Genomic DNA, 56,952 nt, shown 5'->3' with positions numbered 1-56,952 from the left:
AACCAGATGGTGAAAAATTGGGAGTTAGGTCTCAAAAATCCACGACTGGAAAATTTGGTTTCTATTGCAGACACACTTACGCAAAAAGCACAAGAAATTATTGAAGTTGAGTACGGGGAGGTACATAGCGAGAAGATTAGTATAGACTATTTACTCGGCAGAAACTTGGATGAAGGAACTTCATTATTACTAAGTCGTGTTTGGAGGATCTCGACTTATAATAGCAAAGGAATGAAAGGGAAATCAGGTAAAGAATTTAATGGGTATCTGAAGCTAAATGGTAGCGGAAGCATAGAGAATTGAGAATCATAGAAAGTCAGGGGAGAAGCGTTTTGAATTTACAAGTAATGTTACAAAAGATCAAATGGGCATTAATAGCAACTGTACTAGCTATTTTATCCAGTATGCTTTTTTCTTACATAAAAGCCAGTCTATCAATTGGAACTGGAAATGTGGCGAATGTAAATCAAAAGATAGAAATTAATCTCTTTTATGTATTGATACCTGTATTGGTTGCTCCTGTAATAGAAGAATTCTTATTTAGAAAGATTTTGCCACTTGGATTAGAAAAATTATTGGATCAGATCAACCGAACAACAGCGATTATTATTGCTAACGGTATCTTTGCAGCAGTTCATTTTGATTGGTTTTTCTTCCCTTACTTTGTGAATGGTTGTTTATATGCATGGAGTTACGAAACGACCAAAGATTTGAAAGTACCAATGTTAGCTCATATCTCATATAATGCATTTGTATTTTTGGCAACAAGCTTTTTAGTTAATTAACATGGCGCTATAACAATTATTTAGAAAAGGACTTCATAGCTACTTATGGAGTCCTTTTTTGTATATAGGAGGTACAAAAAATGTGTAGTAATATTATTCTTGCAAATCCTTTTAAAAGTAGTTTTCGTTGGAAAACTTTTGATATTGAAAATTGTGAAGGGAAAATGATGGTATACTGTTCCGACTGTAATGAAATATCAGAAGCAGTTGAAGTACAATCAGGCAGACATAGATTTTCCTGTCCACATTGTAAAAAAAGAATTATAAAATTACATAAATCAGATGCCTATATTACGAAAGTGTATAGTAAGGTTTTTGATTACGAAGAGAAAGTGGTATTTAGCTGCGCTTTTTATCATCATATTTTAAAATTCAGTTTTAATAAACTTAAAATGCGTAAAATGTCGGTATTGTATAGATATAATGTAACTCATAATAAAATTACGAAACAAACTTATTTAGTAAGAAAAGCAAGTAATCCCCAAAATAATAAAATAGCAAATATAACATATGGATGTATCCCAAGAAAATGGGGCTTGATATGGTCGCATTTAGAGTATATAGAACAAGATCCAGCATGGAAGGAATTTAGAGAAGGTTTAGTACCTTCGTGGTTTAATTTGGAAAAAGTATCAGGAATTCGTCAGTTCCCCTTCTATTTAAGGTATCCACAATTAGGTGTATTACCTTTAGAATTAACTCTAAACATAAAGTTCCGACAAGAATTAAAGAAAGCTAGAGGGAAACGAGAAGAGCTGTCAAAAATTCCTACTAGACAAATAGAAGTGTTGGAATGGCTTACAGATAAGAGAATTACAAAAAAAGAACGGAAAATTCTATTGGAAAATCCTAATTTGATTTATATGTATAGAATGGCAGCAATTTTGTTTGAAAATGTAGATATTAGACATTATTTTTTAGCTGATTTACTAAAAAGGAAGTATTTAAGCGATTCTGGAGATGCGGATTATTTCAGTGAAACTATTATAGAGAATTTATTTAAAAAGAGATATGTATCAGCTTTTCTAAGTGTCAAAAAGCATTTTGTAAATGAGAAGAAATATGCTAAGGAGTTACTACAGCTAATAAAAGTTGATAGTAACGATCCGTATGGAATGATTGATGTTTTTTCTTACATTAGGGATATTGAGAAGATGGAAAAGGAACTTTGTAAAGAGATTCCTGGCTATCAGTTACCGCCATTCCAAACATTAAAATCATTCCATGATATTTTAGCAAAGGACTATAAGAAAATCCAAAATAAATGTATTAATATAGAATATACTAAAACTGAAAAAGAGAAACTACAGTTCGATACACCAACACATCATTTTAAACTAGCAAAGAGTAATCATGAGTTAGTAGATGTAGGATCTAAATTAGGGATATGTGTAGGTTCATATTCTTCATACGCTATAAAGAAAAAATTGTTTATAGTATTGATGGAAGATAAGGAAACAAATACTGTAACACACTGTTTAGAAGTGGATAATGGTAAGAAGTTAAAATTGGTACAAGCAAAAGGGAAATACAATGGTCTTCCTAGTAAAGAAATTAGTGATATGATTATGAAGTATTCTCAAGAAAAAGGGATAATAATTGATACCTATGATATTACCTCAACAGTGGCAGCTAGTTAAATTTATTGCGATAGAAATATATAGTTATTACTAGTAAAAAAGACTTTTAAATTATATGAAGTCTTTTTTATTCACCTCGAATTTTGTACACATGTGTAAATGTGTAAATGTACACATGTGCACATTTAATATTGATATGCTTATTTAATGGGTGTATAATAGCGTTAACAGATAAAAATGTGTAAATGTGTAAATGTGTAAAAATACACATTTACACATTTCGGAGAATTTAATATAGCATGATGGTGAAGGAGAATCGCGCAAGGGCCAGGTGAAGTAACAGTATTTTTTTGCTTCTTACTAATTTTTATTTATATATCTTGTGGAGGGATTGTAGTGAAGTTTTTTAAAAGGATTAACAATGATAATTTCTATGAACTAGTAGAAGATGTTCCTGAATTAAGTAAAGTGCTAGATATACATACAGAAGAGGAATTGTTTGAATTAGGTTATTGTGTGTTAGAAGATTCCATACTTGCTATAAGGTCATTAGATTTGGATTCAAGTTTTAATAAATCTATTAGAAGTGAATTGTGTTTTTGGGTACAGAATATTAGTAGTGTAATTCATAACATTCCTGGAAAGCTTCGTTTACGTGATACTACTTTTCTTAAGGAGGAACTATATAAGGCAATTAAAGTTTTATATAGTTTAAAACAGCGTAGATTTGAGGGGATAATAATATCAACTACACGAATTGAAGAATGTATAAAAAATGTGAGCGATTCGATTAGTAAATAGGAAAGGTAGGAAAGGACAATAATGAAAGATGTTAATAAGGATATAGAGGAATATTCATCCACTTGGGATTTTTTGGATTTTTGGACTAAATTCTTTTTTATAGGAACAGCGATTTTTTGTGGAATAATCTTATTGATGTGTGTGCTGTATTTGTTTAATTAAATCACTGTTTTAATGAAATTTGAATTTTATGGAAAAAACGAGGTGTAGTCAATTGGTTGTTCAAAATATATCTTATTGGAATGTTAAAGAAATTAATGAAAATACTGTATTTATTACTTTGACTAATGAAGAAGCTCGCAGGTTAAAAGGTGTAGTAAGTAAGCTAGTTTTACATTTTTCTAGGTTGCAAATAGGGAAAGGATATATATCAATACCTATTTCACCTTTAAAAGCGGAGTTTTATTTTAGTCGTTCATCATTCTATTCAAGAGTTAATCCTCCTCTAGATAAATTTGTTTATTTCGAAGAAAATAAAGTTGATTTCAAACAATTTGTATTTCCCTTTCCGTTTTTAGGAATTATAGAGCATGATTTTTCAAAGGGAATAATGTTTGAGTTTAAAAAACAGAAGGATAAAATTATACTTCTTGACCTTTTAAATCAAGCTTATAAATCACTTTTGAAAATTTGAATTTTATAGAAAAGGAGAGAATGGTCATGAAAAGTATTTATAGAACCGAAAAAGATTTATTAATAGAACAAATGTGGGATATTGTACTAGATGCCACAAGAGAAAACGGAAAAGTAATAAATGATGCTGGCTGTGATTGGTTTACAGTTGATAATAAAACTTATATAGGGTCAAAAGAATGGTTAGTTTCAGAAAATATAGAAGTAGCAAGGCTGGTAAATGCAATTAATACGCTAAATGGCTCTAAAGATCTAATCAATAATTATAATGAAGTACCAATTGAAACAGCTACATGCGAGACAAAAGATGAACAATTATTGATTGAACTTGCATCAAATGCACATAGGGCGAGAAATAAAGAGCGTTTAGATAATATTTTGCTTAGAATGTTATCGGTAATGGTTAAAGGAACACCTTATCAAACTGATGTAGCAAAACCTTTTGATGTGCGTAGAGATTATGATGAGTTAGAACGTAAAGGTAGATCACAACTGATTATGAACCTATTTGAAGTAGGTAAGAAATACGAAATAGAAACTTTCATCAAAAGGAGAGGGGACAATGAGTATTTTAAATGCAAGTGTTATGTAAAAGAAAAAACTTATGAAAGTTTAGCTATTACTGTTTTTGAACCATCTAATGTAGGAGAATATTTAATTGATTGGGAAGATGTAGCTGCTGTCAAAGAAATAGAATAAATCATCAATCGGAGTAACTCCTAAAGAGGAATTGATTGTCTGTCTGTTAATGAGGGTTAATTTAATCAAGTATGGCATGATATAAATGATTAATCTTATATAATTTGAAAAATGTAAAGAAAAGAGGAATAAGAAAATGCACAAAGCAGAATATATAGAGTGTCCATATTGTGAACATGTCCATTCTGATTATCATGATTATTTAGAGGTTGGTGATCTAGGAGGAGAATTTAAAATGAATTGTGTGGGGTGTAAAGAGCAGTTTAAAGTAGATTTCTACAGCGTTTTTTGGTTCGAAACAAAAAAGAAAAAAGAATTATAGAGTCTATTAAATCGAGAAAAGTAATTTTCTTAAAGAAGGGGAAGACATATTAATGTGGATTCAAGGACTATTTGCGGTTCTGTGTGTAGTTAGTTTCATATCGTTTTGTATTTTTACGGGGATATATTTGTTTTGGAAGAAAACTGATGAAGTAGCTATTGCAGTATATGGAAGCGCGATCCTTACAGGAGCAACCTCGATCACAATAAACATTTTGTAGAAGGAGTTGAGGGTATGTCAACTAAGTATACGGCTCTACGTGGCAAGGTAGTTATTAAAGAAGAGTTTATAGAACTGGTTAATTTAATTAATAATGGACATTGGAAAGAAGCAATTATTAAGTATCCTTTCTTAAAAGAGCATTACAAAGTTAAAGGGAGTACGGCCGTACCTTTTTGTAAGAATGCTATTACTATTTTTACTAATCCTGACTTAAGCCCAAGTATGTATGGAGAATTACATCTTGAGACAGATCCTGGTCATTGGTCGACAGATAGAAGTTACTTTACAGATCTACAGGGATTAGAGTGGAGTTTTATTACTTGCTTAAGTGATTATCCAGACGGAAATGAATTAAACAAAACACCTATAGCATCCTTCATTAATGTTGTTTTAACAAAAGTGGCCAGTCACATTATAAGACTAGAAGAATACTACCAGGAGTGGGATTATGAATCTGTTGGCTACGATTTTGATCAAACCTATAAAAATAAAATTGTTAGAACATCAAAATTTAGTTATATCTGTAATAAGTGTGAAAGGCCTGTGTTTTTTTGTGACGGAGAATGCTAAGTTGTTAGAAAAGGAGGTAATATTATAGCATGAGGAGAATCAAGACTAGATCAGTATCAAAAAAAACAGAGGGAATGCAAGCCTTATTTTTAGGAGTACTTGTTACTAGTAGTGGGTTAGCTGGTTTATCTTTAGTAGCTACATATGAAACGATAAAGACAGTTTGTGGGGTTACTTCTAGTATTGCAGCAATAATATTTGTCCTCTTGCTTAAAATAGAAGATAAGGAGAAAAATAGTTGAATAGGGGGTATCGGGAATGTATAAATCAATATGTCTCAAAGATTTTAAAGATTTTAAAAGAGGACAAATATTTAATACTTATGAAAGATCAAGTTATGCTTATTTAAACGATGAAGATAGTAAGGATGATGAATTTATAGAAATACCTTTTGCGGATTTTAAACACTATTTTCGTATCATTACTTATGTTATCGGGATACCAATAATAATCAAAAAACATAAGTATAAATTCTTTAAAAAAATTGAATTTGAAGAGGTAGGATACAAGGTATATGGTTTTGATTTAGAAACAAAATATTTAAAGCGAATTCAACGTGAAATCTTTCTTCCACTGTATTTACTTGAAGAAGATGAAGAGTTTCTATTAGAGTTTTCTTATACTTTAAATTATGTATTGAATAGCCTGAAAGAAATTTCAAAGATTTACAAAATGACAGATATAGATTTAGACGTGGAAATTACTAGGGCAGCTAAGTATTTGAATGAATTAGAAACATTATACAATAATGCTGATAAATCGGCTCGAGTGAAGGCTCAAAGATTACTGGAAAATCATCATAATTACATGGATTACATTATGATGGCCATGAATAATATTAATAAATGCTAAAGTAGAAGTAACTAGTATTGCAGAAACATGTATTAAAAGAGAAGATATTCAACTAAGCGAGTTAGCAATTTAGCTGGAGAATAAAGCGAAGAATGAGGAATGGATAAAAGAGTTATTCTGTAGGATTTAATCAAATTTGAATTTTATTGAGAAGGAGAATGGATATGCGTAGTTTGGGTAAAAGCATAGGGGAACCTTTAATAACTAAGTATTTACAAGCAACAGTTAACAAAGAACAAATCATTACATCGCCTATTGATGATGGTGCTTTAGTGAAAAATGAAATTAAGCTGCACAGATTAAAGGGAATGGCTAAAGAAAAGCACGACTTTCAGGAGTTTAATAATATACAGAATCTAAATAGAAAATCAAATTATCAAAAGCAAGAACTAAATGACTTCATTGGAAACGAAGAGATGAAAACGAAAATCAAACGTGAATTACAGAAGGGTAAATAGTTTAATCAAATTTGAATTTTGAATAAATAAAATTTTAAGATTTTTCAAAGGTGATATTTAATAGTAAGAAACATTTCATAGGAGAAAGGAATGAGTGAATTGAAAGAAATTATAACTACTCAAAAGGCTATTGAACAATTAGAGCGAGGATTACAACACCGTCGTAATATGTTGAATTATTTAAATGATGACGTTGAAAGCGCAGAACTTATAAAGAGGGAGATTGGTTCTATTGCAGCATTTTTAAATAAACAAGGGGTTGAAATTAAAAAGGAATCTCCAGAAATTTTAGCATTAAGATTTATAGAGGTCAGATCAGATTACGTTGCTAAAGAATTGCGTGAAGAGACTACAAAAAACTTCTTTTACCTTGAATCGGGCACCCTAAAACCACTTGCTAATTACAAAGTTTTTGAGAAAGAAATTATAGATAATCCTGATGAAATTAAATGCTATGAACAATTAAAAGAAATCCAAGATGAAGTTTAATATTCGTTTGTAATTTCAATTTACGTTTTCATAATACATCGCCATGTTGAAGGAGGGGAACTAGTTTATGGGAGTAGCTTGGCAATACTTTAGAGAATATGAAATAGTAAAACACGAGGAGAACGATTTTGATTACATGATAAGGTATTTAGATGGAGATAAATTACTTCTTACGTATCTAACAAGTGGTAATTTAACCGGGGTTTTTTCAAGTTTTAACATTGATATACCAATGTATTGTGAATTTGATCCACCAAATTCAGGGGTATTAGAATTAGTTTCTCCAATTAAAATAATTAAAGTTTGTGAGAAAGTGATTAAGATTTTAAAAGAGGAGACCAATCCTGAATTTACTGATTCATCTAATGAAGAAAAGTGGAGATTGTGGGGTCCTGACGATTTAAGTAATTATAAATGTGATACTATAGAAGACTTAAACAATAGGTTTATCAGACAATTAATATGCATTCAAGAACTTTCAAGACAAGGGTTTTATTTTGTACAAAATATTGATTAAATAAGAGGTCTGGAATAAGTTGAAAACAACTGTAGGTAAATTTCAGGTGAGGGAAATCCGGAAAGTAGACAATAAATTAATATTTTTTTATAAACGAATGTATATATGTAACTGTTTGTAATACAGAGGATTGTGTAAAGGAGAAAACAAAATTGAGTTATTATTTTAGTACAACGAGAAATGAAAATTCAAATGAAAAAATTGATTTATTTTACATATTTTGTTTTGTAGGATTGGCGGTTCTTATTGTTATATATGCGTTTTATTTACCAGCTAGAGAACATGAAGAAAAACAAAATAGTAAAAATATATTAATTGCTGAAGAGTTGATAGCAAAAGAGTTGAAAATAGATAAGAAAAACTTTGATGTAGAACTAAAAAAAGAGGAAGCGAAATTAATGCTTAATAGTTGGACGAGTAATAAGGTCAATTGTTTTGTTTTTGCAAATGGAAAAAGATTTGAAGTTTCATTGGAAATGGAACAAATAGATGATCATAATACATTTAAGCCTGTTAAAATTAAAAGAATTGTAGAACGTTAGAAGTATATAAGAAATACAAATGGAGGGATAGATATGGTGATTGAAGGTATAAATCAAATGTCTATGGCTATATGTGTTGCTGGTATAGTGACATCAATTTCTTTTGGTTTTTTTGTAATAAAAAATAGATTAAATAAATTTGATGAATATAGCAAAGAAATAACAGGAAGAGATGTTGACGAAGTAGTTAATTACCTAAAAAGTAACAACATTAAATCCTGTGTAGTAAGTAGGAGCCATAAAGGGATTAAAATATCTAATAGATCCCCCAAATAGTATAGTAAATGTATATAAAAAGATCACCTGTCTTGGAAACTGGTGATCTTTTTAGTGAATAAAATTGCTACTTGCCAAAAGCAGGTAGTTGTTATCCTATTCATATGTTCTGTAAATATTATAACACAATTCTTTTCGTTAAAATAAAAACATGGCGCTATATTCTTATTTTTTTATAGGTTATAGAAGTTGATTTTTAGAATGATTTAATTTTTTGAGTTCATATTCCAACGTCTGTATATCTTCAGCTTTTTTTATTTCTTCCCTGGCATTTAATTCTTGCTCTAAACGAGCTGTGGATTCGCTATTTATATATCTTTCGTTTTTATCTTCTAAAATAGTTAATTCCTCACCGGTAGCAGTGTGATCTACAGCAATTCCACCACATTTTTCAGCTATCCTCATAGCGCCATGTTTCTCTAAGAAAGGGAAGGCGTATGTTTTATCGTTAACAAATTCATAACTGAAATTGCACTCATCTTCATTTTTTCTTAATAAGCCACCAGCGTAATACATATTACCTAAATTCACTAGCCAATATGTTATTTGCTTATCTTTTAATGGGTTCATTATTGATGATCTCCTTTAAAGTTTTAGTTTTGTATAGCGCTATGTTACTTTTTATTTGGGTCTATTTTAATCATTTGAATTTGGAAGATGTCACTATGTTTTATATCCAGTTCTCGCAGCTCATCTTTTAGTGAGCGCCAGGATTCAATTTTGATAGATTTAGTAGACCTATCCCGTAAAGTGTATTGATGGATATAATGTGATTCTTCGTTTTTTGTCATTATTTAACCTCTATTTTCGTTATATTTATTGGGTTTCTGTAGATGTGTAAAAATTATATATTAAGGGAAGGTTGTGAGTCCGAAATTGACTCTGTTCGTTTATAGTAATCATAATATCTTTTTAATGATAAATTAGATTTGAAACCAACCTGTTGCATAATTTTCTCAGGGCTATTTTTCTCCTGGATCTGCTTTAAAATATAAGTATTTCGGAAATGCTGCGCAGCAATTCCTTTTCTAAGATTGGCTCTTTTCACCTCCAAACGGATCATTTTTTGTATTGAGATTTCAGTTAGAAATTTTGGTGCGTCATCATCGTAGCTCCAATGATATGTCCCACGGGTAAAATCAAAAGCAACAAATAGTGGATCGTTGCTGTGATATTTAGGTCGTACAGGTTCAGGGATAGTTTTATAGTAATTGTATAAGTGTAATTTGTCTTTTTCCTTCAAATGAATGATTCTATTTATTATTGAGTCTTCAGGAATCGATAAAGTGTTATTTTCGAAATGAACATGTAGCATTTGTAAAGAAACAAGTTCTTTTAAAGATAATCCATAGTCCAGGAGTAATGTAACAATAGAAACGTTTCGCCCTAAGATCATTGGGCGTGTTGTTTGTTGTTTTTCTGTAAGGCCTTCTAGAGAAGAAATGACTTCTTTTAAGCGTTTTTCTTCCAGGAAAGAAACGAAATCTTCCTTACGCAATGCCCGATCAGGTGGTTCTATTCGAATAACTCCTTCAATGGGGCTTGGTAAATCTAAGTATTCATACAATCTGTTTAACACAATATATATGCGATGTATAGTTTTGTTAGAGTACTTACGATCATCTTTTAAATAAGTAAAAAATGCTTCGAAATCTTTTTTGTGTAATGATTCCCAAATGTCATTCGCGTTAAACCTTTTTGATAGGTGCAGCCATTGAATAAAACTTTCTACATCATACATATACCGTTTAATTGTTGAAGGTTTTCTTCCCTTACTTAATAAATATGAGGAGAATCCTGGTATTGTATCCTGGATCATTCGCATGAATATCAGCCCTCTCAACTTTTCATTTATAATTAATAAACAGTGTGAATTTAAACCGTTCCACACTGTTTATTAATTAAACTTGATTATCTTTTATTATGTTTAATAGAGATTTTTTAATCCACTTCCAGATAACATAAATAAGTGTCCATGTTACAAGAAAATATAGATAGCTAGGAATTAAAAGTTTTATTGTTGAAGCCTTTATCAAGTTCCATACGGATATAGTTATGGATTCCTGTAAATTGAAGTAAAAGTCACCTAAAAACTTTGTCGGCTCAATATTAAATGAAATTAGGGTGCAAAGGATAAATAATGTAAAGGGAATAGCCATTGCGATTGGTATTGTGAAAAAACTCAATGTTTTTTGAAGTGAATATTTCATGATTTTCATTCCTTTCTTATTTAGTGTCTGATACCTACTAGGTGTAATATTATTGATATCATTTTCATATAGTGTATATCCTCACTTTCGAAAATAACTATTTATATTTTTTTATAATCTGTTATTTCTCTCTCATATCTTTTAACTACTCTGTAGAATGTAGAACTACTTGTTATATCACTCCTTCTCATAGCAGCTGTAGCTGTGATTCTTCCTTCTTTCCATTCATTATAAGCATCGATAAATTCCTGAGTGATGGGTGTACGAGGTCTGCCTAAGTGCTTTCCTTGTGACTTAGCTAAAGCAATCCCTTCAGCTTGACGTTGCCTTATGTCCTGGCGTTCTTTTTCAGCAAATGCTGAGAGAATGGTTGCGGTTGCCTTTTGGATAGCACTTTGAATGACATCATTTGTGGCATTACCGTTATAAGTTACATTTATAAATGGTTCTTTCAAGAATTCTAAATTTATTTTTTGTTCTTCGTAATACTTAAATTCCTCTAAAATGTCATTCATAGTTCTTCCTAATCTTGTTAAAGAGTCAAAAACAATTGTATCACCTGATCGGGCATATCTTTTCATTGCTTGATAATTTTCTCTATCCATATTACTGCCGGTTTTTTTATCGATAAAAATATCTCGTTCGTCAATTCCGTTTTTTCTCATATTTACAATTTGGCGTTCTTCATTCTGATCTTTACTAGAAACACGAACATAGCCTAATTTTTTTGTACTCACAAAATAACAACCTCTTTCAAAGTAAGAATCTTAATATTATTCAATCTAGTTAACTTAAATTATACCAAAAATACACCAAAAGGTACATTTGGATTTTGAAGTGTGCCAAAAGTGTTTTTCGTATCTTTTGAAGTGTATTCTTCAATAGTTTTTCGTATTCCTAAAAGGTGTACCTTTTGGGTGGTAAGAAAGTTTAATATTTTAAATTTTATAAATATTTTAAAAATACCCTTGTGTCAATTGTATAATTTTAGTAGAGTTGAAAGTGGGTACCTAATATAATTATAGGGGGTAAAAATGAAAAATAAGATTATTCCAATTCTTTTGTCGTCTACGTTTGCATTGGGCCTTTTTAGTTTTTCTCCATCTAGTTATGCAGCTGCTAACGAATCGGGAAAATCTGTTGAAAAGGTTAATTTAAAAAATACTGGGATTCCTGAAGTGAATCCAAATAGTGAGTTTCAACCTTTTGTAACAAACCAAGTTCCAATTTCGACATTCCAAGAGGCTCCACCTGGTCCTGATTATTACCATCCTAATCCTGGTTCTATGAATTATCAATTAATTGATAGTTTCACAGGGAATTCGAAAACGGCGGATACTATAAGTGAGTTTACAAAACAATTTCTGATAGCTATTACTCCGGGTGGTATATTAAAAAATTATTGGGCTGGTGCAGCGGCTTCAGCCTTATTTAACACATTCCATGATAAACCCTCAACAAGATACTACAAAACGTTTATCTATCAGGCGCAGGATGCGTATTGTTATTATGGAAAAGCTGTAGTTTATGTTTATTCAGATTCTGCAAGAACAAAACTAGTAACTACAAAGGAACATTATTCAACAGTTTGGAAATAAAAAGTGCACCCCATTCGTTAGACGAATGGGGTGCCTTCGCATTTTGGGCAGTATCTTAAAGTATTGCGTAAATTAAAAAGGCTATATACATAATAACGACAAAAATTGATTTGTTCTTGCTTTTATGTAGATAAAGGAAAAACAAAAGAAAACAAAATACAGTAAATTCAAGGAAGATAAGAACAACTAATTTATTTTGAAGTGTAATTACAAATTTATTAATAATAGCCGTAATCGCTATGATGATTGCAAATATCTTACTCCATAGCTGTAATTTTTGTTCATTAAACATGATCTGTCCCCCTTTATAAATTATACTTTTGATTTGTCGTGAATTATACGAATAACTTTTATTATAAAATAACACAATATTCAGAAATATCGCGGTGATGCGTTTAGGGGGTGTTTATAAACAGTGTATTGTTTTTTCCTTACGGGATATTGTCATTTAGCTACCAACTCCTTTCAATACACTTAAAGTCAAGGTCCTCGAACTACCATTCTGCGGATACGCCTCCCGCTGTGGGCTACGTCCCTTTTTTTAATAGAATGAATATTCGGTTTTTATCCTTAATGTATCATAACTTATCTATTATTACCATATATTATTAATTCTTAATCTAAGATAAAAAAAGATAGCAGGAATATTCCATCCTTACTATCTTTACTCTTAATATTTATATGTCTTTAATATATTGGGTTCTTTTTATTTTGTTAATGATTATTTGTGTTATGCATTATAATGGGGTAATGACATAATTTTTTAGTATTTTATTGTGCTAAATAGTTTCACCATGTGCATATTGGACAAAATCTACTTTTTCTTTTGATACAGATTGTAAGTTTGTAGTGTTACTGAAGCTGAAAGATATAAAACCGGTGACAATAGCAAAAATTAATAAAGATTTTTTCATTATTTTAAAGCTCCTTTCTCTGAAGCTTTTTTATCAGCTTCATTTGTCATATGTAGATACTTGCTCGCTTTTTCATGCGATTTTAACTCGTAAAACTTATTACCTAAAATAGCTGAATAATCTTTTACGTATTTCCATAACTCTTCTTCTTTAAAATAACAAATTCCTGCCAGAATGATTTCTTCCAATTCATCTGTACTTATATTGTCATTTAATCCTTTTAGAATATTGAAATGATGACTGTACTCTTCATTTGAAATCTTCAATCCATTTTCAATATGCAATCTGACAGCGTTTTTATCATTTAATTTGAAATATTCTTGTGCTAATAAGAACAATGTTTTTGGGTTATTTACAAGTGACCCATTTAGGTATTTAATTGCTAGTTCTGAGAGGTTTTGATCTGCATACAATAACCCTAAATTATGTTTCACTTTTGCTGATAATTTATCCTCGTCGTTTTTGTTAAAAGTACTTAAAGCTATAAGGAAATGTTCTTCTGCACTTTCATATTGGCCAAGGGAAGTACAAGCAAGTCCTAGTGTGTTATTACAAGCAGCAACTTTGATTTCATAGCCTGCATGTTTTGAAAATAATTCCTTTGCCTTTGTAGTATATTTGATTGCTGGTAGTGGCTGATAAATATGATAGTGGAAAGAACCAAACATATAATTAAATTCAGCTATTTCAAGTTCGTCTGGAATATCCTTTAATAATGTTTCAGCTTTTTCGTATTGCTCTTTAGCAGAAGTATAATCGCCCATATTAATTGAATAAATTGCTTTGAAAAAATAATGATAATATTTTAGGAAGGTATCTGCTTGATCAGGTATACAATCTATCTTTTCTAAACTATCTTTATAGTTTTTAATGTCATGGATAAGTAACTTATATCTAAAATCTAGTAATGAATAATAGATAAGGATATTTTGGTCTTCTTCAATTTGATTAATCTTACTATCAATTTCTTTCTTGAAATTTGTGGATTTTAGTACATGTTGTGAAATGATGGATTGATACCAATTGTTCAGTAAATTTGTTATTTCCCCTTTGGAGATAGTTTGCACATTCATAATTAATCCCCTCGCTCTATTAGTATATATTTCCATCATTTTACCACATTGGTGGAATTACAATGTGTTCTTGTTGTTGAAAAATAAAAAACTGATTATTCAGTTTTTTATGAGAGGAAGGTGGTAGTTCTTCATTTTCTTGATTTTTACATGTGGTATTTATCATGTTTTTAGTTCATTTGGTTGATTGTTACTTATAAGTAACATATAGTTAAGTTAGATGTTACCTATAAGTAATGCGAGGTGATGGGAATGTTATTTATGCTAGATGAAATTATGACGCCGAGGGAAGCGTGTGATCGTTGGGGGATTACACAAGATACTCTGAGGATGAAATTGAAGAGAGGTAAAGATAATAAATTAGTAGATGAATTAATTAAAGGTGGAAAAATTAAATACTACAAACCTGAAGGGAAACAACGTGGGGAATGGATATTAACAGTAGAATCTATGAGTTTGCTTTTTCCTAAAAAGAACGAAATAGTTAAATGAATCATCTTAAAAGTGTTAACAAAGTTATCTATTTTGGTTATAATAAAGATAACAAAGTTATCACTTTCGAAGGGGTGTTATAAATGGAAAAATACATTGTAAACTATCATACTGGTGTAACAGAAGAAATTGAAGTAAGTGATTTAAGTGAAGCGAAAAAAGTTGCTGAAGAAGGTATAGCTTACACGCAAGAAAAAATTACAATCGAAACTTTAGATGGTGAAGTAATAACAACCGCATATTGGTATGGAATATCCCCGCAAGAGGATGATAATGTACTTGAAACGGTTGGGGGCGGCTTTTATCAAGCGTGGAGCGATGAACTGGGGGAGTAATTCCCCCTCTCGTTGGTTTAAAAGAATTTGCTGAGATACTAGGTTGGGATAAAGCACGTTTGAGCACAAAGTTTTCTCGACAACGAGATGGGAAGAAAGTAAGACCATTATTACCTGAGCCAATCCAGATCCTTGCTTCTACACCTGTTTGGACATTGAAACAGGCAAAAAAATATAAATCTATAATTGATGGTAGGTCTGCTGAATAAGCAGACCTTTTTTATTTGAATTCAACATGATATTTTTTGTCTATAATTCCAAAAGCAACTTTACATGGAAACGGATTTTTTTCTACTGAAGCAGCACGCATACAAGAAAGAACCCAATGTTCTAGTTCTAAAGGTAAGCGATATGCTTGAATACTACCATCATTGTTTTTCACTGTTATAATCGGTGCATTTACCCTGGTAGTAGCGAAACTATCCGTTGTTAGCATTCCTACTGCATCATTAGTGTGAAAACCAGCACTTAGAACTTCATAAATCATTCCATCTTTTTCATTAATAATCATTGGTATATTTAAATACGGATAATTATTTATATTGTTATGAATAATTGCTCCTGCTGCGTTCTTCCTTACTTGAGCCTCTTGCATTGTTTACACTCCTTTATAATGGTTTAAACGTACTGACGTAAATATATTCTATTTTGCATCTATTATATTATAAAATTGCAGTTTCATCCTATTATAAAAAGCATCAGTACATATGACAGCACTATTTGGTGGATCAATATCAACAACAGTCATATAGCTAGAGAGCAAATAACCATCTTCATAATATGTAATTAGTATTTCTTCTTCAGATAATAAGGAACATAACATCATGTTCTCAATTAGTTCTTTTTCTTCATCTGTTAAGATTGGCCGAGTTACTTTGTTTTTCTCCTTGATAATTTCACGTATTCCAGCAAACTGTTCAGGAATTGCTGCAAATGGGGTGAATTTTACCATTCCTCTTCCTTTTGGCATATTAGCGTTATTCATGATTTGTGGCCTCCTATTAGTGTATTTCTGTGTCTAGCTGTAGCGCTATGCGTGTAAGAAATCCCTCGTAAAATACTGTTCTTCCCAAACTTTGTGCGTATTTCATCCATTACTTTTGTTAACTTCACTTCTTGTTCTCGTTTTGGGACATTATCAAAAAGAGAAATTTGTTCTTCTCCTTCTTGAATTAGGTTTGTTAAGGATAAGTTTATGCTGCGAATGGGTTCCCCAGTATATTGTTGATGCAAAAAGTATGTACATATATGATAAATATCCATCGTTAAATTTGTTGGCCGGTTTAAAGTATGTGTTTTCCTAATACCGCCTGTATAACTCTTACTATAACCGACAGAAAAATGAACGGTTTGAGCAAGTTTGTTTTGTCTTCTAAGGCGATAACAAACTTCTTCAATATGTTCCAATAGAACAATTGGGAATTCTTCTATTGTATAGTCACGCATTAGAATTTGGCTTTTTCCAATTGAAGTTGTGGCAGGAATATATTTTTCTGAAATACGACTAAAGTCAATTCCGTGACTATGTAAGTGTAATTCTTCCCCAATCTTGCCGAAGCTCTGCTTTAAGTATTTAAGAGGATAATTGGCTAGATCTCCAATAGAATGTATTCCCTTTCGATTTAACTTTTCTTCAGTTTTATATGATATGCCCCAAAATTTATTAAGGGGTCGTATACTCCATAGTTTTGCTGGTACATCCTCGTACTGCCAAAATGCAATCCCGTCTGTGTTCTTCTTAGCATCAATGTCTAAAGCAACCTTACTCATGAGTGGGTTAGGAGCAATTCCGATGGTGCATTCAACTCGTGTACGATCATATATTTCACGCTTGAACTTCATAGCGAATTCGTATGGATCGTTGGCAAATAAATGAATGCTATCGGTAATATCCATGAAAAATTCATCGATGCTGTATTGGTGAAAATCCTCAATAGGAACGTATTGTAAAGCTAATTTTGTTATGTAATTAGAACATTTTATGTAAGTATTCATAATCGGATTCACAACAAGAATATCTTTTCTTCGAGGAATCTCGTAGAGCCTTGCCATCTTCTTTACGCCCAGGGCTTTTAAGGGTGGTGTTGCAGCAAGAACGATTGAACCATTTCTATTCACATCACCTACTACAGCCAATTTTGTATGCATAGGATCTAACCCCATTTTAATGCAACTAACTGAAGCATAAAAGCTACGTAAATCAACACATAAGATGATTCTATTCGGTAGGATTGAATAGTCATACACTGTGATTCCTCCTTTAATATAATAAGAACGTAGGTTCGCTTTTATTATACACAAACTTACGTTCTTTTATGAAGAGTTTTTACAAATGTTATTTACATATAAATGTTTAGTTAAGAAGTATATTTGAAAAAGAGCCTAAATCCCCCAAAAACGACACTTCAATTGCGAATTTTTCTTTTTTTCTTAATTTTTAAAAAGGTGTATAATTGATATGTTTGGAGTTATAAGGGAATAGAATTAAGGGGGAATATAAGTTGGGTAGAAATGATGCGTGCTTTTGTGGAAGTGGTAAAAAGCAAAAAAAGTGCCATTCAAATGTAGAGCAAGATAGTTGTGTGGCTAACCTATATAAGAGGTATTTAAAGATAGATAACATCATTTCAGAATATAGGGAACATCATAAGGAATTTAAAAATCATCCATGTGGAAAAGGATGTTACAATTGCTGTTACGATGTGTTTGCTATATCTATGTTGGAATTTGAAGTAGTGTTAGAAGAATTACGTAACATTGGATTGGAATTTTCTTTGAAAATATTCGAAAGCTCTTTAGAAGACTTAGAGTTATTAAAAATGAGGCATCCAGACTTATATAATAGATTAGAAGAGGATGCTAGTTTTCGACAGGATGTAATGTTGAAAGATAGTAATCTATATTCAAAAACAGTGAGACTTCCATTTCCTTGTCCTTTGTTAGATATTACAGAGGGTAGTTGTATGGTGTATAACAAAAGGCCAATGGTCTGTAGAGTTTTTGGTACTACACACGATTCATATTCTCTCATGCTTGCTAGTGGTGGAGAAAAAATTTGTGAGCATATTCCTAGTGAACATGGTAATGCGCTACAAACACCTGAAATAGAGTTCTCTGATACGAGGGTCAATGATATGTTGGAATCGGAACTCTTTGGGGAGAAAATACAACCAAGAGAATATCCGATTATGTATTGGTTTAAAGTCTATCATGATAAAAATAAGAAGAAGGGAAGACCTGTATATTCTTCTTTAGTTCCTTCTTTTTATTATAAGAAACCAGGGAGTATTACAATGGCAGAATTAATGCCTTAAAACTGATATTGAGATACGAAAAAGTTGTTGCTAAAGATGGAGTGAATTGGGATTTCACTCCATCTTTTTTGAAAATCTTGTACAAGAAATAGATAGTTAAGATTTTAAGCTGATTTTGTATGTAGAGGATCTAACCGCATTTTATTGCCACTTACCGAAGCGTAAAAGCCACGTAAATCTTCTGTTATCAATATCTCGCAAACTATTTGTTGACTACTTAATTTAAATATAAATATAAATGTTTAGTTAAGATGTATGTTTAAAGAAGAATTCAAATTCCCAAAAACGAATTTTAACGTTTAATTTGTTCTTTCTTTTATTTGCCTTTTTCTTTTTCATAGTATATCCTCCTTTTTTATCGCATGTTTGGGATTGTACTCATTCTGTCGATAGATTTTAAGTAAAAATCTAAAAAAATTTATTTATTTTCAAATTCCTTTATTCCGACAAAACATAGCAAAGATCGTACGAGCTTCGTCGATGAATTTTAAGAGGTATTAACCCTTTAATATGGAATTCTCCTTATAGGAGGTGGTGTAGCGCTATGTCAGAAGCAGAGATAGTATATACCAGCAGTGAGGTCTATAGTCGTTTAGGGGTGAGTGGCAGCACACTTAGAAAGTATTCGGATGTCCTTGAACGTGAAGGGTATGATGTAAGAAAGAATAGTCGAGGTAGAAGGGAATATACAGAGTTTGACGTTGTAATTATTGAACAGTTAGTAGAATTGAGTAAGCAAGATGGTATGACTTTAGAAAAAGCTGCGAAAATGATTGTAAAGCAATTTGGAATCGCTAATAAAAAAGAGGAGTCCCAGGGATCAGATCCAGTTCCTTATCAAATGCAATATCAATTTCAACAACAATATAGCGCTATGATAGAAGAAATTAATAAGTTGCAGCAAGCAAATCTATTAGAAATGGAAAAGAGACTAGGTGATCGTATAGATCAAAAGAATAAATTAATTGAAGAGGGCATTAAAGAAAGGAATAGATTAATAAAGGAAGATATGAAAGATCGGAAGGAACGAGAAGAAAGGATAGAAAAAAGATTAGAGTTAAGGGACGATAATCTCATGAAGATGGTCAGAGAGATACAAGATACAAAACGTACTATTGTATCGGCACAGAAAGAAATAGCGGCAGCTAGTTTGAAAAAGAAGTCATGGTGGATGTTTTGGAAATGAGTACCTTTGGTAATGAATGTGCAGAATTTGTAGGAAGGAATTACATAATACTCTCTTGTGGATCGTTTTTAATTTATCTTGAAAAGGGATTCTAATATAGGAGATTTACATTTGTATGTTGAACTATTAATCAAGAAGGGGGCGTTCTTTTTGGTGAAAGATAATGATGTTATCAATATTAAATATAAGCAAATGGATAAAGATCCTGAAATAAAAGAAATAACTAATGAAATAGAGCGTATTATTTTGGGAGATAAGGCAGTTGGATTATTGGAACATTTGGGCCTAACTGCTGGAAAAGTTCAAAAATTTTTAGATGAGCAATGGGAAAAAGAGTTTGATGAGTTGTTAGAAGAAAATAAAAATTATATTTTTGAAGAAACACGGAATCGTTCTATTAATATGTTTCAAATGTGGATGAAAGAAATGAAAGGCACTGAAATAAAATTCACGGAAGAAATTATTTTTGAAAAGTTAGATGAATTTCAACGAAAAGCGGAGTTGCAGGTTATAGAAGAATTGGTAGAAGCACGTTTGTAAATAATGATACGTATTTGTGTTACCAAATTCCGCATAATTTACCGCATCTAGATTTTAGATTGTATAAAATAAAAGAAAATTGAGAATAATTATAATGCGGTTAAATGAAACCTTTTTTATGCATAAATTTCGATTGGTTAAGCTACTGATCATAGTGTATTCAATCGAGAAGGAACAACAGGAGATCGTCACGAATAATCAACACATACATAGCCTGGTGCGCCTATATACATCAAGTGTTTGAAAAAATGTCACAATAGGGATATTATTGTTTTTTAATTTGTTAACAATACATATGTGAAAATTGCCTGGTTCAGTTGCCCTAAATTGATACTGGGCTATTCGTGTTTTTATTTTTGGTGTAGCATCCACTTGCCTCACCTTTTTCATATTGTATATATAATTTCACGTACCTTACTGAAAATTAATTTTAGTGATTGACACAATTATCCCTCGAGTGCTACGTTTTTAGTGTTAAAGTAATAAGAGGTTTATTATTTAGATGCAAAATATATGAGAAAAGGTTCTGAAGTACGTTTAGAGAAGAGGAAAATCTCTTCTAATATTCTGTAAAATTTCATATATAGATAATTTAATGATATAAACCGTACATGTAGAGAGGAAGAAAGTAAGATGCTTAAAAAGGTTACATCGGTTGTTGCTTCTGTTTTATGTGCTAGTTTTCTATTAACTGCTTGTAGTGGAGAGAAAGAGACTAAAAATACAGCAAAGGCAACTGACAAGAAAGAGACAAAACAATCCATTAATTTACCGTATATAGCGGAGATCCCAACAATGGATGTAACAAAGGCAACTGATAGTGAATCAATGAATGTAATGCGTAATGTGTTTGAAGGTCTGTATATACTAGGGGAAGACAATAAATTAATTCCTGGTGTGGCGAAATCTTATGAAGTTAGTGAAGATAAAAAAACGTACACATTCCACTTGAGAGAATCGAAATGGTCAAATGGTACGTCTGTTACAGCTGAAGATTTTGTTTTTGCCTGGAAAAGAGCTGTGAATCCTGATACAGCGGCAGAATACTCGTTTTTATTTTTTGATATAAAGAATGCAAAAAAAATAAACAGCAAGGAGTTACCTGTAAATCAGCTAGGGGTAAAAGCAATAGATGATAAAACATTAGAGGTACAATTAGAACAACCCGTTCCTTACTTTATAAATTTGACAACGTTTCCAACATTTTTACCAATAAACGAGAAGTATTTTAAATCAAAAGGGAATCAATATGGTCTAGAAGCGGACCAGTTAATTTATAATGGAGCGTTTACTTTAGAAAATTGGAAGCATGAGCAGGGTTTTCAATTTAAGAAAAATAAAAGCTATTGGGATGAAAAAACAGTCAAATTAGACGAAATTAACTTTGATATTATAAAAGATAAGTCAACAGAAGTTAATTTATATGAATCAGGTCAAATAGATCGTGTAGGGCTTACTGGAGATTTTGTAGATAAGTATAGAAATAGCCCTGACTTCAGAGAACGTTCTGAAGTAACTATGCAGTTTTTACGTTTGAACCAAAAAAACGAAGTGTTAAAAAATAAATATGCAAGATTGGCAATTAGTAAGTCGTTTGATAAAAAGGCTTTTACAAAAACTGTGCTAAACAATGGTTCGCTTCCAGCGGAAGGGATTGTGTCGCTTAATTTCGCAAAAGGACCGGACGGGAAAGACTTCCGGAAAGAGAATGGGAACTTAGTGAAATATGATGTGGTTGCAGCGAAGGAAGATTGGAAAAAAGCCAAGCAAGAATTAGGGGAAGAAGAAGTAACATTAGAATTGCTAACGAGTGACAATGCATTAGCAAAGAGAAATGCAGAGTATTTAAAGGGTGAGCTTGAAAAGAATTTGGATGGATTAACTGTGAATGTTAAACCGCAGCCACGTAAACAACAAATTGAATTGTTATTAAGTAGTAATTATGACATAGGTGTAGATGTATGGGGGCCAGATATTCCTGATCCTATTACGTTTTTAGATTTATTTACGACAGATAGTACATATAACTTTGATAAATATTCAAATAAACAATATGATGAACTCATTCATAAAGTGAAAATGGATTTTGCTGGTGATGAAAAGGCACGTTGGGAAGCGATGAAACAAGCAGAGAAAATCTTATTAGAAGATGGAGCAGTAGCACCTTTCTATCAGCAAGGTAGATCATATTTACAGCGTTCCTCTGTAAAAGGTATTGTGACAAATGATTTTGGTGGAGAATTTAACTACAAATGGGCTGAAGTTAAAAAATAGGTAAAAAAAGGAGTCGAATATATTCGACTCCTTTTAGTTACAAGCTATATAGGATTATAGTATAATCTACTTGGGTATATTGTGTTAGAGATCTCTGTATTCTTTAATTACAATGAATGATGGTGTGTAAGGGTAGGATCTTGCACTCCATTTTTTTATGATTTCCTACAAGCCTTCTTATGTAATCAGATGCGATTTGTATTAAGCAAATTCTTAAGTCTTGATTTAAATAATTATAAAATAGCAGCTGTCTTTTGATGTACACCTGGTCTTTTTGTGAGAAACCTTTAATCATATCAATAACAGTATCGTGTTCGAAAAAGAAATATTTCTCGTTTGCTTCGATAACAAACACATCATTTTCTATAGGATGATTTTGGAAAAAAGAATCAAAAAAACAATTTGATTTTTGATTTTCTATTAATACGTTCATACTTTAATTCTCCTGTCATAGTCAATTTATTTATTGTTAGGTAGTAAAATTTCAATGATCTTTGAGACTATAGGGTTACTTATATGGTAATAGACCTCTAAACCTTTTCTATCGCAACCTACTATCTTTCCTTTCATTTTAGAAAGATGCTGTGAAACTGTTGATTGTGGTATTTGTAGCTTATTAACGAGTTCTGAAACATTCAATGTGTTATGTTGCATAAGAATAGTTATAATTTCAACACGGATTGGATGAGACAATGTTTTTAACATTTCAATATTCTCGTCAGTAATATTAGTTTTAGTGTAGTTCATTTTGCATTTCTCCTTTTGTATGTGTACTTTGATTTATCCATAAGCTTTTATAGGTATTACACACTTCTAAAGCCCAATTTACATCTTTTTCGTGTTTTGTACCTTTAGCCATTATTCGTAGGGTCTCATTGATCCATTCTTGGCAATCTTGATAGTTTTGAGATGCCTGGGCATTAATAGTAGCTTCTATAATTTGTTTTCTCTTTGGTATTGTCATGCGTGTTCTCCTTTCTCAAGAGCTATAGCGCTATATAGTCATGGAATATATATAGATATGACTTTTACGAATAAACTCAATTTCCTCACCTCCTCCAACTGAATAAGCTTCAGATAATAACCCTATTTATCTCAGAATGGTCTTTAATTCTTCATTAAGATTCATATAGATCCTCCCAAGGGTTAAATACATTAGAGTAGAAAAGCATAAGAAACTAAGCAGATAACCATGATAACTCCAACGATAGTAGTAAATAGTGCCAGGAAGCTAAGAACTATATAATATAGGAAGTAAGCACCGATTAAGAGTGCTATTAAAAGTCCGATTATGAGTGATAATGTCCCGATTGTATGTAGAGAAATTACATTTAAAACTACTAAAGCTATGACTACTAAACCTATAATACTGAGGGTTCTCATGGTTATCGATCCTTTCGCAATGTGTAAATGTGTATTTGTACACATTTACACATTTACACAAATTTTAGTTCAAAAAAATATAGTGAATTATCACTAATACAATGATATAGAGGGTTTATATGGCTCTATATGTTTTATGTAGGTATAACATGTGTAAATGTGTAAAAGACCACATGTACACATTTACACATGTTATTTTTATTTCTTTTGCTGTTTCTTAGCCTCTTTAAGAGCAGCTTTACGTTTAATATTTTGAAGTTGCGCATGGAATAACCTTAGCTGTTCAGGTGACAATTTTTGCATATATAAGTAGTGCATTTCAGCTAGTAGTTCATAAGTGTATTGGTATTCTGAAATCTCAAGTAAAGCATCAAATTCATGTTTAGTTTCTAAAGGCATTCGAATAGTACCTCGCTTATCACTATTAACTAGTGTTGCTTTCGCAGGTATACTAGGATCATATGGTGTAGAGGGAGTGATGTCAGCTTTATAGCCAACATCAATTTTCCCTCCTGTATTTTTCCCAGGATTCTCCCCGCCTTCCTTTTTGTTGAAAAAGCCTATATCTTTACTCATTGCTTAAATCCTCCATCTTATTAATTCGCTCTAAAAATTCATCTGTAAATGGTTCGAAAACTTCATTAAATAACTTCTTGTCCCAATATTGATCCGTATTTAAGCCAACACGTGGAATGCTTTGAATTCTTTTGGCGTAAGGTATTAAATTTCTAAATAAATTGTTTTCCCCAAAAATATCCTTCGCATCTTGTAGTACTGTACCATCTATTTTACCAGCACTATGTAATTGATTTGGTAATATGCCAATTACATCAAGTGGGGCATTAAATTCTTCTACTAATTTTCTTAGGAATCGATTGATATAATCATTAGCACCATCTAAACTATCACTTTGTGTTTGGAATGCTACGAGTACATAGTCACTTGCCATTGCAGAACTTTTTGTATAATAAGATGCTGTAGGTGGACTGTCAATGACGACAAAGTCATAATTTTGTTTTAAAGGTTCCAATAGGTGTCTAAAGTAATTAATCTTTTTAGTTTCTACTTGATAATAGTTAGGATCAGAAGGATCAGCATGACCGAATCTTGATGTTAGTAATGTTTCAAAGTTTTCAAAGTCACTATGGGAAGGTAGTAAATCTAAATTCTCCATTATATTCAATTGCATGTCTTCTAAACTACCATCTTGTACAGCTCTCATTAATGTTTTGTCGAAAGCGAAGTATTCATCATTAATTCTTTTTCTTGTTAAGATCATTGTTTTTGTCGTGTTGGCCTGTGGGTCCATATCAACTGTTAGAACTTTATATCCTTTTAAGGCTAAATGATAAGATAAATGCCTTACAATAGTAGATTTACCAACGCCACCTTTACTGTTTGCTACAGTAATAGTTAACGGTCTTTTTAATTTCATATGTATCCCTCCAAAAAAAACTTTTCTATTTTTACACATTTACACATTTACACGAGTCCACATGTGTAAAAACTTCTTAATCCAATTATAATACCCCGCCAGAGAAATATCAATACAAATTTACACATTTACACATTTACACAAGTTCGCAAACAAAAGTAAAACGCTGATATAATAGGGTTTATATAGTTTCATAGGGTTATATTTTTACACATGTACACTTGTGTACATTTACACAAGTGTAAAAATAATTTAGATATTTTTTGTATAAACAATAGGATGATAGTGAATAAGGGGCATTTACACATTTACACATTTACACATGTGTAAATGTGTAAATGGAAGGAGCTTTATTGAAATTCTTTGTTTACAAACAAAAAAACTTGTTGTAACGTTATAGACAACAAGTTTTCTCAACGCAATTCGATTTAGTTTGATAATATACATAAAAAATTCGGAAGAATTTGTAGGATATATAAGACACATAAACATAAAAACAAATAAAAAAAGAACGGCTGTCTATGAGACTGGAAATCTCAAGGACAGAGGAAGTAGATCTGCTGGAAACATTTCTACTTCTTGGTGAATACAATTTGCTGGAAACATCTTGTATTCCATTTACGTAACTGCTCACTCAGTTCGTAAACTTCCCAAACCGTTCTAATTAACTATGCTATTGAGATATGAAATATCTCCTATTAGTATAGTTAATTAGTGTAGATTTGTAAAGATAGAAACCCCTATTTAAGTGCATCTATAAGCGTATTTAATCATGGTTTTTTCTACCTTTTTCTACAATTCGGGAAGTCTATTTATTTAGGTGAGCAGTGATATAACTGCTCACCTTTTTTTATTGTCTTAAATCTAGTAGAAAGGAGATCCAACGTGAATACAGTACAGAAAGCTATTAATCTTATACTTCATAAAGGTTTACGAAAATATAAATCTAAAAACTCAAAAGCTGCTCTAGTATCAATTACAAAACAAGAGAAGTTTGAAGACAAAATGCTGAATGGTAAGAAGAATAAAAAAGGATCTATTTTTATCACTCGTAAAAAAGCTGATTTAAGCGCACCTTTTGGTACAAGAGGAGTAGTGTTAACATCTGAGGAAGCTACACTGGATCATGTTGGACAAGCTTCTCACTGGACTCCTAATGTATATAATTTTGGTACATATAGTGAAAATGGTCTTCGTACTATTGTTGGCCACACTGAAAAAAACCTACAACAAATCAATTGTTTTGTGATTGACATCGATTCAAAGTCATTCCCAATGACAGCAATCAATGATGTTGCGTTAAATGCTGGTTTTGGTGTGCCGACAATGATCCTTCAAACTACAAAGGGTTACCAAGTATATTATGTGTTAGATAAAGCTGTATATGTAACAAATAAAAAGAACTATATTGCTATTAAATCGGCAAAAAGAATTTCTCAAAACTTGAGAGAAATGTTTGCTGAAAGTTTACCACAAGTAGATTTAACATGTAATCACTTTGGTTTCTTCAGAATGCCTTCAGAAGAGAATATTATTATGTTCTTTGAGGAAAATGTATATTCTTTTAAGGAGCTGCAGGATTGGAGTAAAAGACAAGATGATAACAAAGGCAAAGAATTTTTCGCAATTCCAGGTGAAAACAACGTAATTGAAACTCCATTTTCTAAAAATAAACCTGTAGAACAACCCAAACAAATGGATGAATTATGGTTCAAACAAGTGATTAGTTGTACAAATGTATCTCCAAAACAAACGAAAGCAGGGCGAAACAATGCGATTTTCACCCTTTCTTTAGCATGTTTTCAAAGTAAAGTGTCAATTAAAGAAACACTAGATATGATGGATCAATTTAATAGTAACCTGGAACAGCCTTTAGATCATGTTGAGGTTAGAGGGATTGTCATGTCTGCATATTCAGGAAAATACCAGGCTGCGCACAAAGATTACATTGATCGTCTACTTCAAACATATGCGACACCTGGACAAGTTCATTCGTTTAGGTCACCAGCTGCATTTTGGAGAAAACATAAGAAACAACGTAAGGATCGTGAGCGTAGTCATTGGCATGAGTGGGAAGCGGATATTATTGCTTTCCTGTCGATGAATTCTAAAAATAAACCTGTGCTATACTTTACACAAAAAGAACTATGTGAAACGATAAATATTCCTAGAAGTACCCTAAACACTGTCCTGAAAAAGAGTAATAAAATATATAAAACTGTTGAAGGAAAAGGGAAAACTGCAAAAACAGGTTTTTCAACAATCGGCATGTTAATTTCCTTCGCATTACGTGAAAAAGGACGAAAAAGGGAGAGTTATTTAAGCTATTTAAATGAGCTGTTTCCCCAAATGGGTAATATCTTATTACAAGCAAAAAACAATAGCGCTACGGCAGACGAAACGGCATCATACAGCCTAATTGAAGGACTGCCAGCTGGTTAATGTTTAATTGTCCACTATGCCAATACATAATTATATCTTCGATACATCTTTCGGAGAGATAGCTATAGCGTTATACGTTTAATAATTCGGGCTTTACTTCTTGCTAGGGGGTTATTTTGAGTTATTTAGGGTTATATACTATTTATGGTATGTGAAATTATATAGACTGTTTTAGAAATCTATTTTATTGGTGGTGTGTTATATGGGTAAAAATTATTCTGTAGATCGTGATAGTAGAGGACGTTATAGACACTCCTATGTATTTATGAGGGGGGCAACTGTAGATATAAAGCTTCTAAATCATGATGAATTGTTAACAGGTAAAATTTCAACAATAGAAGAGTATTATTGTGTTTTAGATGTGAAGGGGGATGGTGAATCTTATCAGGTAACTGTTAACTTTGCTGAGGTAAAATATATAAAGCATAAAGAATTTTTAACTGTTGAAGAAAGATCTCCTAAGTTTAGTGAAGAGGATAAGAAAACATCATTTGTATTTCAAATAGGAGAAAGAATTGGTTGTTCTTTTAAAGATGGTAAGGGGATAAAAGGTGTTCTTATAGCTGAAGGTACTTACTATCTTTATATCAAGACAGATAAAGGGAATTATTATTCAATTATGAAGCGTGCTCTTTCTTATATTGCACATACTAAACATGATCCACTATTAGAAACTAATGATTTCTATACTGAGGAGATGAAGCTAGCTGGCCATAATAAACCTACGGAATATGTTTTTGCTGTAGGGAATCATATTACGGTATATTTCGCAAGTGGAAAGAAATTATCTGGTTTAGTTTTGGATGAAAGTAAATATTGGGTATTATTACAGTCTGAGAAGTTACAAATTACTGTTTTAAAGGGTAGTTATTCCTATTTTAAACATGAAGTTTATGAGAGTAAACCATACTTATATGTGTCTAATAAAAGGTTAAAAAAAACATTGAGAAATGAAAAATAGTTACGGCGAATGGAGACTTTATTTGAGGAATAGAGTCTCTTTTTGCAGCTGATTGTTGAGAATATAATTAGTTGTTTAATTATTGTATGCATAATTGCATATGAATTAAACCATTCACTTCGACAACATTTGACATTTTTTTTGATATGCTTATGGTAAAATACCACATGCTAACATTAAGTTTAATAAATATACTAAGGGGTCTTGGGGAATTCTTGTTTTTTTAGAAGGGAAAATTATATGAATCAAATACTTAAGAGAAAAGAAGAAATGTCAAAACAAACGTTAATAAAATTCTTGAGTGAAATTATTGATGAGATTGATTTCCAAAGGAAAAATCAAGAGGATATAGCTAAAATAATTGGTATTTCACCTGGAACTTTTTCGAAGAATTTAACAGGAAAAATCCAGTTTAATTTTTGGAATTTAATTAAGTTATCTAAGTTACTGTATGTGAATGATATTAATAAACAAAGAAAAATGATATATAATTTTTGTTCAGTTACTACAAGTAAGAAAAATTTGAGAATTGCTATGGAGTATGCCAATGCAAAAGGGGATTTATCACTTCTTAAGCTAGTAGTAGATCAAGAGAAAAATTCATCACTTGCAATGAATAGGGAATGGTCTTATGTATATGAATTAGTGTGGCAGCGCAGTAGCGGTGTCATTGCAAAGCAAGAATTGTTGGATAAGCTTGAAGATCGGAAGGGTAGTAGGGTTATTAAAACAAAGGAAATGAAGATATTGTATGGCATATTAACTTGCTATACTATGTGTGATTTAGAAACTTATACTTCATTGTTTGAATATGCTGACGTATTGCTACCAAAAGTTGAAGAGATATCTGATAGTTTTATTAAAACAGCTTATTTAGGCAGAATAAAAGAGTGCTTGTCGTTTGCATTATTAGTCCAAGACAAACTTGAAAATCTTAGGAGTACATGTCATGATATTTTGGCACTGGAAGATCCTGAGGGATGTTTTAACCTTTTGAGGGCATCAGCACTTGTATATTTAGCGGAGTCTTTTACTTTTGAGAGCTATGATCGTGCAGATAAGTATATTAAAGAGTCCATCGAACAATTAGGTCCATATTATTACTTTGAAAGAGAAAAGCAAAGACGACAAGAAATACTCAATACATATGCATTTATTAAGCTGGTTAATAAAAGAGATTTGGATAAAATCAAAATATATCATCCTGCTGAGGAATCTTTCTTAGAGATTATTAGAGGAAATTACGCAAATGCAATTCGTATTCTTAGTGATCTAGAAAAGAAAAACGGCTCTTTAACACCTATGCAATATTGTTATTTAGGAATAGCGAAAGGTGATATTTCTTTAATTGAAAAGTCAATTACGCTGTTCGAGTGTGCAGGTAATAGATTTTATTGTAAATTCCCTAAAAAAATGGTGGTAGAATTTAAAAAAAATGGTACAATATATGAGGGTGGTGCTATATGAAGAAAATATTATTTATACTAACAAGTATAGTTCTTGCGGCAGGAATTTTTTATACTGCTGCTGGTAGTAAAGAGCAACCAAACAATATAGTTAAAAAAGATTCAGAACAATTATTAGCTAGAATGGGAGATCCTGGTGGCGGGATCGGGTAACCTTTAAATAATTAGAATGCGATTGTCTCAATAGAGGCAATCGCATTCGTTGTTTTTAGGGATATTTCCAAAATATCGAATCCGAAATAATTGAAACCTTTGTGAATGATTCACAAACTATTATTAGTTTAATCTTTGTTTATTAACTATATTTGGATAAAGTAATTTATTACCGACAAAATGTTAACAAAATGAGAAAATAGTGTTAAAATAAGAACAAGTGTTCTTAAATTACGTTTACTTTTTTGTATTTTTAAAATTACAAAAAAAAATCCGAGTTATCAGATGTACTGATAACATAGGATTTTCCGAAGATTTATGTTATGTAAGTTGGTTAGATGTTACAATTTTTAAGAAAATATGGATTGACGATATTGTTCAATAGTTGTAATCTTGTTTGTGATAGATTGTTTGTAAGAACATCTAACAAGCGAACTACTAACAATTACATAGTACATGGGCAGAAAGCAATAAGAGTTGGAGCTCCTATTACTTTCGACCTTCTTAAAACAAATAAGGTGTTTTAGAAAGGCCGCCCACTTGATGAAGCATAACTAGATGCAACATCAATAATATTATACTTTTTTGTGTGTTTATACAAGGGTATACTTGCGCGGTTTTACTGCTAAATATTATTGGTTTTGTTCAGTTATACTTTTAAAAGTGGTTCTTCGGGTAGAAGAAAAAGGCGTAAACTAAAGCACATTAGTTTACGCCTTTTTTGTTTTTTATCCGTAGACTGCATTGAAAATTTTATAATGCTCGCCTTGAAATTTGTTTTAAGAGTTATGTGATTCTTGGTTGAGTTGAAAAACTTGTTGTTAGATGGACAGTTGATCCTGAGAAAATCGGCTGTTAAATATAAAAATTAAAGATTGGAGAAGATGTTCATGCGTGCAAAAGAATTTAGCAAAAAAACACATAGTTTAAAAGTTGTACAAGAAATGGATACTGGTGCTTTAGTAAGAAAGGCACATTCAATTAGTACTTTTCAAGGACAAGAATATATCGTTTTAGATAATGGCAATCTGTATGATCCGATGCAAAAACGTGAAATTCCGTTAGCAAGAATATTTAGGTACATCAAATGTGTAAGAAACAGTTATGGTGTTATAATCGCAAAGAAATCTAATACTAATGCTAAATTGATGGAAGTTAAATTTATAAAGAAATCAAAGCAAGTTAGTTAATAATACAATATTTGATCATTTAATTGTGCATGAAATTTAAATGCACCAGGGATCATTTGAAGTTTTTAAATCGATAAGGGATGTTGTTATGAGGAGTTAATCCTATTAAATAATTACTTTTCTTAGTTTAAGATGATCCCGATTGTCCTTTGAAAATTGCATATAGATGCTGGGGGAGTGCCACGACCACTGTTTGCCACTCCATTTCGTGATTAGGGAGAAGAAAGACACGAATAAACCCTGAGGGTCATAAGTACCGCTTGTAAGAGAGCAACTAGTGGTGGTCTATCTTGTAGGGCATCAAGCTCTACAAATTACTTAAAGGTTTGCTGTACATTAGATCATAGTTAGATCATAGCGCCATGACGGAATATTCCTGAGCGATTAACTGTACAATCATTCCTTTAGCGAGTGGGCGAAACGAGACTAATCGTCCCTTTCATAAATGAAGAATCTCCTTCTTGCATTTGTGAAGGTATAAATATAGACCTTTAATTTTTAATCGTTTTATGATTGAAAATGGTTTTATGTAGAATTAAGCTGATCAAATATTAAATTGTATGAGAAGGTAGCTTTTCAAAAAAATGAACTAGCTGCGTATAAAGGGAGTAAGTAGCATGGGAAAGGAACACCGTGAAAGGTATGTAAAAAAAATTGCAGGTGTTATAACAGCAAAAAGGAAATATCCTACGGGATATTTTGTTGTAGGAGAATATGATTTAAGTTTAGAATTTCAGAAAGAAATGGTAGATACGTTAGATCATAACGAAGTAGTGAGCTGCCATTTAGATTTTAATAAATATGATAGTGAAGCTGATTGTATTGTAGCCTTGAAAAGAGCCAAGAAGCATTTAGGTGAAAGTAGAGAGTCAGAAAAGATGCAGATTTTAGTAATTACAGCATTTGATCGTCTTACTAAAAGGTATATGGATGCAGTAAAACAATTAATTGGCTGTAAGGATATTGGTATTAATCTATTGATTAGCGCAAATATACCATTGGTTCATATAGTTGGTTTAACTGAATACATGATTACTTTCGATTCAGCAGCTAAAGTCTTATCGGAATTTTATCGTTATAATACACAACAGGTCATTTATTCACTCTATAACGAAACTTTAGCTCGAAATAGTAGTAGAGTTTGGAGGTGAGTGAGCTGAATGTTAACGCAAAAGCAAGGAAAATTCTGAAGAGTAAAAGTATTAGCGTGGGTCTATTTGACTTAGATGAACGTTATAGTTTAGGTGAAAAAATTAACGTTTTTTGTAATAGTATGAATGCAATTTATACATTTACAGTGATTAATATAACATTGGTCCGAAAAACACATTGGGTTGTACATTTAAAATGAGATCCATTGCGTTATAGCGCCATGAAAATAAAAGGGTCTCACATGTTGATATGATGATATAATAATATAGTTACTATCAATAGAATGGAGAGAAGAGACCATGTTTAAAAACATGAAATTATTATCGGTTTTATGTGTTTTTATAATCACAATACTTTCGGGGTGTAGTGATAATTCACTAGCATTTAAAAAAGGTGAAAAGTATAAAGAAAATGATGGATCAACATTCATAGAAATAGTTGAAGAAAACGAATGGAAGATACATCGTGGTAAAGATCGTCCTAACGAATATGCTTTATACAAAGTAGAGGAAACAGAATACAAGGCTGGAAAGTATGCTGTTGTATCAATTTCACTAAAAGAGAAGTTTGGTAAAAGTGATCCTTTACGACTTGCTAATGGTGGAGAAAGACATTTAGTTTCACCGACTCAAAATGGAATTTCTACTAAAAGGGTAGATTTATCATCAAATAATTATTGGGAGAACTTCCAAAAGGAATTTAAAGCAGCTGATGATAAAGAAGAGTTCCTAAAAAAAATATCTGAAGGTAAAACTCGTAAGTACGAGAAAACAAACTAAATTCCATACACTGAAGAGCGGAATCATTTAAATGGTTCTGCTCTTTTTTATTGTCACAATTAAGTAGGGGAATGGGAGGTAAGGGGATATGTTTGGCCGAGATCAACTGTTATTTCCAGCTATGATAGCTTTTATGATTTTAATGATTTTGTTATTTGATGCATCGCTATCATTCATCATGATTCTTACAGGAAAGACAATATAAGAATGGGAAACGTAAAAACAGCAATAAAAGATGGGTGTTTGTGGCTGTTGATATTGGTTTTAGTCACTTTAACCTGGACAGGAATTGAAATAATGGTTATTACCATGCTATTAGACTGAATTTATTTTTTGTTTGCAAACTCTTTTTGCACAATTTGAATGGGGGAAAGTCATGAATATTGTTGCAATATTTCATTTTGTAAGTGGTATAAGAAGAGCGACTATTGTCAATGCGGAGAATATAGAGAAAGCAAGTACACTCATTAATACTAAGTTTTTTCAGGGTGTTGGACACGCAATATTTGAAGTTGAGATGAACGAAAGTAGAGATGGATTTGAAGGTATTAATGACAAAGTAGAAAAGTTTGAGGTATTTCGTGATCAAGTAATGTTTATTGATTATCAAGTGAAATAATTTTATGTAAAGAGAGCAGATCCCTGGGGGCTGCTTTTTTTTATGTTTTGAGATTAGCAATAAACAAAGCATATTGAGTATCTTCATTATGTTTTGTTTGTAATTAATCGATAAATTACAAGTTGATTAGAAAGTGGAGGTGTTAGCATGGTAAGGCTTGGTCAAGTCGAAAAAGCTGTTGAAACCGTGAAGGAAGAAGTACAGGAACGAGAGAATGTAAACACAGCTGTTGTAGGTGGCGTAGGAACAGGAAAAGATTTTTCTGTTATAATACCTAACATTCTGCTAGAGGAAGAAAAGAATTTAGTAGTAATAGATCCAATAGATCAAATATCAAATGTGTATACATTTAAAGAAAAACAAGGGTATCATATTTTAACGTATAATTTAGAAAAAGAAGATGTTTTGCAGCAGTTAAATAATGATTTAATGGCAAAAAAAGAAGAAAAACTTTTAATTCATGTAATCTTCCCTAATGAATTTTTTGGAAATCAAGAAATGAATAGTCAACGTGTTATGGAATTCTTAATGGAAATAAAAAAAATGCAAGATATAAAGTGGGGACAAGAAAAATCATTACATCTTTTCCTTATGGAATATGAAGGATATGCATCTCCTGAATTTCATGCCATTTTTCAAACATGGTGTGGTTACAGAATCAGCACGACATTAAGCGTTCAGCATGTACTAAGATTAGATGATGTCATTCTAGATAATTGTCATTATGTACTTTATAAAAGAATACTTGATCCACAAGCGGCTGAATGGATTGCAGAGACGCTGAAATATCATCATGTAGAGTTTCACCCGAAAATTTTAGGAACAAAGTTATTGCCTTTGCCATTGACAGCTGGTATGTTAATGGATTTACCTATTAATTTAGGACTCTTGCAGAAAAACTATAGAGATAACCCGTATGGAAATGATTCATGGACAAAATTTGTAGAAACTTATAATGCTGAGGATATTTTGGGCAGAGCGTTATATCCTAAAGTGTAAAAAAATCTAAAGATAAAGATGATAAAAGAGCAGCTCCTTAAAGGTCTGCTCTTTTTTTTATAGTCAGTTGAGTATAAGAGTGGAGGTAACAGATATATTAATTCCTCCTTTCCCCAGGTGATATAGCATTGTTACCTCTACTCTTATGTTCATCTAAAATATTTTAAACAAGATTGGTACTGAAAAAGGGCAGATCCTAAAGGGACTGCTCTTTTTGTTAAACAGTAGTATATAAAAGTAGAGGAGGTGTTTGTATTGGTAAAAGAACCCCTAATAACGGAATACGAGTTAGCTAATTTGAGGCATAATTCAGAGAAAGAAAAACAAGTGGTGTTAGAAATTTATAGAATAGCCTTTGAAAATTTTTTAGAAAAAGAGTTTACTAGTAAATTTCTTACTAAAAAAATTAGAGAGCAAATGAATAGAGGATATGATCATTTAGCAATAAGCCTAATGAATTGTAACATTATGGAGAACCGTACTAGTTTCAATTTCAAGGGTATGATTAGAAAAACATTTTCGAATTTCTTTTTTAGGTCCTTCTATAATAGTGTCGTTATTAAATGGAAGTATTGGAAATATCGCAAAGAGGTAAGAAGAATTGTAGGTATTTGCTGGGAAGATGAAATAATTGAACTTCGCATGGGAGAAATTGCAGAAGAAGTAATTTTTAAGAGTGATGTTTACTTGGAAATAATTGGTGATCTAGAGAAATCAGGATTAAGAGTAAGTGTGAAAGTTGATGGCGAAATTTTTATTTTACTTTTAACCTGGGGGAAATGGATGGAGACGGACAATGAAGAAAGTTAGAAAATGTAAGAAGTGCAAGGGCGCAGGTTTCATATTCGGTAAAAATTACATAATAAAAGAGGGTTCATTTGGTTATGAAACGCAGGAGTTTGGTATTAAAGTAACCTGTACTAACTGTTATGGGAAAGGAAAGGTGTGAAATAATTAATGCCTGCCTATTTATATATTATTCTAATAGTTTTAGTTCTTACAGGTATAACGTATCTAGCGATAAATCCGAACAGGGTTTGGGGAAAACAAAAATATATTATTTTAGTAAGTTTATTTCTAATATCTATTACAGTTGTGAAAAGTCTTGGAAGTGATATTAATACGAGTATAGAAAAAAACAATAAACAGATTGAACATAATATTAAGACAATGGAAGAATTGTTAGTGAGTGAATTTAATATACTAGCTGAAAAAATTTATTTAGAGGAAAAGACAAAATATTATAAAGTAACAACTAATACAGGTATTTATAAGGTCATATTTAGGTATGATTCTCAAAAAAATATAATTGGTATTCAGAAAATAGATCCTATACTAACCGTAGCAAACGAGGGGGGAAATCATGAACAAGGAAGTCACAATAAAAATTAATGAAAAAGGTTGGGAAATGTTCGTTCAAGTTGGAGAGAACTTATATGAAGAGAAAGGTGTCATGCAGAAGTTTAATGATGCTTTAAACGTAAAAGGCGTATTAGATGAAGATGCTGCATGGATGTCAGATCCTTTATTTCAAGTACTTAGTGAAAACTTCTTTTGCTATCAGGTAGCAAATGCCTTAATAAAAAGCTAGTAAGAGGGTGAATGTTTTGAATGCAGCAGAAAAAGAACGTAGGATAGGTCAATTGGAAGATGAAATTGGTGGTATATGGATATCTTTATTTATAGGATGTATTATGTTTTTGGCGTTACAGTGGGGAATAGAACCAATGATGAAAAATGTACTAGATAGAGAGGGTTTTCCAACTACTCTTGTTGATATTATTTTTAATTATATTATTGGTGCTGCTTTCTGGATAGGGTATATCATTGGAATTATAACTATTTTGAAGAAAAAGAAAGAAATTAGGAGATATAAAAAAGAAAAAAATTCTCCTTCAAAAATTAATATACAAAAAGATGATATAAATCAGAATCCTGTTTATGTAATTGATCATAGCAAGGATAAAAAAAATCGATATGAAAAAGGGGATAGAGATATGATGAAGCGAGTATTTACCCAAAATAACAATGTTTCTACTAATTTGGGTAAACAGAACACTAATAAAACGAGAGGTAAAGGAAGTCCAATACGTTCATACAATGGATCTACTCATTCTTCTAATAGTACGGAAAGTAATGACATTAATAATATTGTTTTAGGTGTTGCATTAGGAAGTTCAATTTATTCATCAGGGGATGATAATAATTGTTCCCAACCGGATTCTTCATCGATTGGTGATAGCGGCCCAAGTTGTGATTAATGGTTTCTTGAGGATTAATAAAATAAGAGAATATAAAAGAAAGAGCAGATCCTTAATTGGCTGCTCTTTTTTATTGGTAAAGATTAGCTATAAACAAAGCATATTAGGTAGTAATCAGTATGTTTTGTTTGTAATTAATCTCGAAAGGAAAGGCAATTTAAGAAATTAGGGAAGTGGGGATGGAGATATGAATAAGAAAAAAGCGTTAATTAGTTTAGCGTACGCTATGGCGCTATATAGCTTAGTAGGTTGTTCAAATTCTACTAATACAGGTACTATGGTAACGGAGAAGGATAAGGCTGCTACAAGTGAAAATAAAGAAGTTACAAATACCGAAGAAAATTATGAATTAGGAGAAATTAAGATTACAAATAAAGAACGAAATAAGGAATCAAGAATTGAAGTTTTAGAAGCTCATATTGTTGATGATGGTGTAAGGGGAACTGATCCTCGAAATACAGCTTTACAAGAAGTAATCATTTTACATGATAAGGTGCAAGATTGTAATTATCTTTATACGTATAGCTCCAGTAGTACGGGATCAGGTTCAGCGACAATGAAAAAGCTAGAGTGTGGTAAGAAAGAGTAAGGTGATTCTATGAAGAAGCTAATAAAAATGATATTTAGTATAGAGTGTCTCATATTTGCACTAATGATATGGTTTTTCTTATGGTCTTATACATGGATGACTAATGAAGCAAAAGAGGATAAGGTAAAATCCCTACAAACTTATGAAAATATTAAAATAGCAGAAGAGTTAATTGCAAAGGAACTAAATAAGGATATTAAAAACATTAAGTTATTTGATAATAGACATGGCAAAGAACTAAATAATCAAAAATGGGTAGAAGAGGACATGAATTGTAATGTCAAAACGGATGATGGAAAGTATAAAGTGTATTTTAATGTCAAAAAAATAATTGATAAAAAAACGAACACTGAAATGTATGCCCCTAAAAATATTGAAAAATTAGTAAGGGAGTAACTTAAAATGGTTAATATTATTATCATTTCAGGAATTGTTTTTCTAATATTAGTATTGCTAGTTCTTTATATCCATTGGCTTATAAATTAAAGGGAGAGAAGAAGGATGAAAATAAAAGAAACAGATTGTAAATATACGTATTGGGAAGAATCAATAAAAATGTTTTATAAAAAGCAAGAATGGCAACGAAAAAGAGAGCAAGCAAATCAAGAAAAACGAGAAGGTAAGTAGCATGGATTCGCAAAAAAAGAAGAATACAAGATCAATAAAAGGTTTAATTAAAATTATAAGCATAGGTATACTTGTTGCTGGAGTTTTCGTTTATATAGGATTTGGTGTTAATGAATATGTGGATAAGGGCAATAAGATGCTTGCTATAAAGGAAGAACAGACTCAACAAAATATAAAGATAGCAGAAAAGATGATTGAAAAAGAATTAAATATTAGTAGTAAATATTTCAAAATGTTTGGTATACAAAAATATGTACTTGGACAAGTAGAAGTAGAGTTAAACGCTAATACTGAAGATTTTTGGATAGAAAAGGATTTAACTTGTAAGGTGCAAGTTAATGGTGAGAATTATAGTCTTATTTTTGAAACCCAAGAAGTAGATAGTAAAAATGAAGAACTAGAAATGTATGAACCAGTAAAAATTAACAAGATCATAAAGGAGCAGTCATAATATGAAAAAATTCTTACTAGGATTTGTTCTTATAGGGCTTGTTGGTTGTGTAGATGTTGATAAGCCGGTAGCAGGGGATTCTGAAGCTGTACAAACGATTTCAAGTGAGAAAGAAGGTATTAAGGTTTTTGTAGATAAAGAGACAGGGTGTGAGTATTTATATAGAAATAAATTTGTTGGAAATGTTACATATGGTGGAATGACAATTAGACTAGATGAACAGGGTAAACCGAAAGGGTGTAAAAAAATCTCTGAGCAAAATTACAACTAAATATGGAGGGTTACAATGTCAGTTTGTATTGAAGGAATTCATGAGGATTATACTTATGGATTCCTTTTTTATTCTGAAAATAAAAGAATTGTTTTAGATGATGGAGATCAAGAGTACCCAATCGATGCAGCTGAAGTACTCCTGGAAAAAGAATATGTGTTTATAGAAGAATTAATAAAGCTTGATCCATTAAAAGTACCAGGATTAAGAGCAAGGATTAAATTACAAGTGAATTAAATAGAAATCAAAAGTCTATCAAATGTATGGTAGGCTTTTTAGTTTTATTTAATAAGGAGTGGTTAAGAGTGCAATATGCAGTAATGCCAATTAGTGAAGATTTAAATATATTAATTGATGCAGTAGAGGTAAGTGCTTTAGATAACTATGCTCAAAAGGAAGATGAAGTTAAAGTTTGTCCTTTAGAAGATAATGTACAACAATTAAAAGTTGTTTATGGCGTATTTATGCCGCAACCTGACTCTAAAAAAGAAACGATAATTAAACAGGTGAAAGAATCCGTTGGTTATATTATTAGTCATATTGAATTGGAAGAGGAATCTTGCAAAATCGTAGATATGGAGCTAGTAGACATTGAATTATATGAACAGTATGGGAAGGGTGCTTATAATCCAAGAGGACGATACATTCCTTTTGCGGCACTAATTCGTACAAATTGTAAAATACCACAATTGAAACAGCGAGCTATTACATCATTTTTAAGGTATGGAAATATGGGAGCATTGACCAATGTTTTAAATCGATTCGGTATTTTTTCCATTCGTGATGAGGAAAGAAGAATAAGAAAAAAAGTGACTGTAGAGGGATGGAAAGAGTTTATAGACGAATCCCGTGTTATAAAAATTTTAAATACTTCTAAATGATTTTTTGAGATAAATAAAGCCTTATAGCGCTATGTTGTTATTACTCATATAGACAAGGAGAGATGAAATGTGAACAAGGTGACTATTGAGTTTGGAGAGGGAACAGAGGCTTGGAAGGATATGCAAAAGGTTGCAGGGATTTTGATAGAAAGAGGGTATACAGTTGAACCCTATGAGGAAGTTGGAACTGTAATATTTACTAAAGAGATTGTCGATGAAAAGTCTGAAGAAGATGATACTTCAAATACATTCAATAAGATTACTAGTAATACACCACTTTAAATAAAGCGCAATGTTACAAGGAGGTTTATATGGAAGAAAAAGCAAGGAGTCCAACCAATCCCCTTCTCTCATGTGAGGATAGATCCTCATGGTTGTAAAGAGAGGAGGAATACGATTGTGGTTTAGAAGGTCATTTAGTTTACTATTTGTTGTTATGCTTCTGTTTGGAAGCTTGGCCGACTTTGTATCAATTGGACATGCAGAAAGTACATCGGACCAGAAACAGGCTCAAGAGAAAAAAACGGATGATGTGACTGTGCTGCAAGAAAAATCGGATCTGAAGAGTACGGAAATTAATCCAAACGAGGTAGTTGTGGCAAATGGTAAAAAAGGTAGTGAGTTGTTTGATTTTGAAGCCTTTATTAAGCCTTCAGATATTGTAGATGGAACAGCACCTTTTGATTCGAACGATGAAGCAGGTAATGATTCTAGCCCTAATAATGGCATTGTAAGGACGTTTGATACAGTAACATATCCATTGAAGGTGACGATTAATCCTAAGAAGAATGAAACGCTAAAAAATATTAAGATGAAAATCACCGGTACATTAGAAAATGGAATTACAAACAAGCGTGTTAATGCAAAATTTGCTGTTGGTGGTAAAGAGGATTTGGAAAAGGGTATTGTTTCTTTTGATATGGAATACACGTTAAAGGAAACAGGTAACTCCTTAATGATCCCTGTTACGGTGGAAGTACAAGGGGCGGAGCATGGATTGAAATTAAAACCTAACATTAAAATCCAGGTTATAAGTGTAGATGGGAAAGATATTGCAAATGAAAATGTATCACAATCATTTGATGGTATTAGTCCCGTTACTACTTCAGGAAAGGTTAATGTAAAGGCTCGCTTTACTGCTTCTTATGGTGGAATGCCTAGATTGGATTATAAGGTTTATGATCCCAATGCAAAAGAGGATGATCGTACAATCATATATCCAGTCGCTTTAGATTTATTTGTAAATAATTTACCAAACCGAACTGATTTACGAGGGGCTACATTCCCTGCTGGAAAGATTAATTATCACTTTAATTTTTCAGGGAAAGTCGATTGGGATTATAAATCATTAGGTGCAGAAACATTGAATTTTGAGGGGCGGGATAAACCTATAAAGATTTTCAACTATCAGGCTATTGATAAAATAGTAGATAAAGTGCCACAAGAAGGTACGGAAAGTTTTGAAATTGGTATGAAGGGCTATAAAGATCCTCGTACAGAGACAGCAAACAGTCCTAAATCTTATATTCCAAAAGATAAATGGAATGCTAGTGATATTGATAAATACACGATTGACAGTGTATGGGATAGTGGAAAAGTACATTTGAATAAACCAGAAATTACAAAGGATCGTGTAGGTTATACGGGGAGTATAGAAGACTATGTAATTGGTTCAACCTTCCCAACGATGATGTCAAGGCCAGGTTATTCAGTAATTCCTACCTTCGGAAAGAATGAAAAAGCATTTTCAAGCACACGTTTCTTAATACATTCAACAAATGAATATTATCCTGTACTGGGCAAAAATAATAAGGATAATCTACCGAATAATGTGTATTATTACTTAGAATTTGTTATTGATTCTTATGAGGATGGCAAGGGGAATACAATTCCTTATAACACTGTTGGAAGATACACACTTACCGAAAGGAATAACCCTAAAGGTGCATATTCCATACAAACTACATTCCATACAACAGATCATAAGGAGTTAGGTACCCCAAATGTTGGCTATAGCGCTGTATCTAAAGGAGATCCAACAGTTATAGTAGGACAAAATGTAAAAGTCGTAAGTCATTTGAATGTTCGTGCTGTTACAGAAGGTGGTACAACGATGATTTATAAGTGGAATACAGATTCGTTTTATCTATTGAAAAATGGTGCGGAAACAGCTAAGAAGAACATGTTAAACGAGGGGTATCCCAACACTTCTGCGGGAAGAGTTACAAATAGTGATAAACAAAAAATCTATTTTGGAATATCTAAAAAAGGAGATAATTCCTTTGAAACACTAACCCAAAACAAAGATGAGGATTATGATTGGTATAGCGCATATGATGAGGCAAGGAAAAATGGTGAAGTAGCTGCTATCAAAAATGATATCAATGCATCTATGGGAGATGGTGAGGTTGTAGCATGGAATATTCCTTTAGAGGTAAAAACAAAGAAAATAGGTAGTGTTAATGAAAAAGGAACGCCAAACATAACGGTTACGGATTCAATAGTTTATCCTTCAGCTAATAGAAAAGTGGGTTATCGAGTACGTGGTGAAGGAAAGTATAATAACTTTACTGAGTATGATGAAAAGGGAAATATAACAAAACTGCAATCTCCTGTAGGAAGTACTGTCAATTTTGAAACGCTAGGCATTATGAATGGTGAGACGAGTAGTGATGTGAAAACAAATAAAAATACTTACTACAGTTCAGATAATGTTAGTGTAACCGTTGATAATTTAGTAAAGTTACCTGATGCAATGGATTATAATTCATTGGATGAAAAAGTAGAAATGAGAGTGAAAATACCAAAAGGTCTTGATTATGTGGTTGGTTCTGCTAAATATGGTGATCAGTATATCGAACCAAAAATTGAGCAACAAAATGATGGAAGTAATCATTTGATTTGGCATGACACATTGACTCGTGGTAATAAAACGCTCAAAAAAATCAACTTTGAGACAAGAATTAATCCTGTACTACTTCCGCAAGGAAATCAGGTAGGTTTGGAAATTACGAATGTTCTTAGTAGTGCGATGGACACGAGGGCAGAAAAATTCCGAACAAGTTCTAAAAATATTTCAGTTGTGAAAATTGGTATGGTCGGTGTTAGTGAAACAATTGAGAAAGTGACAGGGAAAAAGAACAGTGACTATGTGGTCGGTGTTCAACCGTATACGACAATCAAAGATGAGTCACATATAAAGGCACTTACATATGTTCCAAGAAATAAGGATCATAATGGATCTGCTTTTAATGGTGTTACTTTCTTGAAACAAATAGCACTAGAAAATGCTAATAATAAGAACGTTGAAATATGGCTTAATAACAGCTTTGTCGAATCAAATAATCCAAACAAAATTGATTTAAAGTCAAATGGTTGGTATAGGTATACAGGAGAGCAGGATCTATCAAAAGTGGTCTCTATTTTGCTGTATATAAATGATTCATTAAGTAGCAGCGATATTGTAAAAATGAATCTTGTTTACGGCACACATAAAAATGAATTTGGAGATTTTTACGTAAGTAAAACAGTGGTAAATACCTCTGTAGATTACAAATTATCTCCTGTTTCTAACCAGGTGAAATATACAATTGTGGCAGATGCAAATTTAGGTCTTAGAAAAATAAGAATCGATACTGCACCTGCTGATATTGGTTTGCCAGTAATTGTACGTTTAGACAAGGACATCATTTATGAGGACTCTAATAAGAGTAATGTTGCTGTTAACTTATATGATAAGGCTGACAACAAGCTGGTAGACAGTAGAGCATATACAATTGAGGAATTACCGGAGGAAATAAAATTCAAGGTAGATCCTAAATTTTTAAAGAAAAATAATAAGAGAAACTACGAGGTTAGATTTGAAAAAGTCAATAAAGAATCTATCTTTATCGTAGATGGGAAAGGCAAAGTAGATACGGATGGTTATACTTCTTCTGAAGAAACTGTAAAGGCAAATACAAAAGCATCTACTGAGTTAAAATATAAAGGCGTTATAATGACGGAGCGTGAAGTCGGAAAAGAGATGGAAATCTTTTATGAAACACTTATAATTCCGTTAAAACAGCTGCCTAAACAAAAAACTGGCTATGGTTTTGAGTTGAAACCATTAGTTAGTTATAACAATGAATTAGCGGTTCCTTACGATGTAAAGGCAAATGCTTTAGTAGATAATAGATTAATTGATTCTCATTTGAATTATGAGAAAAAAGGTGATCAATTTGTTATTCCTTTAGAAGAAGCTGAGAAAACAGGCAGCACGGACAAAAAGAACACTGATTATCTTTTTGAATTGCCACATATTAATGTTGAACAAAAAACGGGTAATTTATTTACAGATCAGCAAGTAAAAGACCATGATCCACGTATTAAGAATGCAATAAAAGATGGGAAGCGAAAGTTATATGTTCCTATTTGGGCAGATCTGGGAGAATACAACGTTTTAATAGCATCAGGAATCCCTATTGGCGCTAATAAAGTTAATTTTGAGGTAACACAACCATTAAATTTATATGCATATATGTATGGGACAATTGGCTCGAAAACACTGAAAGATGATGAATTGTTGTTAGAGCCTGTTGATCCAAAAAATCCTTTCTCAAATGGCAAACCGCCTGGTTGGTCAGATGTAGATGTTGCTTGGTTAAAGCAATAGGAAAGGAGATGAAAAATGTATGAATGTCCTAACCTATAACTCGGCCAAGAAACAAATTATCTTTATGGCGCTATACTTTGTAATTACAGGGATTGTAATTCGTTTAATTGGATATTCTTTAGAAGGTAGCCTTTCCAGTTTTACGCAAGCAGGTATGGGGAATTTACTTTCAGGTAATTTATCACTAGGTGATTTGTTCCACTTTGACTTTAAATTCGATACAAGTCAATTTGATGGGTTCAGTTTGAATATATGGCTTGTCTATATAAAAGATAAAATTCATAGTGTTATGAATGATATAATGCCTACTACATTAGGTGCGATTAACATGCTTATGTTAAATAAGTACTTCACATTAGAGCGTGCTATCAAACTAGGAATCAGATTGTACTAACTAAATATTTAGGTAGAAAAAGAGATGTGATTTTTTAATTACGTCTCTTTTTTATATACAAAAACAAAATCGAGAGGATGTTGTAAAGATGTTAGATCAAAATACGGATAGAACTTGGTGGATGATTGGTGCAGTAGTAGTAGGAGCGCTTTTAATTGGAGCTGCAAAAGTGGCATTTCCTGAAGTGTTCGATAGCGTTGTCGATTCCTTCAAAAATACATTAGCTGGTAAATAATTAATAGCAACAATATATCCAATAAATAGAGGGAGAACATTCTCCTTCTATTTATTAATAAATTTAAGCTACACAAGAAAGGAGAACAAAAGTTGAAAGACTATCCTTTCGTAATGATGATACTAATCTTTGGGCTGTTTATGACCGTAATCGGCGGTTATTATTATAAGCAAAATTTCTCCACAGATTCAGTTATTCAGGGGATGACCGAGACTGTACGATCAAGTGCAATTGCAAATGCAGATAACAGTTCCCGAGTTCAAAGTGGAGAATTATTTATTACAAAATCGGGTTTTGAAGAAGATTTCAAAAAACGTATTACTTCTAATAACCTTGTGAAAATTAGTAAAGATGCTAAATATGAGTTTAATTATCTTGATAATAAAAATGGCTCAACAAAAGCTATAAGGGTCATTGTTAAGGATGGTAATAATACGTATCAAGCTACATGTAAGGTAAATATAGCTGTATCTTAGATGAAAGGAGAAGAAAATGTTTGGAATAAATAAAGCGAGTGGCGAATCGACCAAGAAAAAGTCAGGATTTAATTTTAGTGAAAAAAAGTTACAGATTATTAAAGAAGCCCTCAACACGAAACATGCAGAATTAGTAATTGATGCCCTGCTAAATGAGGAATCACGTAAGAAGATTAAAGCAATTCTCCAGAAGGAATATGCGGCTTATTTTATGGATTACGATGATAATAAGGATGTAGCGGAATATGTTGTTTCCGAAATTATTGGTACAGGGGTTATCGAAAGACTTATCAACGAGCGCCCTGATATTACCGATTTATCCTATAACGGAAGTCATTTAATAGTAGAATCAAGTGATTATAAAGGTATTTATGAAAATTCTGATCAGATTATTTCAGAAGAATATATCTCTCGTGTAATTCAAAAGTTTGCAAATGCTGTAGGTACAGAATTTGTTCCTAAGAAGCCGATTTTCGATGGAGTTTATGGGTCCATTCGTATTAATGCAGTACATTCTCAAAATACAGTCGGGAATTCTACAATGTCATTAAGGATTGTACGTCCAAGACTAGCATTAAACAAGGAGAATTTTGCTACATTTGCACCTGAATTTATGTTGGAATTCTTCGAGATGCTTATGATTAGTAGAAATAACATTTTAATTTCAGGAGAGACGGGTACAGGAAAAACCGAATTTTTGAAGTTGCTGTTCTCTTATATACTCTTTGAACACAAGGCTGCGATGATTGAAGATGTGCCTGAAACACACGTAAAACATCTATTTCCTGATAAAGATGTACTGAGTTGGATAACTGGCCATGGTGTAACAGTTACAGGTCTTATTAAATCGGCTTTACGTAATAATGTACGATGGATCATGTTATCAGAGCTTCGTGGTATGGAAACTTATGAAATGATACAGGCAGTATTGTCAGGTCATCATGTGGTAACAACATTACATTCTGTTAGTGCTGAAGCTTCACCAAAACGACTTGTTAATATGTCTAAAATAGGCTATCAGGTCGATGAAAAATCCCTTGAAGAAGATATTATGCGTTATTTTGGTTTTGGTTGTCATATTAAAAGATTGGTAATAAAAACAACTAATGATAATGGTGTGAAAATTAATCGAGTTATACGTTATCTTTCAAAGGTAGTGGAATACTCACCTGAAGGGTGCAGAATGGTATTTGAGCAAAAATACAAAAACGGTCAGTTTACTTACTCAACTGGAAGTTTATCAGAAGAGTTTTATGAGCGTTTAGCTGAAGCAGATTTAAAATATGAGCTTCCGAAACATACAGATGTATTAGATTTGAAAAAGGGTTTAGTAGTAACAAGATAAGAAAGGAGAATGTTAAAGAAAGGAGGTATGAGGCTTGAAGGTATCAACTTTTAACGCAAAAACTAGGAAGAAAAAGTTTGTTAATGCGGATGAAATAAATGCTATAAAAGTAGCTTATGGAAAACCGTTAGAAAGAAAAGATTATTTAAGGTATGGCTTATTCCCTGGATTAATTGTAGGCGGTTTTTCATTTATTTTACTGTATTATTGGTGGGTATCGTTGATTATAGGAATTTTGGGTGTTTTATATGGTTTGAAAGTATTAATGCCAAAAAATATTCGAAGAGTCTACGAAAGGATTTCATTTAATGAGAGAAACAAGTTTGTTAACAATATGACTCAAATTCTTACAAATGATAGTAACACCTTGCTAACTGCTCTAGGTAGAGCAAGTGATCGGTCAGAGGGAGAACTAAAACAAGATCTAAAAGTATTACAGGCGAAGTTAATGGGGGCAGATCATGAGCAAGTGCTTAATGCTTTCAAAGAACTTTCTAATAAATATCGTGATGATATTATATTTGTTCAATATTTAGAGCAAATAGAAACGGCTGCATTAGAAGGTAGGACAAATGTAGATACATTAAAAGACATTAAATCATACCACAATGAAATGAAGGAGAAGAAAGAGGATTACCAGCGGAAGAAAGACGGTCATTTAAAGGATATGAAAATGCTGTGTGGTTTGGTGGTATTCTTTATTATCATCATTGCATTTTCATTTAGTTTTGATACTTTTATTGATGCATTCGCAAGACACCCGATTGGGTGGATTACTTCCGCGATTTACATGTTATTAATGTTTCTCTTCTTTAAGTCCTTTGCTACCTATTACTTTGATGACTCGATATTGGAGGTAAAAACATGAGGATAGTAGCAGCGACTAATACAAAAAAGAATCGATATAACCGATTTTTAGCAGAAGAAAAACTATATGACATGCTAGAGGAACTGGGTAATACAAAAAAAATGATCGATAATTTCCAAAAGAAGCGAATTAAACAATCGCTTTTGATGGTAGTTATCGGTTTTTTTATGGGGTTATTTCTCTCGAAATGGTGTTACTTGCTAGCCGTCGGATTGCCATTCTTCTTTTATCGTTCAAAATACAACCACGTGATGAAGATGTATCATGCATTTAAATTTGAACGTCATTTAAGCTTTATTAAGTTTATGAGATTGCTAATTCCTTATCTAAAGGAATCGGAGGGTGGGACTAGCTTGTATCAGATACTACGAAAGATTTTAAAGCGTACAGAGAATCCAGTAGACGTAAATTCGATAGCTAAGTTTATGTCAGAATTGACGGATAAACCAAATGATATTCAACCATTTACTGATTTTGCTATGCGTTCTAGTGGTACTGATATGTCAGTCCTTTTTATGCAAACTATATATGATTTCCAGCAGAATTCTTACGATACAAACGTAATTGATGAATTAGGGAAAATAGCGAGTGCTGAATTGCAAAGAGCAGTTAATGAAATTGTAGAGTTTAAGTTAAAACGCTTTTCCTTTTTCCCTACAAAAATTGTAATGAGTTCTTTCCTAATAGTAATTGGTTATGCAGCTGCAATCTTGGTGTATAACTTATCGACAATTAGTTTAGGATGAAATTTCTATGAAAGGTGGAAATGGGTTGAAATTTAAATAAGTAGGTGTAAAGAATGCCAGAAACTTCAATTATGGAAATGACAAAGTGGTTCATTGGCTTGTTTTTAATTGTCTTGATAGTGGCAGTAACGGTACTTTGTATTAAAGTATCAAACGTAAATTCTTATAAACAACAAGTAAACTATCAAATTGAAAGACACGGTGGACTTACTGAAGTAGCAGTTCAAAATTTAAAAGAATATAGCGATAAACATTACAAAGGTGCTTTCGCTGTAAAGAGTAAACAGTTAAATAAAAAAGTACAATTTGGTGAAACAGTAGATTATCAAGTGAAAGCTACTTTTAAAATTGAGCTTTTTAGTTTACCTGATGTACACATGAATTTCAGTGGATCTGCATCCTCGCATGTCCGTTAGAGGGAAGGTGATGAAGAAATGCTTGATCAGAATGTTTACCGTCTAATGATGTTAATAGGTGGGGTTATTGTGTGTGCAGGAGTTTTCTTACTCTTAAAGGGGGAATTCCCTGTAATTCAAGAAACGTTTCAAAATTTCTTCTCTCAAAGAATTACCAAGTATTAAGTAAAGGAGTCAATTAGATATGGCTAGGAAAGTTGGAAAAAATGAAAAAACACCATTGCAGAATGCAGCAGCGGTGCTCTTAAAAAAGCAAGGAACAACATATGAGGAATGGTCTCAAAAGATTGTAAGTGACAATTGCTTGTCTCTACTTCAAGGGGGGAATCCTGAGTGGAGAAATAAAATGTTAGAAGGAGCTGCGATGGATCTCATCGCAGCTTCTGTTGTTGAAGAGGAAAAAAAGAACAAAACACAAGGTCAATCGGATGTACAACCGAGACCTAATCATTTAACTCAAAATAATCAATCACATAAATAAGAAAGTGGGAATTTAAAATGGATCTATTCAATATTTTTGCTATTAAATTATTAACTTACAATGATTTCTTTGATTCTGTAAGTAATGCATTAACAACTTGGTCTGGAAAGTTACAAGGACTTGGTATAGTAGTTATTGTTTTCTGTGTATGTATTATTGCCTTCATGTTCATGTTCGGTGAAGGTCCAAGCCGTACAGCGAAAAAATGGTTACTGTACGTTATTGTTGGAGGCGTTCTTTTATGGGGAGCAGGAGCTTTTGCAAGTACAGTTCAAGGCGTTACATCTGGTTTCTAAGAAAAACACTGGAAGAGAAGCTTATTATTTTGTAGGCTTCTCTTTTGTTTAAAAACATCCTATACATGAAATGAGGTTAAGAGAATGTATATTGTAGAATTTTTGCAAAAAGATCAATCTAAAACATTTAAGAAGTTTTTAAGGAAAAATAAGGCTGGGAATGGGAAACAGCTGGGATTAAGGATGGCTGAGGAATTAATTCAAAAGTACATTGAGCAGAATCAACAAAATGATAAAGTAGCACTTTTACTTCAGGATATTGAAAACGAGAAAGCTTATGAATTTGAATTACCTGTTGAAGTCAGTGAGAAATTTTCACTTTTAACTGCTATTTCAAATGACCTCGAAAAAGGAGTAGATTTTCATTTAGGAATGGAAATTAAACAAGGTATATATACAACTTATCAATCTGAAGAAAAACAAGTTGAAATTGAGCAAGAAGTAGAAAACCCTAAGAAGAAAAAAAGTGGTTTTTTAGCAAAATTCTTTGGGAAAAAGGAAGAGGAAGTAAAGCAGGATAATACTTCCAATAAAATGTTATATGATGGTGGAATGCAAAAAGAGTTTGCAAAGGAAGATGAAGATCCTTTTACAGAAATGCCTTTACATGAAATGCAAGGTCAGGGAGCAAACGTTTTTGAAGAATCAGACATTCAAGGGTTACAAGAGCAAGCCGCAGCTTTATCTGAAGAAAATGAGAAAGATCCTTTTGCTATTGAGGATGAATTAAATGAACAACTGCCTACAGGAGTGAATTTAGAAAAGGAAAATGAAGATCTAGAATATGCAGTAGTTGAAAATGATTCAGTTCAAAGCTTGGAAGAAGAGTTTCTATACACCAATTTAGAAAAGAAAGATCCAAATGAAGAATCTATTGTTGAAGTTCAAACAAAAGATGTAGAGTTTCCGGAATATAGTCAATTTGTGGATTTGAGAGAGGTTGAAGAAAAACAAAAACGTTATGATTCTAGATTCACTGTAAAACATTTATTAGGGTTGCTTGGTATTAGTGAAGAAACTGTAGAAACTGATTTAGAAAAGAAAAAATTACATTATGTAAGAAATGTTTTAAGTGGAAAAGAATTTTTGCTCATCCAGGATAGATATTATCAAGATATTAATAACCTGCGAGATGAAATTCGTTTAGCTCTTGAAAATATTCATAAAGAAGTTATGATGCGTGATTATCAAAAAGAAGCAGAGGAAAGGCTACAAGAAATCTTTGAAGAGAATTTCCAACGAAAGGTAGCAGAGTTAGATGGATTTGAAAATAAAGAGAATCAAGAAATGCAGCAAAAAATTAATGCATATCGTGACAAACAACAATTAGAATTAGAGTCATTTAAGTTGCAACAAGAAGCAGAGTTAACAGCATATTCTTCTGAATTAGAAGAGCGCAAAAATACATTAATAAGTGCTCGTGAAGAAGAGTTAAAGAAAGAGAATGATATTGAACAGAAGAATGCAATTGTAGAAAAAGTTTATGAGTTGAAGGTAGAAGGTAAAAACGATTTAATCGATAAAAAGAGCATGTATTTATCCGAGTATGCTAATGCTGTAGAAGACATTATGAATGCAGCTTATGAACAGCAGGAGGGAGAATTCGGACGTTTAGATGAAAAAATTAAGCAGTTAATTCCTGTATGGAAGGAAGAAATACAAGCAGAATATGATAAAAAGATACAAGAGCGCCAATTAAAATTAGAAGAGGATAAGAATAATAGAGAAAGAGAAGAATTAGCTTTACGAAATCGAGAACAACAAGCTCAAGAAACAAAGAATAATGAGAAAATACGTGAGTTACAGAATCTTGTAGAAGATTTAAATGATAAATTAATTAAAGCATATGCTGGTACAGGTCAACTACCACCACAATCAATGTATATGTATCAACCTGTACAGCCCGTACCACAACCAGTATATATGTATCAACAACAGCCTGTACCACAACCTGCACAACAACCAGTTCAACCACAACCAATGCAGCAACCTGTACAACAGCCACAAACGGAAAGTTCTCCACATCGACGTAGAAAACTTTTTGAGCATTGGTATAAACAGTAGTATGCAGAGAGGTTAGGAGGATATGCGAGTGGGAATTGGGAAACTCTCATTGAAAAAGAAGAAGTATCTTCATCACAACTATAAAATTGATGGTGAAGATCTACCTAATGAAAAAAATACGATAAATAAGAAAGCACTCGCACTTTCTTCAGCTGCGGTGCTTTTTCCATTGAGTGGGTTGAATTTTATAGCAGGTACGTACAAATCAATCATAAATGACCTATCAAAGACAGTTGAAAAACCAACTATTTTTGATGTGTTTGGTGCAGATTGGGAGAAAAGTGTATCAATTAAAAATGCATTTTTGCCTGTGTTACCTACAAATGTATACTTGGTTAGCTTATTGGCGTCAACGCTGGTAGGTTTTTTGGTGTATTCAAAAATTAATTATCGAAGTGATGAAAATGTAGCCTATGGTCAAAAAGGAGACAGTCGCTTTACTACAATAGAAGAAATAATAGAGCAATATCGAGAGATTCCTGAAAAAACAGAAGTGTTTGAGGGATATGGTGGTGTACCTGTTTCACATTATAAAGACAAATATTATATCGATGTAGATACTGTAAACACCGCTATTCTTGGGGTTTCACGCTCCGGTAAAGGTGAAATGATAGTAGTCGTTATGATTGATAATTTGAGTAGAGCAAAAAATCAATCGAGCCTGGTGGTAAATGACCCTAAAGGCGAGCTGTATAGTGCATCTAAAGAAACATTAGAAAAACGTGGTTATGATGTCCAGGTTTTAAATATTTTAGATCCCTTACAAGGTATGTCTTATAACCCGTTACAGCTCGTCATTGATGCTTGGGTTAATGGAGATGATCAAGAAGCTGCAAAACGTGCCAACACATTAACATTCTCGCTATATAACGATCCTAACGCTGGCGACAATGCATTCTTTAATACATCTGCCCAAAATGCTATTAATGGTATTATCCTAGCGATTGTTGACTACTGTGTAAAGAATAATTGCATTGAAAAAGTTACGATGCACAATGTATCCCAAATGCTTAATGAATTAGGAACATTTTATTACAAAGAGAATCCCGATGATTTTATTGAAAAGAATGCTTTAGATGAATACTTTAAGAGCTTACCACAAGGAAATGTAGCAAAGATGCAATATGGATCAACTAGTTTTGCGGGTGAAAAGGCTAAAGGTTCAATTTTGGCCACTGCAAACCAGGGGCTGCAAACATTTGCAGATAAAATGTTTGCAAAAATGACATCAAAATCTAGTTTGGATCTAAAGCAAGTAGGTTTCCCTAAAAATTTATTCTTCCAGTTAGATGAACGTTTTCTAAATAAACGTGTTACAGTTTCATTTCATAAAAATGATGAGAAAAAGACGGAAATAGGCAGCTACAAAATTAAGGTTAAAGCTTTAGGCATGTGCAACATGAACTTTGATGAAACATTAGAAGATGGAGATCTGTTATTAATTCGTTATCAGGATGAGGAAGATCCAAATAAGAAATATCGATTGTTGTACAGATTGAAATTTGAAAAATTATTGGATGAAAAGGGAAGAGTGGTTTATCAGAAAAAAGAAGGATTTGAGGACAAGCCTGAATATAAGAGACAAGTGATACTAAATATGATGGCCAATACATTCCCTCTCAAACCTAAAACGAAATTATCGTATTCTGACAAGCCAACAGCTGTTTTTATGATTGTTCCTGATTATGATAAATCAAACCATGCTTTAGCAAGTATCTTTGTTAAGCAGCTGTATACAGAGTTATCTATGAACTGTAATGATACGAAAGGTAAAAAATGCTATAGACGTGTTCATTTCTTGCTAGATGAGTTCGGAAATATGCCACCTATCGATGATATGGGTGGAGTATTAACAGTTTGTGCTGGGCGTAATATGTTGTTTAATTTAGTGCTTCAATCTTACTCGCAAATTGAGAAATTATATGATAAGGAAGCAACAGAAATTAAAGATAACTGTCAAAACCATATTTATATTATGTCTACCAACAAAGATACAATTGAGGAAATTTCGCTTCGTGCAGGCCATAAAACGCCTATTGGTAAATCTTCTAATGAAAGTCATATGGAAGCAGATAATAAATTAACTAAAAATGCTGATCAGCAGCGCATTATTACACCAGAACGTTTATCACAATTTATAGAAGGAGAAACGTTAGTACTTCGTGCACTTCATAGACAAGATATTAATCGTAAGAAGGTAAGAGCATACCCGATTTTCAATACCAAAGAAACTAGTATGCCTTATCGTTGGCAGTTCTTAGGGAAGGACTTTGATACCTCCAGGGACTTGAATGAAATTGATATACCTTCTCTACATACTGGATTAGATCTAACAGATCTGTATTTGGATTTCTTAGACTTTATATTAAATAAAACTGCGAAAAAAGAGTACATGAAAAAGCAGCAAGCTAATCCTGTAGTTAAAGAACAACTTACTATTGATGATGTTGTTAAATCATTAATTGGACTTGTAAAAGAAAAACGAAATTTAAATGATACAGAAGATATTCGCAAAAGATTGATACAAATGCTATTAAATTATGCGAAAGATAATATTGTACCTAAAACAGAAGAAATTGCATTTTTAATAGAGCATTCTTCAGATCATGCAATTACAAGTTATCTCGAAGAACTATTGAAGATATTGACAGAACAATAGAGTCAAAATAAAAAAGAAAGGTAGAACAGTTATGACTGCTACGAAAGTAAAAGAATGGATTTTACAGTGTAAGAGAGTAGTAATTACTGGGGTGCTTACAGTTACTACGTTGTTATTAAGCCTTATATTTGCTCCATCCGCTTTCGCTGGATGGTGGACCGACATAGTATTTACAGTAAAAGATATTGATAAAGCAGAAGTGATTGCATTCCTGAAGAATGACTGGATAGAGTATTCAAATATATTTGGTTCTTTTCTTCAAGCGTGTGAAGGAGGGATAATCCGAACACTGTTTAGGATAGCATCCTCTTTAGAGGGATTAATTCCTGAAACATTCTCTTTCTTTGATATATTGAAGGATGCAGGTCTGAATGATTTTGCATCATCCCTAATGAAAGGGCTATTCTACGCTTTGTTCGTGTTGGTGATAGTTTGGTTAGGATTTAGAACTATTATTCAACACAAGCCACCACGATTTAAATCGGTGGGGGTTAACATTATTATAATGATTGGGTTATTAGGTGGATTAAATGAATTTATGGCAGATTTACAAAAAATGTCCACTGATTTTTATGAAGAGGTAACTGAAGGAGATAAAGATGATGGGGGATTAGCATGGAATTTAGTAAAGCATAATACAGCTGATTTGGTTTATCTAAGTACGGTTGGTTTTGATGCTATAAAAACTGAGGATACAAAGGCCGTTTCTGATGGACAGATAAGCAAGAATAATCTAAATGAAGAGATGTACTTAAAAGCAGATTTAGGCGATTTGATAAGTTACGAAGTTGTAAAAAAATTAAAGGATAATGATAATGTAGCAAAAGAAACACAATTTTTAGCTTACAAGGTTACAAATAACGGAGCTGAAGAAGATCTTGAATCAATTGAGGAAAGTTTTTTCAATCCTTTTAGTGATACTTTTCCATCAGGATATAATCGTTATCCGATGAAATTTGGCGTTTTGTTTTGGGGATTATCAGCTTTAGTAGTAGCTTATTTGTTTACCTTATTTGTATTTATTATGACAATATTTGAGATTGCAATGAAGAAAATTATTGCTCCATTAGTATTCGTAACGGATATAGAGACAGGTGAAAAAACAAAAATGGTTATACAGGATATCCTGAGAGGATTCCTGTTATTTGCGTTTACCGGAATAAGTTTACGTTTCTATGTCATTGTGGTTAATTTCCTAGCAGATCAGGATGTTAACACATTCCTATATATTGTAGCTATGATCTGTTTAACTACTGCATTAATTAAGGGATCTGAATCAATCCTGAAATACTTTGGTGTAGATGTTGGATTGAAAGAAGGAAAGAATAATTTAATGAGTGCTATTGGTACGTTAGCTACTGCTAATGGATTAAGAAAAGGTGTAGGAAATATGGTTAAGGGTGCAAAAAATATGATGAGTGGTAGTGGACAAACACGTGAAGATACACCTAAACGTTCTGAAATGGATTCGGAAGATAAGGATGGAAATCCAAGCGGAGAACAAAAAAATAATGCGAAAAAAAATGGTCTGCAAGGGAAGAAACTTGCTAGAAATACCGGCGCTGCTTTAAGTTATGTTGCAAATCGCGGGGTTGGCGGCATGATGAATGATGCAGGGAATAAGATGTCTGAAACTGTAGGCGGTGCTGTTAATAAAGGAAAAGACAAGGTTTCAGGTGTAGCAAAAGGTGTATCAGATGGAGTGAAAGGAACAATAGATGAATTTAAAGGTGGCCAGGCTGAAGGAAAACAAAAAGCCCAGGATAACGCTGATCGTCAAACGCTAAATAAAATCGGAAAGGATATCCATAATAATGCAAATTCAGGTGTTGAACAAACTGGAAGTCCGAAAATAGCGAGTAATTCTAATGCAACTTCTACTGCTAGTCATAATGCTAGTGAAGGGACAAAAGATAAAAAACAAAAAGCAGTACAAGATATTGAAATGGAAAATAAATTAAGAAATACAGGAAGAAC

The 56,952-nt window shown here is 32.2% G+C and carries 72 protein-coding genes (1 of these 72 only partly in view); 57 read left to right on the top strand and 15 right to left on the bottom strand.

The genetic code is table 11. The features are described 5' to 3' along the window. The 15 genes from C4S65_RS25925 to C4S65_RS25855 all read left to right on the top strand — a co-directional run. A protein-coding gene (locus C4S65_RS25925) for a helix-turn-helix domain-containing protein (protein WP_103945574.1) crosses the window boundary here: on the top strand, positions 1 to 303 show its 3' portion. The gene continues 75 nt to the left of window position 1, outside the view; only the last 303 of its 378 coding nucleotides appear in the window; its start codon lies off the left edge, out of view; its stop codon occupies positions 301 to 303. A 29-nt stretch (positions 304 to 332) separates the two neighbouring features. Beyond that, positions 333 to 785 (top strand): CPBP family intramembrane glutamic endopeptidase, encoded by a 453-nt coding sequence (locus C4S65_RS25920; protein WP_142391588.1) that lies wholly within the window; start codon positions 333 to 335, stop codon positions 783 to 785. Between the two features lie 80 nt (positions 786 to 865). Continuing rightward, positions 866 to 2,425 (top strand): PcfJ domain-containing protein, encoded by a 1,560-nt coding sequence (locus C4S65_RS25915; protein WP_103945573.1) that lies wholly within the window; start codon positions 866 to 868, stop codon positions 2,423 to 2,425. Between the two features lie 336 nt (positions 2,426 to 2,761). Next, positions 2,762 to 3,166 (top strand): hypothetical protein, encoded by a 405-nt coding sequence (locus tag C4S65_RS25910; protein ID WP_061664007.1) that lies wholly within the window; start codon positions 2,762 to 2,764, stop codon positions 3,164 to 3,166. A 214-nt stretch (positions 3,167 to 3,380) separates the two neighbouring features. After that, positions 3,381 to 3,800 (top strand): hypothetical protein, encoded by a 420-nt coding sequence (locus tag C4S65_RS25905; protein WP_016084225.1) that lies wholly within the window; start codon positions 3,381 to 3,383, stop codon positions 3,798 to 3,800. A 26-nt stretch (positions 3,801 to 3,826) separates the two neighbouring features. Next, a complete protein-coding gene (locus tag C4S65_RS25900; protein ID WP_103945572.1) occupies positions 3,827 to 4,498 on the top strand; it encodes a hypothetical protein in 672 nt (223 codons plus the stop codon). A gap of 136 nt (positions 4,499 to 4,634) precedes the next feature. Continuing rightward, a complete protein-coding gene (locus C4S65_RS25895; protein ID WP_088021079.1) occupies positions 4,635 to 4,820 on the top strand; it encodes a hypothetical protein in 186 nt (61 codons plus the stop codon). Positions 4,821 to 5,054: 234 nt separating this feature from the next. Further along, a complete protein-coding gene (locus C4S65_RS25890; protein WP_086401549.1) occupies positions 5,055 to 5,612 on the top strand; it encodes a hypothetical protein in 558 nt (185 codons plus the stop codon). Between the two features lie 29 nt (positions 5,613 to 5,641). Beyond that, positions 5,642 to 5,854 (top strand): hypothetical protein, encoded by a 213-nt coding sequence (locus C4S65_RS25885; protein WP_103945571.1) that lies wholly within the window; start codon positions 5,642 to 5,644, stop codon positions 5,852 to 5,854. Positions 5,855 to 5,870: 16 nt separating this feature from the next. Then, positions 5,871 to 6,464 carry a hypothetical protein gene (locus C4S65_RS25880; RefSeq protein WP_098301270.1) on the top strand — a complete coding sequence of 198 codons (594 nt, stop codon included), beginning with the start codon at positions 5,871 to 5,873 and terminating at the stop codon, positions 6,462 to 6,464. Between the two features lie 164 nt (positions 6,465 to 6,628). Then, positions 6,629 to 6,922 carry a hypothetical protein gene (locus tag C4S65_RS25875; RefSeq protein ID WP_098301269.1) on the top strand — a complete coding sequence of 98 codons (294 nt, stop codon included), beginning with the start codon at positions 6,629 to 6,631 and terminating at the stop codon, positions 6,920 to 6,922. A 90-nt stretch (positions 6,923 to 7,012) separates the two neighbouring features. Next, a complete protein-coding gene (locus C4S65_RS25870; RefSeq protein ID WP_103945570.1) occupies positions 7,013 to 7,411 on the top strand; it encodes a hypothetical protein in 399 nt (132 codons plus the stop codon). A gap of 67 nt (positions 7,412 to 7,478) precedes the next feature. Next, positions 7,479 to 7,928, top strand: coding sequence for a vacuolar protein-sorting protein 36 (locus tag C4S65_RS25865; protein WP_098301265.1), 450 nt, complete (start codon positions 7,479 to 7,481; stop codon positions 7,926 to 7,928). Positions 7,929 to 8,080: 152 nt separating this feature from the next. After that, a complete protein-coding gene (locus C4S65_RS25860) occupies positions 8,081 to 8,470 on the top strand; it encodes a hypothetical protein (RefSeq protein ID WP_087876255.1) in 390 nt (129 codons plus the stop codon). Between the two features lie 33 nt (positions 8,471 to 8,503). Beyond that, positions 8,504 to 8,746 (top strand): hypothetical protein, encoded by a 243-nt coding sequence (locus tag C4S65_RS25855; protein ID WP_098301264.1) that lies wholly within the window; start codon positions 8,504 to 8,506, stop codon positions 8,744 to 8,746. A 180-nt stretch (positions 8,747 to 8,926) separates the two neighbouring features. Here the strand turns inward: C4S65_RS25855 and C4S65_RS25850 are convergent, their stop codons facing one another. The 3 genes from C4S65_RS25850 to C4S65_RS25835 all read right to left on the bottom strand — a co-directional run bounded on the left by C4S65_RS25850 (position 8,927) and on the right by C4S65_RS25835 (position 11,693). Beyond that, on the bottom strand, positions 8,927 to 9,316 hold the full coding sequence (locus C4S65_RS25850) for a hypothetical protein (protein ID WP_098301262.1): 390 nt from the start codon (positions 9,314 to 9,316) through the stop codon (positions 8,927 to 8,929). Between the two features lie 274 nt (positions 9,317 to 9,590). Beyond that, on the bottom strand, positions 9,591 to 10,571 hold the full coding sequence (locus C4S65_RS25845; protein WP_098301260.1) for a phage integrase N-terminal SAM-like domain-containing protein: 981 nt from the start codon (positions 10,569 to 10,571) through the stop codon (positions 9,591 to 9,593). 486 nt (positions 10,572 to 11,057) lie between these two features. Next, complete coding sequence (locus tag C4S65_RS25835; protein ID WP_098217881.1) at positions 11,058 to 11,693, bottom strand: recombinase family protein; 636 nt, start codon at positions 11,691 to 11,693, stop codon at positions 11,058 to 11,060. Positions 11,694 to 11,990: 297 nt separating this feature from the next. On the opposite strand from C4S65_RS25835, the gene C4S65_RS25830 reads away from it, so the two are divergent. Beyond that, a complete protein-coding gene (locus tag C4S65_RS25830) occupies positions 11,991 to 12,554 on the top strand; it encodes a hypothetical protein (protein ID WP_103945568.1) in 564 nt (187 codons plus the stop codon). 55 nt (positions 12,555 to 12,609) lie between these two features. On the opposite strand, the gene C4S65_RS25825 is transcribed toward C4S65_RS25830, so the two are convergent. The 3 genes from C4S65_RS25825 to C4S65_RS25820 form a co-directional block, all read right to left on the bottom strand. After that, positions 12,610 to 12,846 (bottom strand): hypothetical protein, encoded by a 237-nt coding sequence (locus C4S65_RS25825; protein ID WP_103945567.1) that lies wholly within the window; start codon positions 12,844 to 12,846, stop codon positions 12,610 to 12,612. A gap of 487 nt (positions 12,847 to 13,333) precedes the next feature. Next, positions 13,334 to 13,468, bottom strand: coding sequence for a hypothetical protein (locus C4S65_RS35405; protein WP_000749280.1), 135 nt, complete (start codon positions 13,466 to 13,468; stop codon positions 13,334 to 13,336). After that, a complete protein-coding gene (locus C4S65_RS25820; protein WP_103945566.1) occupies positions 13,468 to 14,541 on the bottom strand; it encodes a hypothetical protein in 1,074 nt (357 codons plus the stop codon). Before C4S65_RS25820 ends, C4S65_RS35405 begins: the two co-directional genes overlap by 1 nt. Before the next feature lie 252 nt (positions 14,542 to 14,793). On the opposite strand from C4S65_RS25820, the gene C4S65_RS25815 reads away from it, so the two are divergent. Together C4S65_RS25815 and C4S65_RS25810 are read left to right on the top strand one after the other, a co-directional pair. Beyond that, entirely contained in the window at positions 14,794 to 15,033 is a 240-nt protein-coding gene (locus tag C4S65_RS25815; protein WP_103945565.1) for a helix-turn-helix domain-containing protein, read from the top strand. Positions 15,034 to 15,116: 83 nt separating this feature from the next. Then, positions 15,117 to 15,368, top strand: coding sequence for a hypothetical protein (locus C4S65_RS25810; protein ID WP_103945564.1), 252 nt, complete (start codon positions 15,117 to 15,119; stop codon positions 15,366 to 15,368). 220 nt (positions 15,369 to 15,588) lie between these two features. On the opposite strand, the gene C4S65_RS25805 is transcribed toward C4S65_RS25810, so the two are convergent. From C4S65_RS25805 to C4S65_RS25795, 3 genes are read right to left on the bottom strand one after another with little or no spacing between them, the layout of a single operon-like run. Beyond that, positions 15,589 to 15,963 (bottom strand): hypothetical protein, encoded by a 375-nt coding sequence (locus C4S65_RS25805; protein WP_103945563.1) that lies wholly within the window; start codon positions 15,961 to 15,963, stop codon positions 15,589 to 15,591. 48 nt (positions 15,964 to 16,011) lie between these two features. Further along, the gene (locus C4S65_RS25800) at positions 16,012 to 16,353 is read right to left on the bottom strand and encodes a YolD-like family protein (RefSeq protein ID WP_103945562.1); all 342 of its coding nucleotides are present in this window, start codon (positions 16,351 to 16,353) and stop codon (positions 16,012 to 16,014) included. Next, positions 16,350 to 17,615, bottom strand: a complete 1,266-nt coding sequence (locus C4S65_RS25795) for a Y-family DNA polymerase (protein WP_103945561.1) — start codon at positions 17,613 to 17,615, stop codon at positions 16,350 to 16,352. The genes C4S65_RS25800 and C4S65_RS25795 overlap by 4 nt, the downstream gene beginning before the upstream one ends. Positions 17,616 to 17,869: 254 nt before the next feature. Here C4S65_RS25795 and C4S65_RS25790 point away from each other — a divergent pair, with 254 nt between their 5' ends. The 4 genes from C4S65_RS25790 (at position 17,870) to C4S65_RS25775 (ending at position 22,682) form a co-directional block, all read left to right on the top strand. Beyond that, on the top strand, positions 17,870 to 18,682 hold the full coding sequence (locus C4S65_RS25790; protein ID WP_103945560.1) for an SEC-C metal-binding domain-containing protein: 813 nt from the start codon (positions 17,870 to 17,872) through the stop codon (positions 18,680 to 18,682). A 544-nt stretch (positions 18,683 to 19,226) separates the two neighbouring features. Then, positions 19,227 to 19,868 (top strand): DUF3967 domain-containing protein, encoded by a 642-nt coding sequence (locus C4S65_RS25785; RefSeq protein WP_142391587.1) that lies wholly within the window; start codon positions 19,227 to 19,229, stop codon positions 19,866 to 19,868. Positions 19,869 to 20,021: 153 nt separating this feature from the next. Further along, positions 20,022 to 20,408, top strand: coding sequence for a hypothetical protein (locus C4S65_RS25780; RefSeq protein ID WP_103945595.1), 387 nt, complete (start codon positions 20,022 to 20,024; stop codon positions 20,406 to 20,408). A 633-nt stretch (positions 20,409 to 21,041) separates the two neighbouring features. Next, positions 21,042 to 22,682, top strand: coding sequence for a peptide ABC transporter substrate-binding protein (locus tag C4S65_RS25775; RefSeq protein WP_103945558.1), 1,641 nt, complete (start codon positions 21,042 to 21,044; stop codon positions 22,680 to 22,682). 103 nt (positions 22,683 to 22,785) lie between these two features. Here the strand turns inward: C4S65_RS25775 and C4S65_RS25770 are convergent, their stop codons facing one another. The 6 genes from C4S65_RS25770 to C4S65_RS25745 form a co-directional block, all read right to left on the bottom strand. After that, positions 22,786 to 23,115, bottom strand: a complete 330-nt coding sequence (locus C4S65_RS25770) for a hypothetical protein (RefSeq protein ID WP_103945557.1) — start codon at positions 23,113 to 23,115, stop codon at positions 22,786 to 22,788. A gap of 26 nt (positions 23,116 to 23,141) precedes the next feature. Continuing rightward, positions 23,142 to 23,429, bottom strand: coding sequence for a metalloregulator ArsR/SmtB family transcription factor (locus C4S65_RS25765; protein ID WP_103945556.1), 288 nt, complete (start codon positions 23,427 to 23,429; stop codon positions 23,142 to 23,144). Next, complete coding sequence (locus tag C4S65_RS25760) at positions 23,416 to 23,646, bottom strand: hypothetical protein (protein ID WP_086401577.1); 231 nt, start codon at positions 23,644 to 23,646, stop codon at positions 23,416 to 23,418. The genes C4S65_RS25765 and C4S65_RS25760 overlap by 14 nt, the downstream gene beginning before the upstream one ends. 191 nt (positions 23,647 to 23,837) lie before the next feature. Then, complete coding sequence (locus tag C4S65_RS35400; RefSeq protein ID WP_103945555.1) at positions 23,838 to 24,065, bottom strand: hypothetical protein; 228 nt, start codon at positions 24,063 to 24,065, stop codon at positions 23,838 to 23,840. A gap of 198 nt (positions 24,066 to 24,263) precedes the next feature. Continuing rightward, a complete protein-coding gene (locus tag C4S65_RS25750; RefSeq protein WP_103945554.1) occupies positions 24,264 to 24,641 on the bottom strand; it encodes a hypothetical protein in 378 nt (125 codons plus the stop codon). Continuing rightward, entirely contained in the window at positions 24,634 to 25,500 is an 867-nt protein-coding gene (locus C4S65_RS25745; protein WP_098279516.1) for a ParA family protein, read from the bottom strand. The genes C4S65_RS25750 and C4S65_RS25745 overlap by 8 nt, the downstream gene beginning before the upstream one ends. Before the next feature lie 885 nt (positions 25,501 to 26,385). On the opposite strand from C4S65_RS25745, the gene C4S65_RS25735 reads away from it, so the two are divergent. From C4S65_RS25735 to C4S65_RS25580, 35 genes are all read left to right on the top strand, one after another. Further along, the gene (locus C4S65_RS25735; RefSeq protein ID WP_103945553.1) at positions 26,386 to 27,942 is read left to right on the top strand and encodes a primase C-terminal domain-containing protein; all 1,557 of its coding nucleotides are present in this window, start codon (positions 26,386 to 26,388) and stop codon (positions 27,940 to 27,942) included. A gap of 202 nt (positions 27,943 to 28,144) precedes the next feature. Next, positions 28,145 to 28,903, top strand: coding sequence for a hypothetical protein (locus C4S65_RS25730; RefSeq protein ID WP_142391586.1), 759 nt, complete (start codon positions 28,145 to 28,147; stop codon positions 28,901 to 28,903). A gap of 240 nt (positions 28,904 to 29,143) precedes the next feature. Next, on the top strand, positions 29,144 to 30,370 hold the full coding sequence (locus C4S65_RS25725; protein ID WP_103945551.1) for an AimR family lysis-lysogeny pheromone receptor: 1,227 nt from the start codon (positions 29,144 to 29,146) through the stop codon (positions 30,368 to 30,370). Beyond that, complete coding sequence (locus tag C4S65_RS34650) at positions 30,367 to 30,522, top strand: hypothetical protein (protein WP_170951700.1); 156 nt, start codon at positions 30,367 to 30,369, stop codon at positions 30,520 to 30,522. Before C4S65_RS25725 ends, C4S65_RS34650 begins: the two co-directional genes overlap by 4 nt. An 890-nt stretch (positions 30,523 to 31,412) precedes the next feature. Beyond that, the gene (locus tag C4S65_RS25720) at positions 31,413 to 31,712 is read left to right on the top strand and encodes a hypothetical protein (RefSeq protein ID WP_053512333.1); all 300 of its coding nucleotides are present in this window, start codon (positions 31,413 to 31,415) and stop codon (positions 31,710 to 31,712) included. A gap of 617 nt (positions 31,713 to 32,329) precedes the next feature. Beyond that, positions 32,330 to 32,863, top strand: a complete 534-nt coding sequence (locus tag C4S65_RS25715; RefSeq protein ID WP_103945550.1) for a hypothetical protein — start codon at positions 32,330 to 32,332, stop codon at positions 32,861 to 32,863. Beyond that, a complete protein-coding gene (locus C4S65_RS35395) occupies positions 32,860 to 33,063 on the top strand; it encodes a hypothetical protein (RefSeq protein ID WP_001292886.1) in 204 nt (67 codons plus the stop codon). The genes C4S65_RS25715 and C4S65_RS35395 overlap by 4 nt, the downstream gene beginning before the upstream one ends. A gap of 100 nt (positions 33,064 to 33,163) precedes the next feature. After that, on the top strand, positions 33,164 to 33,643 hold the full coding sequence (locus C4S65_RS25705) for a DUF5512 family protein (RefSeq protein WP_103945549.1): 480 nt from the start codon (positions 33,164 to 33,166) through the stop codon (positions 33,641 to 33,643). Positions 33,644 to 34,019: 376 nt separating this feature from the next. Then, positions 34,020 to 34,262 (top strand): hypothetical protein, encoded by a 243-nt coding sequence (locus C4S65_RS25700; RefSeq protein WP_103945548.1) that lies wholly within the window; start codon positions 34,020 to 34,022, stop codon positions 34,260 to 34,262. A 147-nt stretch (positions 34,263 to 34,409) separates the two neighbouring features. Then, positions 34,410 to 35,261, top strand: a complete 852-nt coding sequence (locus tag C4S65_RS25695) for a type IV secretory system conjugative DNA transfer family protein (protein ID WP_103945547.1) — start codon at positions 34,410 to 34,412, stop codon at positions 35,259 to 35,261. Between the two features lie 246 nt (positions 35,262 to 35,507). After that, entirely contained in the window at positions 35,508 to 36,071 is a 564-nt protein-coding gene (locus tag C4S65_RS25690; RefSeq protein ID WP_242281622.1) for a hypothetical protein, read from the top strand. A 147-nt stretch (positions 36,072 to 36,218) separates the two neighbouring features. Beyond that, complete coding sequence (locus C4S65_RS25685) at positions 36,219 to 36,653, top strand: hypothetical protein (protein ID WP_103945545.1); 435 nt, start codon at positions 36,219 to 36,221, stop codon at positions 36,651 to 36,653. Continuing rightward, positions 36,625 to 36,852 (top strand): hypothetical protein, encoded by a 228-nt coding sequence (locus C4S65_RS25680; RefSeq protein ID WP_001031663.1) that lies wholly within the window; start codon positions 36,625 to 36,627, stop codon positions 36,850 to 36,852. The genes C4S65_RS25685 and C4S65_RS25680 overlap by 29 nt, the downstream gene beginning before the upstream one ends. 16 nt (positions 36,853 to 36,868) lie before the next feature. Beyond that, positions 36,869 to 37,522 (top strand): hypothetical protein, encoded by a 654-nt coding sequence (locus tag C4S65_RS25675; protein WP_103945544.1) that lies wholly within the window; start codon positions 36,869 to 36,871, stop codon positions 37,520 to 37,522. 187 nt (positions 37,523 to 37,709) lie between these two features. Then, the gene (locus tag C4S65_RS25670; RefSeq protein WP_103945543.1) at positions 37,710 to 38,111 is read left to right on the top strand and encodes a hypothetical protein; all 402 of its coding nucleotides are present in this window, start codon (positions 37,710 to 37,712) and stop codon (positions 38,109 to 38,111) included. A 9-nt stretch (positions 38,112 to 38,120) separates the two neighbouring features. Further along, on the top strand, positions 38,121 to 38,507 hold the full coding sequence (locus C4S65_RS25665) for a hypothetical protein (RefSeq protein ID WP_016097502.1): 387 nt from the start codon (positions 38,121 to 38,123) through the stop codon (positions 38,505 to 38,507). A gap of 105 nt (positions 38,508 to 38,612) precedes the next feature. Continuing rightward, positions 38,613 to 38,738, top strand: a complete 126-nt coding sequence (locus C4S65_RS35390; protein ID WP_016083833.1) for a hypothetical protein — start codon at positions 38,613 to 38,615, stop codon at positions 38,736 to 38,738. A gap of 1 nt (position 38,739) precedes the next feature. Next, on the top strand, positions 38,740 to 39,189 hold the full coding sequence (locus tag C4S65_RS25660) for a hypothetical protein (protein ID WP_103945542.1): 450 nt from the start codon (positions 38,740 to 38,742) through the stop codon (positions 39,187 to 39,189). A gap of 1 nt (position 39,190) precedes the next feature. Beyond that, positions 39,191 to 39,460 carry a DUF6440 family protein gene (locus tag C4S65_RS25655; RefSeq protein ID WP_016083835.1) on the top strand — a complete coding sequence of 90 codons (270 nt, stop codon included), beginning with the start codon at positions 39,191 to 39,193 and terminating at the stop codon, positions 39,458 to 39,460. A 15-nt stretch (positions 39,461 to 39,475) separates the two neighbouring features. Then, on the top strand, positions 39,476 to 39,697 hold the full coding sequence (locus C4S65_RS25650) for a hypothetical protein (protein WP_103945541.1): 222 nt from the start codon (positions 39,476 to 39,478) through the stop codon (positions 39,695 to 39,697). Between the two features lie 68 nt (positions 39,698 to 39,765). Continuing rightward, a complete protein-coding gene (locus C4S65_RS25645; RefSeq protein ID WP_103945540.1) occupies positions 39,766 to 40,341 on the top strand; it encodes a hypothetical protein in 576 nt (191 codons plus the stop codon). Positions 40,342 to 40,410: 69 nt separating this feature from the next. Beyond that, positions 40,411 to 40,623 (top strand): hypothetical protein, encoded by a 213-nt coding sequence (locus C4S65_RS25640; RefSeq protein ID WP_103945539.1) that lies wholly within the window; start codon positions 40,411 to 40,413, stop codon positions 40,621 to 40,623. Positions 40,624 to 40,738: 115 nt separating this feature from the next. After that, positions 40,739 to 44,995 (top strand): fusion protein (includes pXO2-28-29-30), encoded by a 4,257-nt coding sequence (locus C4S65_RS25635; protein ID WP_181032144.1) that lies wholly within the window; start codon positions 40,739 to 40,741, stop codon positions 44,993 to 44,995. A gap of 19 nt (positions 44,996 to 45,014) precedes the next feature. Further along, complete coding sequence (locus tag C4S65_RS25630; protein WP_103945537.1) at positions 45,015 to 45,389, top strand: hypothetical protein; 375 nt, start codon at positions 45,015 to 45,017, stop codon at positions 45,387 to 45,389. 88 nt (positions 45,390 to 45,477) lie between these two features. Further along, positions 45,478 to 45,624 carry a hypothetical protein gene (locus C4S65_RS34645; RefSeq protein WP_001996349.1) on the top strand — a complete coding sequence of 49 codons (147 nt, stop codon included), beginning with the start codon at positions 45,478 to 45,480 and terminating at the stop codon, positions 45,622 to 45,624. Positions 45,625 to 45,716: 92 nt separating this feature from the next. After that, a complete protein-coding gene (locus C4S65_RS25625; RefSeq protein ID WP_103945536.1) occupies positions 45,717 to 46,100 on the top strand; it encodes a hypothetical protein in 384 nt (127 codons plus the stop codon). A gap of 16 nt (positions 46,101 to 46,116) precedes the next feature. Beyond that, entirely contained in the window at positions 46,117 to 47,445 is a 1,329-nt protein-coding gene (locus tag C4S65_RS25620; protein ID WP_103945535.1) for an ATPase, T2SS/T4P/T4SS family, read from the top strand. 34 nt (positions 47,446 to 47,479) lie between these two features. Beyond that, the gene (locus C4S65_RS25615; protein ID WP_103945534.1) at positions 47,480 to 48,313 is read left to right on the top strand and encodes a hypothetical protein; all 834 of its coding nucleotides are present in this window, start codon (positions 47,480 to 47,482) and stop codon (positions 48,311 to 48,313) included. Further along, positions 48,310 to 49,059, top strand: a complete 750-nt coding sequence (locus C4S65_RS25610) for a hypothetical protein (protein WP_103945533.1) — start codon at positions 48,310 to 48,312, stop codon at positions 49,057 to 49,059. The genes C4S65_RS25615 and C4S65_RS25610 overlap by 4 nt, the downstream gene beginning before the upstream one ends. Before the next feature lie 53 nt (positions 49,060 to 49,112). Further along, complete coding sequence (locus C4S65_RS25605) at positions 49,113 to 49,475, top strand: DUF4320 family protein (RefSeq protein ID WP_103945532.1); 363 nt, start codon at positions 49,113 to 49,115, stop codon at positions 49,473 to 49,475. A 184-nt stretch (positions 49,476 to 49,659) separates the two neighbouring features. After that, positions 49,660 to 49,956, top strand: coding sequence for a hypothetical protein (locus C4S65_RS25600; RefSeq protein ID WP_103945531.1), 297 nt, complete (start codon positions 49,660 to 49,662; stop codon positions 49,954 to 49,956). Between the two features lie 17 nt (positions 49,957 to 49,973). Beyond that, a complete protein-coding gene (locus tag C4S65_RS25595) occupies positions 49,974 to 50,252 on the top strand; it encodes a TrbC/VirB2 family protein (protein WP_000362938.1) in 279 nt (92 codons plus the stop codon). Between the two features lie 84 nt (positions 50,253 to 50,336). Continuing rightward, on the top strand, positions 50,337 to 52,316 hold the full coding sequence (locus C4S65_RS25590) for a hypothetical protein (RefSeq protein WP_103945530.1): 1,980 nt from the start codon (positions 50,337 to 50,339) through the stop codon (positions 52,314 to 52,316). A 22-nt stretch (positions 52,317 to 52,338) separates the two neighbouring features. Then, the gene (locus C4S65_RS25585; protein ID WP_103945529.1) at positions 52,339 to 54,975 is read left to right on the top strand and encodes a type IV secretory system conjugative DNA transfer family protein; all 2,637 of its coding nucleotides are present in this window, start codon (positions 52,339 to 52,341) and stop codon (positions 54,973 to 54,975) included. Positions 54,976 to 55,006: 31 nt separating this feature from the next. Further along, positions 55,007 to 56,952: pLS20_p028 family conjugation system transmembrane protein (locus tag C4S65_RS25580; protein ID WP_346763321.1), on the top strand; the 1,946-nt coding region annotated here is incomplete at its 3' end.

Origin of the sequence: Bacillus sp. ok061 (genome assembly GCF_900108285.1) — a bacterium.
Taxonomy (GTDB): Bacteria; Bacillota; Bacilli; order Bacillales; family Bacillaceae_G; genus Bacillus_A; species Bacillus_A thuringiensis_S.
The sequence above is the reverse complement of the archived record's forward strand: the minus strand, read 5'-3'. Positions and strand labels throughout refer to the sequence as shown.

What these genes read in the sequence shown, in the direction of transcription:
- C4S65_RS25915 (WP_103945573.1), top strand. Translation starts at nt 866, where the DNA reads ATGTGTAGTAATATTATTCTTGCAAATCCTTTTAAAAGTAGTTTTCGT.
- C4S65_RS25900 (WP_103945572.1), top strand. Translation starts at nt 3,827, where the DNA reads ATGAAAAGTATTTATAGAACCGAAAAAGATTTATTAATAGAACAAATG.
- C4S65_RS25895 (WP_088021079.1), top strand. Translation starts at nt 4,635, where the DNA reads ATGCACAAAGCAGAATATATAGAGTGTCCATATTGTGAACATGTCCAT.
- C4S65_RS25890 (WP_086401549.1), top strand. Translation starts at nt 5,055, where the DNA reads ATGTCAACTAAGTATACGGCTCTACGTGGCAAGGTAGTTATTAAAGAA.
- C4S65_RS25885 (WP_103945571.1), top strand. Translation starts at nt 5,642, where the DNA reads ATGAGGAGAATCAAGACTAGATCAGTATCAAAAAAAACAGAGGGAATG.
- C4S65_RS25880 (WP_098301270.1), top strand. Translation starts at nt 5,871, where the DNA reads ATGTATAAATCAATATGTCTCAAAGATTTTAAAGATTTTAAAAGAGGA.
- C4S65_RS25875 (WP_098301269.1), top strand. Translation starts at nt 6,629, where the DNA reads ATGCGTAGTTTGGGTAAAAGCATAGGGGAACCTTTAATAACTAAGTAT.
- C4S65_RS25870 (WP_103945570.1), top strand. Translation starts at nt 7,013, where the DNA reads ATGAGTGAATTGAAAGAAATTATAACTACTCAAAAGGCTATTGAACAA.
- C4S65_RS25865 (WP_098301265.1), top strand. Translation starts at nt 7,479, where the DNA reads ATGGGAGTAGCTTGGCAATACTTTAGAGAATATGAAATAGTAAAACAC.
- C4S65_RS25855 (WP_098301264.1), top strand. Translation starts at nt 8,504, where the DNA reads ATGGTGATTGAAGGTATAAATCAAATGTCTATGGCTATATGTGTTGCT.
- C4S65_RS25850 (WP_098301262.1), bottom strand. Translation starts at nt 9,316, where the DNA reads ATGAACCCATTAAAAGATAAGCAAATAACATATTGGCTAGTGAATTTA.
- C4S65_RS25845 (WP_098301260.1), bottom strand. Translation starts at nt 10,571, where the DNA reads ATGCGAATGATCCAGGATACAATACCAGGATTCTCCTCATATTTATTA.
- C4S65_RS25830 (WP_103945568.1), top strand. Translation starts at nt 11,991, where the DNA reads ATGAAAAATAAGATTATTCCAATTCTTTTGTCGTCTACGTTTGCATTG.
- C4S65_RS25825 (WP_103945567.1), bottom strand. Translation starts at nt 12,846, where the DNA reads ATGTTTAATGAACAAAAATTACAGCTATGGAGTAAGATATTTGCAATC.
- C4S65_RS35405 (WP_000749280.1), bottom strand. Translation starts at nt 13,468, where the DNA reads ATGAAAAAATCTTTATTAATTTTTGCTATTGTCACCGGTTTTATATCT.
- C4S65_RS25820 (WP_103945566.1), bottom strand. Translation starts at nt 14,541, where the DNA reads ATGAATGTGCAAACTATCTCCAAAGGGGAAATAACAAATTTACTGAAC.
- C4S65_RS25815 (WP_103945565.1), top strand. Translation starts at nt 14,794, where the DNA reads ATGTTATTTATGCTAGATGAAATTATGACGCCGAGGGAAGCGTGTGAT.
- C4S65_RS25810 (WP_103945564.1), top strand. Translation starts at nt 15,117, where the DNA reads ATGGAAAAATACATTGTAAACTATCATACTGGTGTAACAGAAGAAATT.
- C4S65_RS25805 (WP_103945563.1), bottom strand. Translation starts at nt 15,963, where the DNA reads ATGCAAGAGGCTCAAGTAAGGAAGAACGCAGCAGGAGCAATTATTCAT.
- C4S65_RS25800 (WP_103945562.1), bottom strand. Translation starts at nt 16,353, where the DNA reads ATGAATAACGCTAATATGCCAAAAGGAAGAGGAATGGTAAAATTCACC.
- C4S65_RS25785 (WP_142391587.1), top strand. Translation starts at nt 19,227, where the DNA reads ATGTCAGAAGCAGAGATAGTATATACCAGCAGTGAGGTCTATAGTCGT.
- C4S65_RS25775 (WP_103945558.1), top strand. Translation starts at nt 21,042, where the DNA reads ATGCTTAAAAAGGTTACATCGGTTGTTGCTTCTGTTTTATGTGCTAGT.
- C4S65_RS25770 (WP_103945557.1), bottom strand. Translation starts at nt 23,115, where the DNA reads ATGAACGTATTAATAGAAAATCAAAAATCAAATTGTTTTTTTGATTCT.
- C4S65_RS25765 (WP_103945556.1), bottom strand. Translation starts at nt 23,429, where the DNA reads ATGAACTACACTAAAACTAATATTACTGACGAGAATATTGAAATGTTA.
- C4S65_RS25760 (WP_086401577.1), bottom strand. Translation starts at nt 23,646, where the DNA reads ATGACAATACCAAAGAGAAAACAAATTATAGAAGCTACTATTAATGCC.
- C4S65_RS35400 (WP_103945555.1), bottom strand. Translation starts at nt 24,065, where the DNA reads ATGAGAACCCTCAGTATTATAGGTTTAGTAGTCATAGCTTTAGTAGTT.
- C4S65_RS25750 (WP_103945554.1), bottom strand. Translation starts at nt 24,641, where the DNA reads ATGAGTAAAGATATAGGCTTTTTCAACAAAAAGGAAGGCGGGGAGAAT.
- C4S65_RS25745 (WP_098279516.1), bottom strand. Translation starts at nt 25,500, where the DNA reads ATGAAATTAAAAAGACCGTTAACTATTACTGTAGCAAACAGTAAAGGT.
- C4S65_RS25730 (WP_142391586.1), top strand. Translation starts at nt 28,145, where the DNA reads ATGGGTAAAAATTATTCTGTAGATCGTGATAGTAGAGGACGTTATAGA.
- C4S65_RS25725 (WP_103945551.1), top strand. Translation starts at nt 29,144, where the DNA reads ATGAATCAAATACTTAAGAGAAAAGAAGAAATGTCAAAACAAACGTTA.
- C4S65_RS34650 (WP_170951700.1), top strand. Translation starts at nt 30,367, where the DNA reads ATGAAGAAAATATTATTTATACTAACAAGTATAGTTCTTGCGGCAGGA.
- C4S65_RS25720 (WP_053512333.1), top strand. Translation starts at nt 31,413, where the DNA reads ATGCGTGCAAAAGAATTTAGCAAAAAAACACATAGTTTAAAAGTTGTA.
- C4S65_RS25715 (WP_103945550.1), top strand. Translation starts at nt 32,330, where the DNA reads ATGGGAAAGGAACACCGTGAAAGGTATGTAAAAAAAATTGCAGGTGTT.
- C4S65_RS25705 (WP_103945549.1), top strand. Translation starts at nt 33,164, where the DNA reads ATGTTTAAAAACATGAAATTATTATCGGTTTTATGTGTTTTTATAATC.
- C4S65_RS25700 (WP_103945548.1), top strand. Translation starts at nt 34,020, where the DNA reads ATGAATATTGTTGCAATATTTCATTTTGTAAGTGGTATAAGAAGAGCG.
- C4S65_RS25695 (WP_103945547.1), top strand. Translation starts at nt 34,410, where the DNA reads ATGGTAAGGCTTGGTCAAGTCGAAAAAGCTGTTGAAACCGTGAAGGAA.
- C4S65_RS25685 (WP_103945545.1), top strand. Translation starts at nt 36,219, where the DNA reads ATGCCTGCCTATTTATATATTATTCTAATAGTTTTAGTTCTTACAGGT.
- C4S65_RS25680 (WP_001031663.1), top strand. Translation starts at nt 36,625, where the DNA reads ATGAACAAGGAAGTCACAATAAAAATTAATGAAAAAGGTTGGGAAATG.
- C4S65_RS25670 (WP_103945543.1), top strand. Translation starts at nt 37,710, where the DNA reads ATGAATAAGAAAAAAGCGTTAATTAGTTTAGCGTACGCTATGGCGCTA.
- C4S65_RS25665 (WP_016097502.1), top strand. Translation starts at nt 38,121, where the DNA reads ATGAAGAAGCTAATAAAAATGATATTTAGTATAGAGTGTCTCATATTT.
- C4S65_RS35390 (WP_016083833.1), top strand. Translation starts at nt 38,613, where the DNA reads ATGAAAATAAAAGAAACAGATTGTAAATATACGTATTGGGAAGAATCA.
- C4S65_RS25660 (WP_103945542.1), top strand. Translation starts at nt 38,740, where the DNA reads ATGGATTCGCAAAAAAAGAAGAATACAAGATCAATAAAAGGTTTAATT.
- C4S65_RS25655 (WP_016083835.1), top strand. Translation starts at nt 39,191, where the DNA reads ATGAAAAAATTCTTACTAGGATTTGTTCTTATAGGGCTTGTTGGTTGT.
- C4S65_RS25650 (WP_103945541.1), top strand. Translation starts at nt 39,476, where the DNA reads ATGTCAGTTTGTATTGAAGGAATTCATGAGGATTATACTTATGGATTC.
- C4S65_RS25630 (WP_103945537.1), top strand. Translation starts at nt 45,015, where the DNA reads ATGAATGTCCTAACCTATAACTCGGCCAAGAAACAAATTATCTTTATG.
- C4S65_RS34645 (WP_001996349.1), top strand. Translation starts at nt 45,478, where the DNA reads ATGTTAGATCAAAATACGGATAGAACTTGGTGGATGATTGGTGCAGTA.
- C4S65_RS25620 (WP_103945535.1), top strand. Translation starts at nt 46,117, where the DNA reads ATGTTTGGAATAAATAAAGCGAGTGGCGAATCGACCAAGAAAAAGTCA.
- C4S65_RS25610 (WP_103945533.1), top strand. Translation starts at nt 48,310, where the DNA reads ATGAGGATAGTAGCAGCGACTAATACAAAAAAGAATCGATATAACCGA.
- C4S65_RS25605 (WP_103945532.1), top strand. Translation starts at nt 49,113, where the DNA reads ATGCCAGAAACTTCAATTATGGAAATGACAAAGTGGTTCATTGGCTTG.
- C4S65_RS25600 (WP_103945531.1), top strand. Translation starts at nt 49,660, where the DNA reads ATGGCTAGGAAAGTTGGAAAAAATGAAAAAACACCATTGCAGAATGCA.
- C4S65_RS25595 (WP_000362938.1), top strand. Translation starts at nt 49,974, where the DNA reads ATGGATCTATTCAATATTTTTGCTATTAAATTATTAACTTACAATGAT.
- C4S65_RS25590 (WP_103945530.1), top strand. Translation starts at nt 50,337, where the DNA reads ATGTATATTGTAGAATTTTTGCAAAAAGATCAATCTAAAACATTTAAG.
- C4S65_RS25585 (WP_103945529.1), top strand. Translation starts at nt 52,339, where the DNA reads ATGCGAGTGGGAATTGGGAAACTCTCATTGAAAAAGAAGAAGTATCTT.